Source organism: Paenibacillus sp. 2TAB19 (assembly GCF_052115185.1).
Lineage (GTDB): Bacteria > Bacillota > Bacilli > Paenibacillales > Paenibacillaceae > Pristimantibacillus.
In genome coordinates, this window is the sequence record NZ_JBFRGE010000054.1 from 1 (window position 1) to 45,594 (window position 45,594).

At 50.2% G+C, this 45,594-nt stretch carries 26 protein-coding genes; 23 read left to right on the top strand and 3 right to left on the bottom strand.

Annotation, left to right across the window (positions count from 1 at the left end; all coding sequences use genetic code 11):
- Positions 1–576: 576 nt before the first annotated feature.
- Entirely contained in the window at positions 577–1,242 is a 666-nt protein-coding gene (locus AB4Z33_RS21425; protein ID WP_442051833.1) for a helix-turn-helix domain-containing protein, read from the bottom strand.
- Positions 1,243–1,435: 193 nt separating this feature from the next.
- Positions 1,436–2,014, bottom strand: coding sequence for a hypothetical protein (locus AB4Z33_RS21430; RefSeq protein ID WP_442051834.1), 579 nt, complete (start codon positions 2,012–2,014; stop codon positions 1,436–1,438).
- A gap of 267 nt (positions 2,015–2,281) precedes the next feature.
- Between AB4Z33_RS21430 and AB4Z33_RS21435 the strand changes: the two genes are divergently transcribed.
- The 14 genes from AB4Z33_RS21435 to AB4Z33_RS21500 all read left to right on the top strand — a co-directional run bounded on the left by AB4Z33_RS21435 (position 2,282) and on the right by AB4Z33_RS21500 (position 34,697).
- A complete protein-coding gene (locus AB4Z33_RS21435; protein ID WP_020619046.1) occupies positions 2,282–2,572 on the top strand; it encodes a YerC/YecD family TrpR-related protein in 291 nt (96 codons plus the stop codon).
- Positions 2,573–2,578: 6 nt separating this feature from the next.
- On the top strand, positions 2,579–3,358 hold the full coding sequence (locus AB4Z33_RS21440) for a sirohydrochlorin chelatase (RefSeq protein WP_442051835.1): 780 nt from the start codon (positions 2,579–2,581) through the stop codon (positions 3,356–3,358).
- 60 nt (positions 3,359–3,418) lie between these two features.
- Positions 3,419–4,327: a diacylglycerol kinase gene (locus AB4Z33_RS21445; protein ID WP_442051856.1), complete on the top strand. Its 909-nt coding sequence runs from the start codon at positions 3,419–3,421 to the stop codon at positions 4,325–4,327.
- A gap of 114 nt (positions 4,328–4,441) precedes the next feature.
- Positions 4,442–5,929 (top strand): 23S rRNA (uracil(1939)-C(5))-methyltransferase RlmD, encoded by a 1,488-nt coding sequence (gene rlmD, locus AB4Z33_RS21450; protein WP_442051836.1) that lies wholly within the window; start codon positions 4,442–4,444, stop codon positions 5,927–5,929.
- Positions 5,930–6,277: 348 nt separating this feature from the next.
- Positions 6,278–7,360 carry a DNA cytosine methyltransferase gene (locus AB4Z33_RS21455; protein WP_442051837.1) on the top strand — a complete coding sequence of 361 codons (1,083 nt, stop codon included), beginning with the start codon at positions 6,278–6,280 and terminating at the stop codon, positions 7,358–7,360.
- 37 nt (positions 7,361–7,397) lie between these two features.
- Positions 7,398–9,980, top strand: coding sequence for an ATP-binding protein (locus tag AB4Z33_RS21460; RefSeq protein ID WP_442051838.1), 2,583 nt, complete (start codon positions 7,398–7,400; stop codon positions 9,978–9,980).
- Positions 9,981–9,992: 12 nt separating this feature from the next.
- The gene (locus AB4Z33_RS21465; RefSeq protein WP_442051839.1) at positions 9,993–11,708 is read left to right on the top strand and encodes a DEAD/DEAH box helicase family protein; all 1,716 of its coding nucleotides are present in this window, start codon (positions 9,993–9,995) and stop codon (positions 11,706–11,708) included.
- Between the two features lie 9 nt (positions 11,709–11,717).
- Entirely contained in the window at positions 11,718–12,500 is a 783-nt protein-coding gene (locus tag AB4Z33_RS21470; protein ID WP_442051840.1) for a hypothetical protein, read from the top strand.
- Between the two features lie 315 nt (positions 12,501–12,815).
- Positions 12,816–13,196: a (deoxy)nucleoside triphosphate pyrophosphohydrolase gene (locus tag AB4Z33_RS21475; RefSeq protein ID WP_442051841.1), complete on the top strand. Its 381-nt coding sequence runs from the start codon at positions 12,816–12,818 to the stop codon at positions 13,194–13,196.
- Positions 13,197–13,379: 183 nt separating this feature from the next.
- Positions 13,380–16,499 (top strand): hybrid sensor histidine kinase/response regulator, encoded by a 3,120-nt coding sequence (locus AB4Z33_RS21480; protein ID WP_442051842.1) that lies wholly within the window; start codon positions 13,380–13,382, stop codon positions 16,497–16,499.
- Positions 16,496–17,629: a response regulator gene (locus tag AB4Z33_RS21485; protein ID WP_442051843.1), complete on the top strand. Its 1,134-nt coding sequence runs from the start codon at positions 16,496–16,498 to the stop codon at positions 17,627–17,629. The genes AB4Z33_RS21480 and AB4Z33_RS21485 overlap by 4 nt, the downstream gene beginning before the upstream one ends.
- Positions 17,630–17,753: 124 nt before the next feature.
- Positions 17,754–21,761: an S-layer homology domain-containing protein gene (locus AB4Z33_RS21490; protein WP_442051844.1), complete on the top strand. Its 4,008-nt coding sequence runs from the start codon at positions 17,754–17,756 to the stop codon at positions 21,759–21,761.
- A gap of 488 nt (positions 21,762–22,249) precedes the next feature.
- A complete protein-coding gene (locus AB4Z33_RS21495) occupies positions 22,250–30,970 on the top strand; it encodes an immunoglobulin-like domain-containing protein (protein WP_442051845.1) in 8,721 nt (2,906 codons plus the stop codon).
- 130 nt (positions 30,971–31,100) lie between these two features.
- Positions 31,101–34,697 (top strand): S-layer homology domain-containing protein, encoded by a 3,597-nt coding sequence (locus tag AB4Z33_RS21500; protein WP_442051846.1) that lies wholly within the window; start codon positions 31,101–31,103, stop codon positions 34,695–34,697.
- 100 nt (positions 34,698–34,797) lie between these two features.
- Here the strand turns inward: AB4Z33_RS21500 and AB4Z33_RS21505 are convergent, their stop codons facing one another.
- Positions 34,798–35,136, bottom strand: coding sequence for a hypothetical protein (locus AB4Z33_RS21505; RefSeq protein ID WP_442051847.1), 339 nt, complete (start codon positions 35,134–35,136; stop codon positions 34,798–34,800).
- Positions 35,137–35,385: 249 nt separating this feature from the next.
- Here AB4Z33_RS21505 and AB4Z33_RS21510 point away from each other — a divergent pair, with 249 nt between their 5' ends.
- The 9 genes from AB4Z33_RS21510 (at position 35,386) to AB4Z33_RS21550 (ending at position 45,353) form a co-directional block, all read left to right on the top strand.
- A complete protein-coding gene (locus AB4Z33_RS21510) occupies positions 35,386–35,622 on the top strand; it encodes a hypothetical protein (protein ID WP_442051848.1) in 237 nt (78 codons plus the stop codon).
- Entirely contained in the window at positions 35,619–36,023 is a 405-nt protein-coding gene (locus AB4Z33_RS21515; RefSeq protein WP_442051849.1) for a type II toxin-antitoxin system VapC family toxin, read from the top strand. Before AB4Z33_RS21510 ends, AB4Z33_RS21515 begins: the two co-directional genes overlap by 4 nt.
- Positions 36,024–36,226: 203 nt before the next feature.
- Complete coding sequence (locus AB4Z33_RS21520; protein WP_442051850.1) at positions 36,227–37,864, top strand: response regulator; 1,638 nt, start codon at positions 36,227–36,229, stop codon at positions 37,862–37,864.
- A 1-nt stretch (position 37,865) separates the two neighbouring features.
- Positions 37,866–39,665: a cache domain-containing sensor histidine kinase gene (locus tag AB4Z33_RS21525; RefSeq protein ID WP_442051851.1), complete on the top strand. Its 1,800-nt coding sequence runs from the start codon at positions 37,866–37,868 to the stop codon at positions 39,663–39,665.
- Entirely contained in the window at positions 39,665–40,642 is a 978-nt protein-coding gene (locus tag AB4Z33_RS21530) for a substrate-binding domain-containing protein (protein ID WP_442051852.1), read from the top strand. Before AB4Z33_RS21525 ends, AB4Z33_RS21530 begins: the two co-directional genes overlap by 1 nt.
- Before the next feature lie 38 nt (positions 40,643–40,680).
- Complete coding sequence (locus AB4Z33_RS21535; RefSeq protein WP_442051853.1) at positions 40,681–41,949, top strand: ABC transporter substrate-binding protein; 1,269 nt, start codon at positions 40,681–40,683, stop codon at positions 41,947–41,949.
- A 148-nt stretch (positions 41,950–42,097) separates the two neighbouring features.
- Positions 42,098–43,477, top strand: a complete 1,380-nt coding sequence (locus tag AB4Z33_RS21540) for an ABC transporter substrate-binding protein (RefSeq protein WP_442051854.1) — start codon at positions 42,098–42,100, stop codon at positions 43,475–43,477.
- A 106-nt stretch (positions 43,478–43,583) separates the two neighbouring features.
- A complete protein-coding gene (locus AB4Z33_RS21545; RefSeq protein ID WP_442051855.1) occupies positions 43,584–44,486 on the top strand; it encodes a carbohydrate ABC transporter permease in 903 nt (300 codons plus the stop codon).
- A 27-nt stretch (positions 44,487–44,513) separates the two neighbouring features.
- Positions 44,514–45,353 (top strand): carbohydrate ABC transporter permease, encoded by an 840-nt coding sequence (locus AB4Z33_RS21550; protein WP_442051857.1) that lies wholly within the window; start codon positions 44,514–44,516, stop codon positions 45,351–45,353.
- Positions 45,354–45,594: the final 241 nt, after the last annotated feature.

Genomic DNA, 45,594 nt, shown 5'->3' on the forward strand with positions numbered 1-45,594 from the left:
CCTCATTGGAGATGAGGYTATGCTCATAGATCGGTGTGTGTGGGTGCGKGATGGTAAGGTTGGTGCGTAGCTCGCTCTGTGGTGGTGCGTGTCGGGTATGGTGCCAGAGTAACCTRCTATTGAACTTGGCTGCTTCCTGCTTGGGCTGGCTTGTGTGTGACGGAGCTCATTAWATAGTGAGGYGAATCTCACTAATTGCCGCCTTAATGGAGCTTCTGGCCGGAGCAGTGAGGTAAACCTCACTTGTCGTGAACCTAGGTTCACGAGGAATGAGGTTTGCCTCACTATTCGATGGTCGAGTGGTTGTGTTGCAACGAATTAGTGAGTCTAGCATCATTGGGGGTGAGGATAACCTCACGTATTCGGGGACGGGATATGCACAAACCGCTCACAGCTGTGCATGAACGGAGATGAATCAGTGTGTGGCAGTGTGCAGCAGCTTGTGGATAGCATAAATGAGCGTTCGAGTAGTGCGGATTGCTGTGGACGGAGGGCTGGAACGTTATCCACAAGTGGACAAGCGATCCAGCCTTGCTGCATTTTCAGTCACTTATTCACATATTAACAGAATATTCGCTAATTATTGGGGATAGAGAGTGTGTAGAAGGTGATGCGCCGCTGTCCCGAGGTTTGTCCACAGAAGATTCCTTCCCGTTCGTAGCGCCGCAGCCAGTCGATCGCCGTCCGGTTGCTGATCTGAAATTCGCGGGCGACCTCGCTTGGCTTCAGCTTGGCGTCTCGCCGTCTAGCTAGTTGGATAAGCAGCGTCTTGCGGGTCTCCCACAGCTTGGCGTCATATCCGGATTGGCCGTTATAGGCGACCGACCACCAGTGGCCGATCGCCTGCTTGATCTGGGCGATGCAGCGCTGGGAATCATGGGCAGCTTGCCAAGCCGAGAAGCGGAGTAGCAGCCAACCGGACAGGACAAGAGCGTTCTGCCTGGTGAGATGATCGTTAAACTCGCCGGGCGTAATCTGACTGGCATGCGTCGTGAAGCCATCGAGCTCGATGGCGAGGCGGATGCCATTTTTCACGAAGACGAAGTCCGCGAAGCGCTGACCGCCCTTGTGATCGATGAACGGGAACTCCGCGCGCAGGCCATCATAGTTGTAATCGAATGCTGCTCCCCATACCTGCTCGAGGAAGACAAGCGCCGTTTTATCCAGTTTGCTGCGGAACTTGCCGGTGAGCGAGGCTTCATGCTCGAATGATTCAATAAAGCGAAGCAGATTAGGATGCAAGTTAGTTCCTCCTTCGTCGATAGGAACGACAAAACACCCCAAGCCGCAGCGCGTGACGCGCCAAAGCCGGGGTGTTCTTCACTCCGAATAGTTACTTATAGATGTATCATAACGAAAGGCTGAGTGTTCGGCAAGCAGGACGAGCGAATCTAAAGTTGCCGTAAAGTTGCTTCGGAACGGACGTCGGGTTTTATTAACGGCGACGCTTCTTTGCTACAGGGCGCTTCGGCGCACCTTTGCGGCCGGCGGCAGACTTCTTGCGGCGTCTTTTGCGCTGAGGCTTCCAATCGGCTGCATCGCCGTCATCGTCGTCCTTGGACTTTTTGAAGGAAGCAAGCAGTACTTTGACAAGCGGCGCCATCTGGGAAACGCTGGACATAACCTTCTGCACCTTACCCACTGTCGTGAGAATACCGTCAATACCACCCATTCGATCGATGTAGCCTTTAATATCGCCTAAGCTGGAAAGCGAGAAGCCGCCGGTCTTCGTTATGGCCGGTGCAGCCTCCACGAGCTCGCCAAGCGTCGCATCCTTCGGTATCGTGGGAATAGAGGGCAGCATATCCTGCGTCGGAACGACAACCGGTGAAGGAGGCGGAATGACAGGGAGGATGGCCGACGTCTCCGCATCTACCATTTTGGCCCCGCTGGATTTGAATCCGCTTGACTTGCTCCTGTAAGACTGGCTGTGCTGGCTCTGCCCATGGCGATAGGTGCCGTGTGTCGGGAACTGTTGTTGATCGCCGGCACTCGGGTTATTGCGATAATTCACACGGATCACAACCCTTTTTTTTATTAGTTTATGCATAGGCGTTTGGTCGGATTGGACGAATGCCCCGATTGAGCAACTTTTTCCATGATATTCGCCCTGTGCTTGTATCGCGAATGGCGATGTGCGGCTTTCACGAGGAGCTCTTCCACCCTGTAAAGCGTGAATACGGTAATGTTTGAAAAAATAGTCCAAAAAAGCTACAATATTAGCGATAGTTCGATTATTCGAGTGATTGGATCGTACCCTATAAATATGGAGTGAATGCTCATGCAGCTTAAGAAGCTGAACGATAAAGCGATTGACCAACTGTTCGAAGCGGTTCTGACTTTGAAGTCGGTTGAGGAATGTTATGTGTTTTTTGACGACCTGTGCACGGTGAACGAGATTCAGTCGTTGTCCCAGCGTCTAGAGGTCGCGCGTATGCTCGGCAAGGGCAGTACATACAATCAGATCGAAGCGGAGACGGGTGCCAGCACGGCAACGATCTCGCGGGTTAAGCGCTGTTTGAATTACGGCAACGACGGGTATAAAATGGCATTAGAGCGTCTTGGAAGGTAAGCCCGTATGAAATCGGGCATTCTCGTTATAAGTCACGGCTCCAGGGAAGCAAGCTGGGTGGAGCTCGTTGATGCTGCTGTTAAGCAAGCCTCCTCATCGCCTCGGCTTGCAGGCGTACCTATTGTGTCGTCCTTCCTGGAGATCGTGGAAGGACGGCTTATTCAGGATGGTATCGATGAGCTGGAGAAGGCCGGCGTTACGGATATGCTAGTCGTGCCGCTGTTCGTCTCATCCGGAAGCACGCATGTGGACGAGATCGGGCAGGCGTTCGGTCTGCCATGGGTTTCCGATCTCGAAGGCGATCTCGGCACGTTCCGTGTAGAGGCGAAGGTGACGTACGGCTCGCCGATCGACGACGATCCGGACATTGCCGAGCTGCTGCTCGCTAACATTGCCGCGCTGTCCGAGGCACCGGAGCGTGAAGCGGTGCTGCTGATCGGGCATGGCAGCAAGGAGGAGGTGTTCCATGAGCGCTGGCAGCGTGGTCTTTCGTTGCTAGCAGCGCGGCTGAAGGCGCTCGGCGGCTTCACTAAGTCGGAGCATGCGATGCTGCTCCCCGATCAAGCTGCGGCTAAGCTTGCGGCTATGCAGAGCGAGCATCCTGAGCTGGCGGTGATCGTAGTGCCGCTGTTCCTGAGTCCGGGTTATTTTACAAGCCATGTCGTGCCGACTCGTCTTGCTGGACTTGACTATCGGTATAACGGACGGGCGATGCTGCCGAATCCGGCGATAGAACGGTGGCTGACGCGGCAGATGACGAGTTGGCTGGATGGAGAGAATGGTTGATTATTGGAATAGGATAAATAGAGTGCTGGATCGGAATCAGGGGTGTGAGTGCATATGAGTATTAAACGGGCAAGGCTTATCTATAACCCGACATCGGGAAGAGAAGAGATGAAGCGGCGTCTTCCGGACATTCTGCAGAAGCTGGAGCAGGGCGGCATCGAGACGAGCTGCCATGCGACGATCGGCGAAGGCGATGCGACGATGGCTGCGGCCGAAGCTGCGGATCGCGGCTATGATATGATTATCGCGGCTGGCGGCGACGGCACGCTGTATGAAGTGATCAACGGCCTCGCGAATAAGCCGAACATTCCTCCGCTGGGCATATTGCCTGTGGGGACGACGAATGATTTTGCCAGAGCGACGGGCATTCCGAAGCATTGGGAGTACGCCTGCGACCTCATCATTCAGCAATATACGCGTCCGATCGACGTGGGCAAGGCGAATGATCGATACTTTATTAACATTGCCGGCGGCGGCTCGCTTACGGAGCTGACCTACGATGTGCCGAGCAAGCTCAAGACGATGGTTGGGCAGCTTGCTTATTATATGAAGGGTCTGGAGAAAATGACCCGCCTGCGCCCGACCGAATTGAAGTTCGAAGCGGCCGGCGTCGGGGAGTTCCACGACGAGTTCATGATGTTCCTCATCTGCAACAGCAACTCCGTAGGTGGCTTCGAGCGGCTCGCTCCGGATTCGTTGCTCGATGACGGCTTGCTCGACGTGCTGCTCATCCGCAAGTGTAACCTGCCGGAGTTCATCAAGCTCGTGTCGCTAGCGCTGCGCGGAGAGCATCTGAATGATCCGCATGTCATCCACTTCCGGACGAATGAGCTTAAGGTGACGACGCCGGATTACGTTCAGATCAATCTGGACGGCGAATATGGCGGCGTATTGCCGTGCACGTTCTCGGTGCTGCCGTCGCATCTTCAGATTTTTGCCGATGAAACGGGAATTTCCACATATCGTTAGTCGCTGCGGCTAGTCTCATGACCATGCGAATGGTGCAAAGAGGCTGGCCGTATTGTATGATAGGAGTTAGATTTTTGATTAAGGACGGCTATGAAGGCAGAGCGGAGAGATTACATGCGTAAAGGTACGAACAAGGGCGGCAGCTATAACGGAAGATCAAATAGAGGGCGCAGTGCGGCGGCCGAGAAGGAACGGGCAGACGCGCCATTCCAGAAGAACGAAGAGGTGACGCTCGATATTATCGGCCTCACCCATGACGGCGAAGGCGTAGGCCGGGCGAAAGGCTTCACGCTGTTCATCCAAGGGGCGCTGCCCGGCGAGCGCGTACGCGCGAAAGTGATGAAGGTGAAGAAGCAGTATGGCTACGCCCGCCTGGTGGAATTGCTGGAGAAGAGCGCGGATCGGCAGGAGCCGCCTTGCGATATTTATAAGGAATGCGGCGGCTGCCAGCTGCAGCATTTCGACTATGCAGCGCAGCTGGCTTGGAAGCGGCAGCATGTCGTCGATAACCTCGTGCGGATCGGGAAGCTGAATGTAGCGGGCGAGGGTGTGGCAGATGCTTCAGGTGCGGGAGAGATCGTGGTCCATCCGACGGTGGGCATGGACAAGCCTTGGCGCTACCGCAACAAGGCGAGCGTGCCGATCGGCACGCATAACGCGAGCGGCGAGCTGATCGCCGGCTTCTACGCCCGCGGCAGCCATCGAATCATCGACATGGACGATTGCCTCATTGAGCACGAGCATAATGACGAGGTTGTCCGCGTCGTCAAGCGCATCGGCCGTGAGCTAGGCGTCACGCCTTACGACGAAGAGTCAGGCCAGGGAGTGCTGCGCCATGTCATGGCTCGTACAGGCGTCGTAACGGGCGAGATTATGGTCGTGCTGATCACGAATGTTCGCAAGCTACCTTTGGCAGACCGCTGGGTAGAGCGCATCCGCGAGGAGCTGCCGGGCGTGAAGAGCATCGTGCAGAACGTCAACACGCGCGAGACCAACGTCATCTTCGGCGACGAAACCCGCACGCTGTGGGGAAGCGATGTTATCTATGACGAGCTAGACGGCATTCGCTTCGCGATCTCGGCTAGATCGTTTTATCAGGTCAATCCGGTGCAGACGGTGGAGCTGTACAGAAGAGCGGTAGAGTATGCGGGTCTGACGGGCAGCGAAGATGTCATTGACGCGTATTGCGGCATTGGGACGATTTCGTTGTTCCTCGCTCGGAAGGCAGGCCGTGTCTACGGCGTTGAAATTGTGCCGGAAGCGATTGAGGATGCTGCTCGGAATGCGGAGTTGAACGGTATTGCGAATGCTATGTTTGAAGCGGGACCTGCGGAGGTTGTTATCCCGCGCTGGCGTGAGGAAGGTATCACCGCCGACGTCATCGTCGTCGATCCACCGCGCAAGGGTTGTGATCCAGCGCTGCTCGAGACGATCCTAAAGATGCAGCCGAAGCGCGTTGTGTATGTAAGCTGTAATCCTTCGACGTTGGCGAGGGATCTTAGAGTGCTTGAGGATGGCGGGTATCGGACGGTTGAGGTAACGCCGGTGGATATGTTTCCTCATACGACGCATGTTGAATCCGTCTGCTTGCTCGCTCGTTAGAAATAGTATAGTTCTGAGTCTCTTACTGTGTAAGGTGTTGAGCTAAAAACAGTTTGAGAATATGTGGTATAACAACGACACTTTGGATGAGTTGTAGTAAGCTGTAAACATGATATGTGAAATTTAAGGCTAAGATGAGGTTTGACGATAAGTGCTGGGTCGAAAGAATAAGGTCTAACGATATGTTCGGATTAGATGTTTCGATTGCAGGACGAGCTAAGCAGATGTCGAATACGTATTTATTCCGTCAGTAAAATAACACAATTTAGCTTTGCTGCATGTAGAAGTTACGTCATATAAATGTATCTTAACATTGGTTTCGGCTACATATTTAGGAGGAAGTATATAGTGTATAAATTAGTTTCATTATTTTCTGGTGCTGGTTTTATGGATATAGGCTTCGTTGAAGCTGGATTTAAAATTATCAAAGGATATGAATTAAATCCAGAATTTGTTCGAGCTCATAATTATAATTTTAATCAACATTTCAAAGAAAATGGGAATGTGGAAGTTCATGACATATCGAAGGTTCCAGCAAATACATTACCAAAGTGTCATGGGATCATCGGAGGACCACCTTGTCAGGACTTTTCGGCAGGAAATTCAAACAATACCGGAGTAGAAGGTGAACGGGGCAGACTAGTATGGGATTTTCTTGATAAAATAAAGGTCCGTAAACCTGATTTTTTTGTGTTCGAAAATGTTGCCACTTTATATAAAAGAAAGAAGCATAGAACTGAAGCCTTAGAACCATTATTAAAACAATTTGATGAACTAGGATATAAAACATATTTTAATGTGTTAAATGCCCTTGATTATGGAATACCACAAGATAGATCAAGGGTCTTTATCGTAGCTTTTAAAAAGGATATTATTAAAAAATTGTTGAAATATGGTTCAAATGAATTTGAATGGCCAAAACCAGTATTTAATGATCCTAAAAAAAACATAATGTGGTCCAAAAAGGATGATTTTGGTTCGAGTTTAAACGAGAGCAAACTAATAAAGGAACTAGGTCCTTATTATCAGCTAACTGTTCATAGCAGAATTGGTAATATAGCAGAGATGGAAAAATTAAATAATCAAGTACACTTTAAGCCTAAATCAAAGAAGTTTTTGATTATTGATGAAGGTGATGATCGGAGGAAATCATTTAAACGGTTACATCGATTTCGCTACAGTCCTACTGTAGCTTATGGTAATAACGAAGTGCATTTACATCCAACGTTGCCTAGGAGACTAACTGTCCGGGAATCGTTAAGACTACAATCAGTTCCTGACTGGTACAATTTCCCTGAAGATATGACATTACAAAGTATGTTTAAGATGATCAGTAATGGAGTCCCGACTGAACTGGCGAATAAAATAGCAATATCTGTGAAGGAAGTTTTGGATAATTATTTTGAAATAAAAGATAAAAGTAAAGTATAAATATTAAGTTATCAAAAAACGATAGAGGTGATTATAAATGGATGTCAACGAAGCGTATACAAAAGATGATTTGTCTGAAGAAACAGTAAATGTAAATCCTGACCCGCGAATTCTTGTTGCTATAACAAACAATCCTATGAAACCGATTGACGCACTGTGTGAGTTAATAGATAACTCTATAGATAGTTTTATCGCTGCTGAAAGGGATGGCAGACCCATCCCCAATCCAGTTATTCAAATTCAACTGCCAAGAAATTCAGAAATTCGTAATAACGAAGGCGTGCTTTTAGTAATCGACAATGGAATTGGAATGAGTCTTCCACAATTAGTTAAAGCTTTGAAAGCAGGGTATACTGATAAAAACCCTTTCGATAGACTGGGTTTGTTTGGATTAGGTTTTAATATCTCTACTGGTAAACTCGGCAAAAGAACTGTGGTGACTTCTGCGAGAAAAGAAGATAGTGATTCAGTTGAGATTACCATAGATCTAGAGAGAATGGTAAATGAAAATACTTATGATGTGCCTAAAAGACTAAAGCAGAAAACGCACCCTCATCAGAACGGTACGATCATAAAAATTGATCGTTGGTGGGAAGAAGGAACTCAGAATGCAGGTTTCATTGCGAAACTATCTAAACTCGGCATTCCACAGATCACCTCTGAAATTGGTAGAAGATATTCTACTTACATACGTCATAAAAATCTAAAAATTTTCATTAACGATACTGAGTGTCCAGCATTTGAACATTGTATTTGGGCAGACCACAGAGTAGTAAAACATAATAGATGGGGGATGATTTCTGCTGTCTATAGATTTGACAAAGTCTTACGAATCGAGCGGCGGTGCACAAAATGTTTCAAGCCCGTTATTGAAGGTGCAATGTGTGAAAAGTGTGGCCCCAATACCGAGTCAAAAACTATTGAGCATCGTGTGTATGGTTGGGTTGGTATTCAACGGTTTGATGATCCAAATGAATATGGAGTAGATCTAATTAGAAACGGCAGGGTGATAAGAAAGTCCGAAAAGGAATCGTTTTTTACATGGACTGACAACCTGGGATACTCGATTAAAGATTATCCTATAGATTCTGGAGGTGGATATGGTCGTATTGTTGGAGAAGTGCATTTGAATCATGTTCCAACAGATTTTTTAAAACAAGACTTCCAAAAGACTTCATCTGAGTGGGAAGAAGCTATTCGGTTTTTAAGAGGAAACACATCATTACAGCCAGAAAAAGCGGCAGAGTCGGGTGAAGAAAACAGGTCTCCTATATTCATGTTGTATCAAGGCTACAGGAGGGTAAGGGATTTCGGTACTAAAGACATGTATATGGGCTATTGGGAGCCTAGTGCAGAGAAGGCTAAGAGGATACCTAGGGAAATTGAACGTGAATACTACCAGAAATTTCAGGAAAAAGTTCAAGGTTACTATGATGATGAAAACTGGTGGAAGCTAGTTGAAGATGCAGATAAAAAACCGACAGATGATACAGTTGAGTGCCCAGATTGTGGATTTCAGTGTGTTTCAACAAGTGAAGTTTGTCCGGAATGTAAAGGAGTGTTAATCGGTAAAGCGTGCTTAAATAGTCAATGTGGTAATTTGATTCCTCGTTCAACAACGGAATGCTCTCATTGTGGAACTTCTCAAGTACCAACTCCTGTTGAACCATGGCAATGTTCGTTTTGTGCGCGGAAGAATCCTCCTGAAGCAACTGTTTGTCGCAACTGTCATCGTGAACAAGGAGAACAAAATCCTTTTAATAAGGAACATCTATTAGAGAATTCTATTAAGAGCGATGAACTATCAATTCAAACCTTTGCAATTAATTTGCCAGGTAGTGCTAGTATGGCAACGACTGCGGTAAATGTTTATACCTTAAAACATGGAACAGGATTAGAGAGGGAAGGCAAAACAACACCGCTGATTATTCATAAGACTGAGACACTTAATATATTTATCGATACAAAACATCCCATTTTTACTAAGTATCAAGTTAGAGCACAGGACGTTATTGCAGTTGAATTGGCAAAATGGATACAGGATCAAAATAGTAGGCATATGTCAGGAGATTCAATGCACCTTTGGTCAATAAGTAGTCTATATTGGGAAATTATTAGAGCAGCTCATTGGGGGGCAGGCTTAGCTATAGATGCAAATGAGACTCGAAACCGAATAGAAGCATTTTTCAAAAGGATAAAAGAAGAATTACCATACCTTTTAGAATCAGAATCTGAAGATATTCAAAATAATATGTTGCCCGAAGAAAAACACGAACTAGCATTAACGCTTGTAAGTAATGGGTTCGACCCTTCACAAATAACTAAGGTTATTGAGGAAGGCAAATTTTTAGGTTACTTATCAAATAGACTGATTGTCAAACTTATTGTACAATATGCTGAAAAGTTTTTTGATGGTAAATTTTGGACTGATTCGTACTTGAACATTGATTTGAATGTATTTGCACAGTCTACTGTCACCGAGATACGAAATCATATCAAGAATAAATACCGTAACTTCCTTGAAGATATATTAGGTTACTACGAAAACAGAAATCCTGATGAAGGCTACACCAAAAGGGTAAATCAGACATTAGAATTACTGAGTAAGAAGCTGATATAGGAAGTGGTTTATATGTCATTTATTGATGACAATCTGTTGAATTTAGGCCCGTGGCAATCCTTGGAGAGGAATGTTGCCCGTTTAATGCATCATTCTGGTTTTGAAGATATACGGATTGTGGGACAGAGCAATGACCACGGTGCAGACATATTGGCACACCGTTCAGGGAATAGGTGGCTAGTACAAGTTAAATTCAGGAAATCTGGTAATGTTGGTATTGATGTTGTCGATAGAACGGTTGAAGCTGCCCGATTCTACAAAGCTAATGTACCGGTTATTGCAACTAATCAAATGTTTACTGATGAAGTGAAGAGAAAACAAGCTTCTTTGCTAGCAAATCAAATAAATCTCCAATTGTGGGACAGGTATAAGCTAAAAAAAGATTGGGATCGTTTGACAATAAAAAGTCCATATCTAAGAAACCCTAGACAATATCAGGAAGAACCAATCGACAGTATTGTTGAAGCATATCAAAACAATGAACTGAAGAGGGCTTTGATAGTTCTTGCTACTGGCTTGGGAAAAACTTTTGTCGCTGCTGAATCAACTAGGAGAATTTTAGAACTGGCTGAAAAAATACGTCCTAAGAAAATACTTGTGCTTGCTCATACAAATGAATTAGTTTATCAGCTAGAAAAAGCATTTTGGCCATTTATGGATAAAACGATGAATTCAACTTTATGGAATGGATATGAAAAAGGATATCCCAACCAGTCTTTATTTACATTTGCTTGTCTCGATTCTATAGCAGAACATATTTCACGAACAAATGAATTGCCAGCAAAGTATGACATGATTATTGTAGATGAATGCCACCATGCTGGGTCTGCAACCTATAAAAAAGTATTAGATGAAGCCCAGGCAGGGAAAAAGTGGGGGGCATTTTTACTCGGAATCACAGCAACCCCATGGAGAAGTGATGATGAGAAGGTTGAGGATATTTTCGGACCTAAACTGGTAAGTCTAAGCATTATTGAAGGCCTGAGGAACGGCTATTTAGCAAATATTGATTATAGGATGTTTGTAGATAATATTAATTGGGAGTCACTTGCAGATATACATGAATTAACCCCAAAAGCTCTAAACCGGAGATTGTTTATTAGAGAATGGGACGATGCTGTAATATATAAACTAAAAAATACGTGGAATGAAGTAGACAAACCTAGGGCCATAGTTTTTTGTTCAACAATTGACCATGCTTTGACAATGAGAGATAAAATCAATACTATGGGATTTGCGAGTGCTGAAGCTATTTTTTCTGGTAATACTTCTGGAATTAGATTATCTGCTGCCGAGAGGAATCGTATGCTAGCCGATTTCCATGCTGGTACAATTCAAGTAATGTGTGCTGTGGATATTTTTAATGAGGGTGTTGATGTACCGGACGTCAACATTCTTGTTTTTCAACGAGTAACGCATAGTAGACGAATCTTTATACAACAATTGGGGAGGGGGCTTAGAATAAGTCCCGGTAAAAAGAAAGTAATTGTTTTGGATTTCGTTTCTGATATTCGCAGGTTTGCTGCAGGGCTTGAATTAAAGCAATCTTTAGAAGGAGCGCCAGTATATTTGGAACTCGGCAATCCAGTTAAATTTATGAATGTAGCTGGGGAAGATAAGAAAGCTGAAAATTTTTTAGGTCAATGGCTTCAGGATGTCGCGACAATACAAGATGCTAAAGAAGATGACCACATCCTAAAATTTCCTCCGCCGCTAATAGACAGGTAAGGTGATCTGATGGATTTCTATGATGTTGTAAAAGATTTGAAAAAACTAAAAAATCAGAAGCTCGTATCCATTATCCCGGGTTCGGAAATTACTTTACTAGATGTTACAGAAAACGGATTGATAATTGAGAATATAAAAGGAAAGCAAATAAAAAGACCATTGTCCGAGATAAAACGAATTGTTCAAGCACTTTCGAGTGAAAGACCGATTCATGTTGAGTCGATATTGGAGGGTGGTGGATCAAGCAGGAATCAACCCGAAACTATATTAGCGAACTTACCTTACATTGAGTGGCTTAAGATAAAGAACAAAAAGCATATTGTTTGGGTAAAAGAGAGAACACATCCATATGGCACAAAAAAAGAAGTTGATCCTGAAACGGCAAGTATGATTAAAACAAATATCTTGACTGGATCTATCACAAACACAGCCGGAATTATACCCACAAAGACAGTCTTGTGTTTTTGCAGCAAATTAAGTGATGCAATTAAATATTATAAAGAAATCATAAAACAAGAGCCTGATGTATTAGATACGCATTATGCGATCTTTAAAAGCGAAGGTATAGTTATTGTATTAWGAAAATTGGTGCAAGGGATTAGTCAAGGGACCTCTGGTCCTTTGCTCATTGTACATGATATTGAACAACTAATAATTGATATTTCCGGGCAGGCTTTCAAAGTGGTTAAAATCGAGAGCGATGATATTTTCCCAAAACAGCTAGTCATATATGGACCAGAAAACCTTACTGTAATATACAGCGAAAAGGTATTAATGCATGGCGATTGGTGACGATTAAGGGGAAATACGGKATATACCATTCCCTTTTTTACTTATCTTCATTTGATATAATTTTGAAGATGTATTCTCGGAATGACAGTTAAGTAGGCGGGCGTAAAATTAATGAGACGTAATATTAAAAAGGCAGAGTATAATAACGTTCGTATAGTAACTGAGTTTTTGAAAAGGCATAATGAAGAATAGATTTAACAATTCTTGACCACATGATAGAGGTTTCGTATAGAAGTTCTCCGAACTTTTCGAGACCTCTATATACGTTGTAGGGTGTAAGAGGGATATTGTCAATTAATCAAGATGTGAACGGAAATGATAGAAGTAGCGGCTGCCATTATTGAGGATGAAGCGGGTCGAATACTGATTGCACGGCGAGCCAAAGGGAAGTCGCAGGAGGGCATGTGGGAGTTTCCCGGCGGCAAGTTGGAACCGGGAGAATCGCCCGAGGACTGCTTGCGGAGAGAGCTACTGGAGGAAATGGGCATTACGATCGAGCCTTATGCGTATGTCGGCGCCAATAAGCACGATTACGGGACGGTGATGATCAAGCTCATCGCATATAAAGCGAGCTTCGTGAGCGGGGAGTTCGTGCTGACGGATCATGATGATTATCGGTGGGTTGGGACGGAGGAGTTCGAGGAGTATACGTTTGCTCCTGCGGATGTTCCTTTTTTGAGGATGTTAAATGAATAGAAGGTTGCTGATGAATTGATAGGCTCCTCATATGATAGACAGGTGAAATACGAAACCTCTCTACAGTATGGGGAGTCTTTTTTTGGAACTCTATGGCTAAAAAAAGTGAAAAACCAACGCAGGGTGTAGTATATTTAGGTCAATGTGCTAATGAAGATTATGGGAAAARGGGAAATGGACGCAATGAGAAAGCAATTGACAGTTCTAATCGGCATGGTTGTTGTCTTTACCGTCGTTATATCGCTATTCATCTATGAATGGGTGAATCCTACGTTTCAGTACCCGGAAGCGCGAGGAGGGGTACTGGACGCCAGTCATTGGGATTTTGCGAAGCAAGGAATTGTACCGCTGCGGGGAGAGTGGGAGTTTTACGAGAACAAGCTGCTGACTCCGCAAGATTTTCACTCAAGCGACAATACACTCGAAGCAGAGCGCAGAATCGTTAGCGTTCCCGGAGGGTGGAAGGGCGTCGTTTCCTCCGGCAGCGGGTATGGCGCGGGTACGTATCGTCTGCGAGTTGAAGTTGGCGAGCCTGATTTCTATAGCCTTAGAGGCAAAAAAATTCGCATGTCCAGCCGTATCTATATGGATGGATCGGACCTAGGCGGTTCCGGTAAACCGGATTTGTCGGCAGATCGATTCGTACCAAGCAATCTTCCGGTGTTCGGCACGATCAAAGCGGATACCAATACCATTGACGTTATCATTCAGATAGCTAGCTACCGCTATTTGGAAGGCGGATTGGTGCAAGCGCCGGAATTCGGATTAACGGATGAAGTAATGGCGAGGCGCGATAATACCCGTCTGGCAGATATGATTGTCATCACCGCGCTGCTAGTGTTCGGGGTTTATTTCGCAGGTACGTTCAAGCAATGGAAGAAAGAGCCTTATCTCGTCTGCTTCAGTTTGTTCTGCTTGTCATTAGGATTGTTCTTCAGCATCGACAACGAAATCGTGATGGCAACCCTGTTCCCGGGCATATCCTTTCTGTTGTTGCAGAAAATGCTCTTTATTCTGCCTTACGTATCCGTCTTCTCGTTTACTCTCTATGTCTATCTGTACCTGGACCTTAAGGCGAGCACGGAATATAAGTGGCTGAGACGAGTCTCCTACGTCTTTTTGATTGTACTGATTGCTCTGCCGAACGAATACCTGGTCGATGTTCTTTGGATCGGGATCGTCCTGCAATTGATCACCTTCGCTTTCATGATTCGCTGGATTTTTCGTAATCGGAATGGCGGGGTTCAGGTTTACTATATTTTGCTCGGTCTATTCTTCCTTATTATAAGCTGGGTATATGCTCAGACGCGCTATCAGCTGGCGCTCGACAACCCGTACTATATGATCGTCACGCCGCTGCTTCTCGTTTTATCGCAATCGTTTCTCATGTCGGACCGGATGCGCGACGCGTTCGTGCGGAACGAGCGATTGGCCGAACAGCTCATTGCGTACGATCGCCAAAAAGACGAATTTCTTATCCACACCTCCCACGAGTTCAAAACGCCGCTGCACGGCATTATTAATCTGGCGCAGGTGGTCATCGATCAGAGCGGCGAAGAGATGGCGCATCGGCATCGCGACAACTTGAACTTCATCATTGCCCAGGCAAACCGTCTGTCTACGCTGGTGAACGATATTATCGATTTTCAGAGCTTGCAGCTAGGGAGCCTGGCTTTCCAGAATCGGCATTTCGACGTGAGCGGCACGGTGCAGGCTACGCTCGAAGCGTTAACCATTATGCGCAGGAACGATCAAGTGAGGCTGATCAATCAGGTGCCTCCGGGAGCCTACTATTTGTTCACAGACGAGAACCGCCTGAAGCAAATTCTCGTGAATCTGGTCGGCAATGCGTTGAAATATACGGAACGGGGAAGCGTGGCGGTGGCCGCAGAGTCGCGAGAAGGCTGGCTAAGCCTGACGTTCACGGACACCGGTGCCGGGATGAGCGAGGTACGGCAGCAGGAGCTATTCAAAGCCCACCTGTACGAAGGCGGCGAAGAACCGGCGGATCCGATGTTTAAATCATCCGGTCTAGGTCTGAAAATATCGAAGGCTCTTGCGATGCAAATGGGCGGCGATCTGGAATTGAAGTGGTCGGAGCGGGGAAGAGGTTCGGTGTTCGAGCTGCGGCTGCCGGAGGCGTCGGCAGCGCAAAGCGAAATGGAGGGGGCCTGGGCAGAAGCCGCTGTCAGCGAGGAACCGCCGCTGCTATCCGGGTCAAGCTCGCTGACGGCTGAAGAGTCGTCTCCGCACGCGATGGAGCGATCCCCAAAGATGAAGATTTTGCTGGTGGATGATGATGCCTCCAATATCAAGGTACTGCGGGAGTTATTCGCGCCTGGTCGTTATCACGTTCTCGTGGCTTATAACGGAGCGGACGCGCTCAAGCTTATTCAGGAGCATCGCGGCGATCTGTCGCTTGTCCTGCTCGATGTGATGATGCCCGAGCTTTCCGGGTATGAAGTGTGCAGGCGAATTCGGGAGGAGCACCCGCTCTACAAACTGCCCGTTATACTGCTGACGGTACGCAGCTCGCCGGCTGATATCGCGATGGGCCTCGAAGYGGGGGCTAACGATTTTCTGGTGAAACCGTTTAGCGGCAAGGAGCTGCTGGCTCGGGTACAGACGATGCTTCAATTGAAGGAAGCCGTGGAACAGGCCATTCACATGGAGACGTTATTTTTGCAATCGCAGATCAAGCCGCATTTTATATACAACGCCTTGAGCGGTATTATCTCGTTATGCTACAGCGACGGCCCGAGGGCAGGCAAGCTGCTGGGCGAATTCAGCAACTATTTGCGGCTAAGCTTCGATCTGGACCCCCGGCATGCCAAGGTCAGTCTGAAGCGGGAGCTGTCTCTCACCAAATCCTATGTTGAGCTGGAGATGGCGCGTTTCGGCTCGCGTCTAAATGTGGAATGGGATGTGGATGTCCGAACGGAGGCGTTGATTCCGGCATTGCTCCTTCAGCCATTGGTCGAGAACGCGATTCGTCACGGCATTATGAAGCGACTGTCGGGAGGCACGGTGGTCATTCGGGCGAAGCTGGAGCCGCAGGGCTTGCGTATGGCTGTACTGGACGATGGGGTCGGCATGACCGAAGAGCAACTGAATCGAATCGCGAAGCCGGAGCGGCTGGAAGGAAGCATCGGTCTGATTAACGTACATAAGCGGCTCATGAACGAGTTCGGGCAAGGCTTGCTGGTGGAGAGCGTTCAGGGCAAGGGGACGACCGTTGCCTTCCTGATTCCTTCCAGCGTGGGCAAGGCCGGACCTGACGAAGAGGGGGACGATGCAGGATGATAAGAGCGATTGTCGTAGATGACGAGCTGCTCGTTGCCGAGCAAGTGGACAGAATGTTGGTTCAAGCCGGCGTGAAGGTGTTGGGCCGCTGCGTGAATCCTCACGAGGCGCTTGGAATGGCCAAGGCTTTGCAGCCCGATGTCCTATTTCTCGATATCGAAATGCCGGAGCTGAGCGGATTGGAAATCGCGGAGCGGGTCTATGCGGACAAGCTCGACATGGAAGTCGTGTTCATTACCGCCTACAATCAATACGCGATCGACGCTTTCCGGGTGAATGCTCTCGATTATTTGTTAAAGCCGGTGATGGAGGAGGATTTGGAGCGTACGCTGGAACGCGTCGGCAAGAGACGGCAGCATCGCGGAGTGGCGGTCGGCAGCACAGGACAACAGACGGCCGTTGCCGCGCTGTTCGGCAAGTTCGCGCTGCATGTGGATGATGCCCTCGAGCAGGTTCGCTGGGTGACGGCCAAGTGCGCGGAGTTGTTCGCGTATATGCTGCTGCAGCCTTTGGACAAAGAGGTCAGCAAGTGGGAGTTGTTCGAGGCGCTCTGGCCGATCCAGAATGAGGAGAAGGCGGGAATCAACCTTCGTAGCACGGTTAGCAGAATCAACAAGACGTTACGGGATTGCCGTTCGGGAATGGCGCTGGCTTCCGTCAGAAACGGCTACAGACTGGTTTTGTCCGATGAAGCGCCGTCGGTGGACGCGGCGGAATTGGAGCTTTTCGTGCTGGATGCCGTCGAGCCGATCCAGGACAATCTAGCCTATGTCGAACAGCTTGTTCTCCGTTGCAGCCGACCGTTCCTACAGGAGTTCGACGGCACCTGGTGCGAGCCTTACCGCAAGCAGTATCGTCAGTACTTCCTGCACCTGGGGAAGAAGCTGCTCTTATATTACGAGCGAGTCGAGGCGGAGCCGCTCAAGGCGATGCGGTTAGCAGATCTGCTGGTCGAACATGACCCTTACGACGAATCGCTACGGGAATCGGCTCTGAAGCTGCAGCATCGCATTGGCGGTTCCAAGCGCGCGGCCGCCTACTATGAAGCATATGCCGAGTTGATTCATACCGAACTGGGAGCCGTTCCGGGCGACAAGCTCACCGCGTTGCTTCGCGCTTTCTCGAATTGAATCCTATCGCACGAAGGAACCTGCATTTCTAAGCGGGTTCTTTTTGTTTTGCAACAATTTTGCAACAACGCTCCCGTTATAATGTCACCATAGCGTGCATCAAAACAACTAGGGAGGCACTTGAATGAATCCGGAAAATCCTAAGCTCAAAAGATTCATCTCAGCAACTTTGGCATTTTTGCTGATGTTTAACGTTTCGTTCTTTTTGAATGGGCAAGAGGCGCATGCGGCGGCGACGAACCTGGCGCTGAACAAGCCGGTGACGGTAAGCGGTACTTTTAGCAGCTACGTGGGAAGTAATGCAGTAGATGGCGTTAACGGTACTTTCTGGTCTCAAAACAATACAACTACAGGGGGCCATTTAACGGTCGATTTAGGCGCACCGACGACCTTTAATGCATGGGAAATTTATCGTGGGTGGTACATTATGGGGATCGAATTGCAAATCAGCACGAATGGGGTAAACTTCACTCCTATCAACGATCCTAACGCTTCGGCTACGATGACTCCGACCTCGTATTATGACTCGGGCTTGAAACCTTTATCGTCTCCAGTTACTGCGAGATATGTCAGACTTGTTATTAGCGCTAATTACGATAATTATTTTCGAATATATGAATTCAAACTCTACAACATATTGGCTCCTAGCGCCCCGTTGAACGTTAGTGCCGAAGGTGGCGTTAACCAGGCGAAGGTATACTTTACTCCTCCGGCAGATGACGGCGGTGCCGCGATTACGAAGTACACGGTCACTTCCTCGCCGGGTAACATTACCGCGTCGGGCACTTCCAGCCCGATTACGGTCCCAAGTCTACCAGTAGGAGACTATACGTTCACGGTTAAAGCGACGAATATCGGGGCAACAGGCTCCAGTTCCACGGATTCCAATTCGGTTGCGGTAACCGCACCGGCGTCGCCTGAAGCTACGCCAACGGCTGGAATTGATTACGCGACCGAACAGCTGACAGGATTGGTGGCGAACGACGCCTACTCCATTAACGGTACGGCGGTGACGGCGGACGGCAGCGGCAAGGTAGCGATCGACGGCAGTTGGCTGGGCGTAGCGGTGAATGTGGTGAAGAAGGGCAACGGCACTTCGACGACCGACAGCACGGCGCAGACAGTTAGCTTGCCGTCCCGACCGGCTATGCCGGCCGCAGGAAAGACGGACGAGACATCCATTAGCGGCAACAACGGTACGCTGACGAACGTGACGTCGGCGATGGAGTACAAGAAGGGGGCAGCTGGCAGTTGGACAAGCGTAACCGGTACGAGCGTAACGAGACTGGCGCCGGATACGTACTCCGTGCGCTTCAAAGCAACGTCCTCAGCCTTCGCATCTGTTGCGCAGACGTTAACGATTGCGGCATTCATCGGATCGCCGGAGACGACACCGGAGGCGGTGATCGACTACGCGGCGGAACAGTTGACGGGATTGGTGGCAAACGGCGCCTACACCATTAACGGAACGGCGGTGACGGCGAACGGCAGCGGCAAAGTAGCGATCGACGACAGTTGGTTGGGTGTCATCGTGAACGTGGTGAAGAAAGGCGACGGCACGACGACAGCAGATAGCGAGGCGCAGACAGTTAGTTTGCCGTCCCGCCCTGCTACGCCGGCCGCAGAAAAGACGGACGAGACATTCATTAGCGGCAACAACGGTACGCTGACGAACGTGACGTCGGCGATGGAGTACAAGAAGGGGACGGCTGGCAGTTGGACAAGCGTAACCGGTACGAGCATTACGGAGTTGGCGCCGGATACGTATTACGTGCGCGTCAAAGCAACGTCTTCGGCCTTCGCATCTGATGCACAGTCAGTAACAATCGCGGCGTTCATCTCGCCGCCGGAGACGACACCAGAGGCGGTGATCGACTACGCGGCGGAACAGCTGACGGGACTGGTGCCGAACGCAGCCTACTCCATTAACGGTACGGCGGTGACGGCGGACGGCAGCGGTAAGGTGGAGATCGACGGCAGCTGGCTGGGCGAAATCGTGAACGTGGTGAAGAAGGGCAACGGCACGACGACGGCCGACAGCACGGCGCAGACGCTAAGCTTGCCGTCCCGACCGGCAGCTCCGGTTGATATAACGGTGACGGATATTACCTATAACGGAGCGAATGACGGTTCTATTCTCAACGTAAATCCTACGATGGAGTTTAAAATAGGGAATGCGGAAACATGGACGAATATAACGGAATCGTCGGTTGTCGGACTAGCGCCTGGCGATTATTATGTACGAGTAGCCGCAACAGAATCGGCATTTGCCTCTATCCCTGCTCAGGCAACCATCCATGACACGGATGCAACCATTCCAGGGGAGCCGAATGTGAGTGCCGACGATGCGGGCAATGTCATTATCGGTCTGGACACTACGATGGAAATTTCGGTTGACGGTGAAGCTTACGTCCGATATGACGGAACCAACATGCCGCAACTGAGTGGCGAGCATACGGTTCAGGTGCGAGTGGCTGCCAGCGGCTCCATTCCGGCGGGACCGCCCGCTACGCTGATCTTCACGACGAATGCTTCCGTTCCGGCCGGAGGCTTGACGGTGACCGCTATAGATCCTAGAGGCGCGGCAAACGATGGCAAAACCCGAATTACAGTAACGCCTGCCACTGACGGTGAGAACAGTCTGGTCTACTTTAACTTCGGCAGCGGCATCGTAGACGTACCGAATGTCGGCGATACGCGTAGCAGTTACCTGAATGTTCCAAGCGACCGCTTAATCCCGGCGGCGAACGGCGACAAGATCGGCGTAGCCGAGGTAGACGCGCAAGGCCAAGTCGTGAAGTTTGGTCATACGACAGCGCGTGTTATCGCCGAACAGTCGGTTACTCCGCCTACTAACGAAGCATCGACCGGTCCGAACGAAGAGTCGATCGACGTGCTGGTTAACGGCAAGGTCGAAAATGCGGGCAAAGCAACAACGACGGAATCGGGCGGCGTCAAGACGACGACGGTCGTCGTCGATCCGGCCAAGCTTCAGTCGAAACTGGATGCGGAGGGCGTGAATGCCGTCGTCACCATTCCGGTCAAGTCAAAGTCGAACGTCATTGTCGGCGAATTGAACGGCCAGATGGTTAAAAACATGGAGAATCTCTTGGCGACGCTCGTTCTTCAGACGGACAAAGGCAGCTACACATTGCCGGCGAAGGAGATTAACATCGACGAATTAGCAGGCAAGCTCGGCAGCAACGTGAAGCTAGAGGACATTCAGCTAAAAGTCACGGTTGCGCAAACACCGGACACGATGGCCAAAGTAGTCGAGAGCGCAGCGTCGGAGGGCGAATTCTCTGTTGTCGTGCCCGCAGTTGACTTCACGGTCACAGCCACCTATGGCGGGAAAACCGTCGAGGTTACGGCGTATAACGTCTATGTTGAACGCATGGTCGCTTTACCTGACGGCATCGATCCGAACCGAATTACAACGGGCGTCGTCGTTGACCCGGACGGAACGGTTCGGCATGTACCGACCCAGATCGTAATGATTGATGGCAAGTCTTACGCGATAATCAAAAGCTTAACCAACAGCACGTACGCGGTCGTCTGGCATCCGATCGCCTTTGCCGATGTGGAGAAGCATTGGGCCAAGGAAGCAGTGAACGACATGGGGGCGCGTCTCGTCATCCATGGCGTGAACGAGACTTCGTTCAATCCGGACGCGGACATCACCCGCGCCGAGTTCGCGGCGATGATCGTGCGCGGATTGGGACTGAGGCTGGGCGAGGCATCGCAGAGCTTCAGCGACGTCGCAACGGACGCTTGGTATGCGAGCGCCATTCAGACAGCCTTAGACTACGGCTTGGTCTCGGGTTATGAGGACGGTACCTTCCAGCCGAATGCCAAGATCACGCGCGAGCAGGCAATGGTTATCATCGCCAAAGCGATGAAGCTGACGGGGCTCGCCAAGGTAACGGGCGTGCCCGATAAGGATGCAGTGCTTGGCAAGTTTGCCGACAGCGCCAATATGGGCACGTGGGCAACAGACAGCATCGCGTTAGCCGCCGAGGCAGGGCTAATCAGCGGCCGTAGCAACGGCAAGCTGGAAGCCAAAGCCAATGTCACCCGCGCCGAAGTGGCGACGTTGATCCAAAGATTGCTTAAGCAGTCGGATCTCATCTAAAACCTAAAGCGTAATGAAGAGGGCATAGAACAATGTCATTAAGTTAAGCTAAAAGATAAGAGCGGAAATGAAAATGGAATCTGAAACGGCACGGGAAAAGCCCTGTGCCGTTTTTTTTTTGTGCAAGCACTTAAAGTAATATTGCCCCCGTAAAGGATAAGACTGCCTCATAGGAACTCTATGGCAACACTCGTATGATAAGATTAGTCCACAATATATACAGATTGTGTTTGGAAAAAAAAATTTTTTTGAGCTCGTGAAAACGCTAACATCGGGTCGGTTGTGGACGGGGGGGCGCTTTTACAAGATTGTACATATGGAAAAGTAGAGGTGATGCGGCGGCGAGTGTAGAAGCGGGTAAGTGTTGTCCGGCCACAAATGAGGGGTTCCTATCAAGCTGAAAGCGGCATAGAAGGTCAAACGAAGTTTTCAAGAGTTATGGGGTCTCTTCAAAACCTAAAAACTTTATATATGGAGGAAATTTCTGAATGATAAAAAGACGGTTATTAGCATCTTTGCTTGTGACGGCGATGCTACTTACTTTGTTTTCTCCGCCTAGAACGGTCAGTGCGGCATGGGGAGATGACTTAACTCTCTTGACCGTAAATGCGGGCGCGGATGGAAATACGGCGACAGAAACCGTTGCGCCGGACGGACAGACAGCGTGGAGCTTAAACACCGGAACCTCGAAGGCCGGGGGTCCTTGGGACAACCTCTTCACGCCGAGCGTAGCGCCTCTAAGAGATGTATCCGCTTACAAAGACGGCTACCTCGCTTTYGAAATGTATATTCCGAGTGAGAGCTTCAAAAATATGCAAGGAAACAACTGGCTCGTCGTCGTGAGCGACGGTAATAATGACTTTAACACCAATTCTCGTCTCCAGCTTGATATAAGCGGTGTCACGAACGGAGAGGTGGGCACATGGGCGACGGTCTATACGAAGTTATCTTCGTCAAGCACCGTAGCCGGCAGCTTCAATGACGCCTGGCTAAGCCAAGTAAACAGACTGGCCATGCATCTACAATGGGATACGAGTGTCCCTAGCACCCCTGTTTTCATCAAAAACGCGCGTTTCCAGAAAAGCGCGTTAGGCGTTCCGAGTTCGCCTTCAACGGTTCCCTCCCTTGATGTAGCAACGCGAACCGTAACGGCGGACGCACCTGCTAGCGGCCAAGCTGTGGAATTCGCAATTAGCGAAGATGGAATCGCTCCAGCATCTGGTTGGGTGGACGGCGTTAATATCGATGACGTGTATACGCATCAATTCGCCTCATTACCAACAGCCGACACCTACTATGTATTCGCTCGCGCGAAAGCAGACAGCAATTACAACTTCGTCGGTCCATCTTCAAGAATTACGGTAACGTCAATTGACGAACAAGTATTGGTAGATGACGCGGCGGCGTCTCTGACATGGGATACGATTAAAGGCAGCAATACTTCGATTGACGATGTCAAATCACAGCTTATCCTTCCGACAGCTTTAGGAACGACTAACGTAGCATGGTCTTCGGACAATGCGGCTATTAGCAGCACAGGAAGCGTGAATCGTCTATTGAATAGAGAAGCAGACAAAACCGTTGTACTCACGGCGACTATAACCAAGGGTGCAGCAAGTGCTACTCAAACGATTACGGTGACGGTGAAAGCCGTGCCGGCGGCGGTAAACGCACTGGCTGCGACGTATTTCCCTAATATAGAAGAGGGAACGATCAGCGCGGTTGCGCCGGACGGAAATAACGCGGTTAAGCTTGGCGCTGGGAAAATAGGCGCAGGCGCTGAACGGCTTTGGGATGCCCGCTTTATTAATAGCGGCGGCAACCAGGATTTATTAGGTTACGCGAATCAATATTTTGTTTTTGATATGTATGTTACGCATGCTGACCTTTTGAATTTCAGCGGCAATAACTGGGTCGCTATCGCGTCTGGCGGTAACAATTTGGATACCAATTCACGTCTTAGCCTTAATGTCAGCGAAATGAGAAACGGACATGTCAATGAATGGATGACTGTCTATGTGCAATTATCGGGAGCCAATTCTCCGAATGGTTTCAATCCCGTTACTTTGAATACGGTAGAGTCAGCGAGATTGCAAATGCAATGGGCTGCTGTGCCTCAAGGCGACATCTATGTGAAGAACCCGCGTTTCCAGAATAACGTGGATTCGCCGAGACCTACTCCTGAATCTGTTGAGACAGCGAACAACGTTACGTTATCGTCAGCAGCGCCGGCGAACGGTCAGGCTGTGCAGTTCGCAATCAACACCACCGGCAATACTCCTGCAGTCGGCGATTGGACGACGGGGACGCTAAGTGCAGGCGTTTATACAGCGACATTCACCAAGCCCGCAGGCAACACCTATTACACATTCGCGCGCACGGCTCAAAATACGCAATATCCTTTTGCAGGAACGCATGCGAGAGTTAAAGTGGAGCATCTTGACGATGATCAAGCAATAGCGGATGCGAAAACGAAGCTGACTTGGGACACGATCAGGAATTCGAATGCGATTCAATCCGAAGTAAGAACGGCGTTGACGCTGCCGACAACAGGTGCGAATGATACGGCAATCACATGGTCGGCCGCACCGACAGGCATCATTAATACGACAACCGGCAGCGTAACTCGTGACGAAGACGAAGATCAAGCCGTAACCCTTACGGCGACCATTACCAAAGGTGCTGCAGCAGCTGCTACTAAAGCTTTTAGTCTGACAGTAGCCAGTACGTCTAATGAGCTTGCTGAAGTGTTCATTGACTTCAACAATACTGCAACCTTTGCTGAAGTGGATGAAATCGGAAGCGGACTCGGTGACGGCGGAGATCCGGCGGGACCGTATCCTGGCCTTCAAGGCAGCGGCATAGGCATTAGCCTCACCGGTGACGGCAGCGCAGTGGAACGAGTAACGCAAGACGGTGTAAATGCTGTGAAGGTTGGCAGCTTTATATACGTCATTGCAGACGACGCTCAGCTTAAGCAAGCAAACATGGTCGAATTAGAGGTCAAATACTGGAGACCGAGCGCAGCCAGCGGTATTTCGTTGCAGTATAACACCATCTATGCCGGCAACTTCTCCGGGTTTGATGCGTATCGATCAGCGAGTATCCCGGCGACAGGAAGCGGCAACACTTGGGTAACTTCCAAAGTTGCGCTTAACGGAGCTAACTTTGCGGTCGGCGCACAGAATCAAGGCGCGCACCTTCGTATCGGTACAGCCGGAGCAATCATTCAGAGCATACGGATAACCGAAATTCCGCCAACGGATGAACAAGCGGTCCAGCTTGCTTCGGAAGCGCTGACTTGGGACGCGATCAAGGGCGCGAATACGAGACAAGATCTGGTTGAAACCGATGTGACTCTTACTGAAGCAGGTTCGGCGAGAACGCATATTGCGTGGACATCTACCAATGACACGGTAATAAACAGCGACACCGGCGCAGTAGCTCGTCAAGAAGCCAATGAAGCCGTAACGCTCACGGCGACCATAAGCAAAGGTACGGCAGTATCGGTTGTAAAAACCTTTACGATCGTCGTTCGCGGAACAGGTACCGGAACCGACGAGGATGCGGTGAATGGTATGTTGAACAAGCTGACATGGGATCTAATCAAAGGCGTAAATGCTTCTGAGGGGAATGTGACAACGAACTTGGTTCTTCCGTCAATGGGCGACAATATGACGGATATTACATGGGCGACATCCGACGCTGCTCTCATCACCGCTKCAGGCCTGATACCGACTAACCGTCCGGACGGCGGCGGTAACGTAACGCTTACGGCGACGATTAAGAGAGGTCCGGTAGCCGCTCCCGTAACCCAGACGAAAACATTTTCGTTGACGGTTCCGAATCGATATGATTTCGCCAAACACATGAGAGAGGCAATCGCTCAAGTGAACGATGCGAAGGATTGGGCGATCTCTGACTTTAACGTAATCGCTTTCGGAGCGAAGACAGAAGAGATGGCGGAAGACGAAAACTTAGTCGATTTCGATAACAGAGAGGCTTTCCAAGCGGCGATTGACGCGGCTTATAACGACGGCGGCGGCGTCGTCTACATTCCGGCAGGAACCTATGCGTTCCGTACGGAGACGACCGGCACAATAAGCGTTAAAAGCACGACCGGCAATACAACCTATGAATATAAACAAGTATTGAATTTGCGGGCAGGCGTACAGCTCCGCGGCGAATGGGATAATCCGGATGCGGAGGATTACGACGGTCAAATTGACGGTACCATTCTCGCAGTTTATGCCGGACATAATTCCGCCAATTATGACACGTATGTTGACTCCGACGAGCGAGAAAATCAGACAGGCGGCAAAAAAGTAGCTAACGTGTCCGATAGATTCATAGACATGGAACAAGGCACAGGCGTAACGAACCTTTCCGTATGGTATCCGAATCAGGATATTAATGCTGAAACCGAAGTTGAAGTGAGGAACGAAGACGGTCAGAAGACAGGGGAAACGGAGATCATTAAAGGCATCCCGTATCCGTGGACGTTCTATCAGAGAACCGGAAACAGCGTGACGCTGGATAATGTGACTCTGGTCAACGCATGGGGAGGATTCATCTCTCTGCCGAGCGAGATGCACTATGTTCTGAACAGCAAAATGACGGCTCTCTACAAGGGCGTAGTAGTTCACACGTGTACGGACATCGGACGGATCGAGAACGTGAACATGAACCCGAAATACTGGGCGAACTCGGGACTTGACGGCGCACCGTCTCTAGCGGACGCGAGAGCGTACACAAGAGAGAATGCTACCGGATTCATGATGCACCGTTCCGACTGGGAGTACGTATCGGGATTGAACATTTCCGGATACAAGACGGGGATGTGGATCGGAAGAGAACCCGGCGGCGACGAAGCTCCGAACGCGCAGTTCTACGGATTGAAAATCGAGGACAGTGTTACAGGCATGTATATTGACAACGTCAACGGTTTTGGTCTGCTGATCTCGAATTCGGAATTCGGCGGCGATACTGCCGTACAGTTCGACGAACGTTTCAACACTTCTGTTCAATTCAACGGTGTTGATTTCAAAGGTCCGATCGTAAGCAACGCCAGAGGCGGAGTTATATCGTTCGAGGATAGCACATTCGACGAATATGACAATTACGCGCTGAACCTCCTTAATCGGGGCAACGCATTGGTCAGTCAGAGCAACTTCAAACAGGCAGACAAACATGTCAATCTCGGAGCTAACTTCGGGACGTTCAAATCGGTAAATTCCGGTTACAACCTTAACATTGAGAGTGCTAATCTTGCCGAGCACATCGATAACCTTGAGCTTGACGTTAAGGCTGACGGAAATAACACTACGGTACAAATCGTTAACAACGTTGATTACCTATTTGAACCGATTCCGAAAGACGTAAAAACAGATATTGACGTACACCCGAGACCGACATCGGACGCAGTGCTTAGACTTGACTTCCCGCGCTCGTTAACAGGCAACGCGCCGACCGTGGACATATCTGTAAGACTGCAAGAAGCTCTAGACTATATTAAAGATAATTACGGCGGCGGCACGATCTATTTACCGGGTGGAAGATACAGACTGAATAATCCTGTCATCGTTCCCGAGGGTGTAGAACTAAGAGGAACATGGGACGTACAGCATCATACGCAAGGCGGCGGCACGGCCATATTTACAGCTTACACCGGTGGCGCTCAGGGAGAAAACGGACCTTCTCTTATTCAGCTCAAGGCGAACGCAGGTCTCAGAGGACTTAACATCACGCAAGCGAATATAACCAGCGTCAACCTAGCTGACCCTAACCAAACGTTAAAAACTCCGTTCTTGGTACAGGGACAAGGCGCAGGCGTATATGCCATCAACTTAACGATCCCGATAGGGGATAAAGGCATAGACCTTGCTTCCTATCGCACCGATGGTCACTATGTCGATTATTTGGGCGGCACGCTCCTCAGAGCAGGCATCTGGGTCGGAGGAGGCGCGGAAGGCGGATTTATCAGAAATATGCAATTCAATCCGCATTACGCTTTGAGACTTCCAGGAGGTCAAGGATACACGGCACCTTCCGGCGATTTGTACGGATTCGTGCAAAGATACATGAGTGCGCTCAAATTCTCTGATGTGGAAGACCAGACGATTTTCAACAATTTCGTATTCGGTTCGGTGTACGGCGTACACTTCCTGAAAAGAGATTTGGGGAACGGCGAATTCGCTTACCCAGGCAAGATGACGATGATCGGTCACGGTTCGGACGGAACCACGTATGCTCTCTATGTGGAAGACGCGGACGAACATACCAAAATCATCGCGATCAACTCGGAATTGGTTAATACGAACATTGCGACGGAACCGAACAGAGCATATGTCAGAATGGGCGATGTGGCTAATACCGCCAAAATCCACCCTAACGCTGAGCTTGTCCTGTACAACAGCGCGTTCTGGGGAAGTCCGACGGTAGCGGGAGCGATCGTCAATAACGGTATCGTTCGTTTCCAGCAAGCCAACTTCACTCAGCTGCCTGGCAACAATCCGGGTATCGATGTCACCGCCGGAACAGCGCATGTATACTCCTCTTACTTCCAGCCGTCCAAGGATGGCCAGAATAATAATGTGTATGCCATGTTGCGCGAAGGCGGCACAGCGATAGAGCTTAGCAACAATTATTACGCATCCGGGCTCAGAAACAGCACCCCGGCGGGTAACCCGTACGGCATTTACGGCGCGGATCTATTGGCAGAACCGTTCGTGTTTAACCTAACCGACAACGGCGATCAACAACAAATCAGCATCAAGTATAATGTCGGAGGAAGATCCTCTGCGCCTGGGACATTGTCCATTGTTTCCCCGGCGGCTTATGCTGAAGATTTCACGCCGGTCGCATTCGACGCGCTTGCGGCAGGCGAATCCGTAACCGTAGATTTACCGTATTATGTTGCAGGTCTAATGACATTCAAGCTTCAGCTCGAAGACGGAAAAGCATACACCTATACGGCCAAATATGACGCGGCTTACGCTGAAAAGGTAAGCTCCGCCGGATCGGAAAACCCGGCGAAGAGTGCCGCAACTCCGGCATTCGTAATGGATACCGAAGATTATCTAACGATGGGGACGTGGGATGGTACGCAAGACCTCAGAGCACAATCGCATTTCGCGTGGGACGAAAGCAATCTATATGCGTACATTGTCGTTACAGACGACGTGCACTACAATAACCAGTCCGGCGTGAATATTTGGAAAGAGGACAGCTTGCAGTTAGGGATTGATTTACGCAACCCTGTAAACAACAGTACGATGCGGAATGAATTGGGCTTCACGCTCAATAATGACAACCAAGTTGTCGTATTCCCTTGGACTCGCCCTACAGGCGGCAATGCGCCGACTGCTCCGGTAACGGATATCGTGGCAAAGGTTACGAGAGATGAAGCTGCGAAAACGACGATTTACGATCTGAAAATTCCGTTTAATACGGTTCATATCAATGCTGCATCGGAGCTCGCGAACGGAAGAATCGGAATATCGACGATGTTCAATGAATCGGACGGCTCGAATGAATCGGATGGTTCCAGATCGACATATGAAGTTGTAAGCGGACACTTAAAAAATTCAAGTTTGTTTACGGATTTATATCTGTTAAGCGAAGGCGAATACAATGAAAAGCTTGAAGCTTCGGCAACGGCTGCCGTAGACAACGCTGTCGCGTCTGAATTAGCTGCCGATATCGCTATGGCACGCAACTTTGTCGCTATTCTGGCGGACGGCGCAGTGAAGACCAATCTTCAGAACCAGATCGATGCGATCGCCGTGTCCTATACCGTCACATTCAAGGATTGGAATGGAACGGTCCTGAAGACGGAAACGGTGAATCATGGACAGGATGCAACCGCACCGACGCAGCCGTCGCGGACAGGGTACAATTTCGTAGGATGGAGCGTCGCATTCACGAATGTGAGGTCGGATTTGAACGTTGTAGCGCAGTATACCGCTATTCCGAAAAATCCGAACAATTCAGGCAACGGGTCGATACCGTCGACTACAGAGATTACTGTAGATAGCAGCGGAAACGTAACGGTAAGCTCGAAGCCAACGATGAATGATTCGACCAATCTTGCGCAAACGATCTTGTCTCAAAACGAGATCGAAGATGCATTCGGACGCGCAGCTGGCGAGTCAAAACGGATTAAAGTAAAATTATCCGTCACCCCGAATGCGAAGGGTTACGCATTAGGGATTCCGACCTCCTGGTTCAAGGGAGACTCCGATCAAGCGGTCGTAATCGAAACACCGTTTGGCTCGGTTGAAGTATCGAGCGCGATGTTGAACGCAGCTCAGTTGCAAGGCGCTGGGCAAACCGTAACCATCGTTGTTCGCCAAGCGGATAAGAGCGGATGGAGTCAACAGCTTTTCGATGAGATCGGCGATCATCCGGCATTGGATCTGTTGGTCATGTTTGACAACAAAGCAGTAGCGTGGAGCAATAGCGAAGCGCCGGTTACAATCATGGTGCCGTATACACCGACAGCATCGGAGCAAAAAAATGCCGATCAGCTTGTCGTCTGGTACGTAGACGGTGAAGGCAACATAACGCCTGTTCCTAACGGCAGATATGACAACGAAACGGGCCAAATCGTGTTCCGAACTTCGCACTTTAGCCAGTATGCAGTCGTATATGCAGCGCCTAAGTTCAGCGACTTGTCGCGTGTAGCTTGGGCAGCAAAGGCAATCGAAGCGTTGGCGGCTAGAGGCGTAATTGAAGGTACGTCAGCAACGACCTTCGAGCCAAAGACTGCAATCAGCAGAGGGGAATTCCTCGCGCAATTGATCAGACTCCTTGAGCTGGACGCTGCATTCACTGACAACTTTGCTGACGTTGAAGCAAGCTCGCCTTATTACAAAGAGCTTGGAATCGGCCGCGCACTTGGCATTGTCGCTGGCGTTGGCGGGAACAAGTTTTTGCCTGATACGGAAATTAGCAGAGAAGATGTTGCCGCAATCATTAAGCGTGCACTTGATCTATGGCAGAACAAGCTGCCACAAGTATCGTCCAAGTCAATCGACGATTTCAAGGACGGTGCGCAGTCGGCGTCATATGCAAGAGAAGGCTTGGCTTATCTGCTTAGCGTCGGATTGCTCCAAGGAAACAGCAACAACACCTTGAATCCGAAGGGCAACCTGACTCGCGCAGAAGCAGCGGTTATCTTGTATGGAATCTATWCGCATTCAAACTAAGGAATAGAGAGAAGAAGCCAGGGATCGCTCCCTGGCTTCTTCTTCGTTTCTTGCTATTCTTTTATTATTCTTTCATTGGAGGTTTTTATAATAAATCTATCTAGTAGAACAGATGAGGAGCGAGAGGGAAATGATGTATATGATGAGATTATTCGGTTTTCCGCAAGTACTGATAAAAGGATTTACGGTTCGAATCCTATTGGGACTGATGGTATTTTCTTTGTTATCATCTTCATTGGCGTTGCCTGCGTCGGCAGACGCCGGCAGCGATTGGACGCACTGCGCGGACGAGGGAGGAACATGTTCCCCTTCCGGGACGAAAGAGCTGCGATTCGGAGCGGATACCCGATATGTGACGAAAATCATTACCGGCGACGTGACTTGTTCGGCGACGGGATTGTCCGTAACGGATCCCGCGGTCGGCACCGTGAAAACTTGCGAGATTCGCGACTTGCAGCTGGATAGCGGAGTGACCGCAAACGGCAGCGGAGATCATCGGACCGTTACGGTTACATTTAGCGTTTATGCGGCACAAGCGGGCACGATAGAAGATTTGAGAAGCAAAATCACGGTGCAGAAGACGGGGGAGGAAGCTTTTTCGCCGCTGGGTACGAACGATATCGTCTCGAATGTAACGACTGCGGCTTCGTCGAGCTCGTTCTCCATTCACTTCGAGCATGCGTTAGCCGGATCGGAGAACCTCATCCGAATCGATGCCGAGGCATTCGCGGATAGCTCCGCGGTTCCTTATGATCAGACACTGGTGATCGAAAGTATCTTATTCGGGGAGGGGACGGAAAGCAGTCCTTATGAGATTGCAACCGCGGAACAGCTCTTTAATATCAGGGAAGACATGGGGATTGGCGTTTATTATAAGCTGACAGAAGATATTGATTTGAGCGGCTACTCCTCGGGCGAGGGCTGGATGCCGATCGGCGATTGGAATACGCAGGTTTTCGAAGGTTCTTTGGACGGGAACGGATATACGATCAGCAATTTAACGATAAACATGTCCAGTGGCAATACCGTCGGTTTATTTGGTAGTACTAGCGCTTATTCCGTTATTACAAATATGAAGCTGGTAGACGTCCTCATTAACGGGAATACCTATGTAGGCGGTCTGGTTGGATTAAACGAAGGGGCCATTAGCAACAGCAGCGTCACGGGAACCGTCACCGGCTTTAACAGCGTAGGCGGAATGGTCGGTATGAATTTCAATTACGCCCTGATCAGCAACAGCTATGCCGCAGCTGAGGTCACAGCCAATACACGCGCTGCTGGCGGACTTGTGGGATCCAACGATGGGAGAATTAGCAGCAGCCACGCTCAGGGAAGCTTGTCGGGAGGCAGCTATATCGGGGGCCTGGTCGGCTGGAACTATGGGAATGGGATGATCAGCAACAGCTTTGCATCGGGAAGCGGGAGAGGTAATGACACGATAGGCGGTTTGGTTGGTATGAGTCAGGGTTATATTCTTACCAGCTATGCAACAGGGAGTGTAGCCGATGGTTGGGGGATGGGCGGCTTAGTAGGTGCCCAGGTTGCAGGATTGATCAACAACAGCTATTACGACATCCCTGTCGATAATGGTCTTGGTACGTACGTAACAACCGAAGCCATGAAGCTTCATTTTACGTATGTCGGATTTGATTTTTCAGAAGGTACAGGGGCGTGGGGGATGGATTCTTCCTATAATAATGGCTTTCCTTACCTTAAGGCAGCGGTGCCTTCAGCCGTAATCAGCGTAGACGTAAGTCCATCCGCTTCGATCGTAGCTGCGGGAGCAACGAAGCAGTTGACTGCCGTATTGGTAACAGTGGGTGGAGCGGACCAGACCGTAACCTGGACTAGCAGTGATGACTCGAATGTAACCGTTGATGCGAACGGATTGGTGACGGTTGCCTCGAATGCGGCGAAAGGCGACTATACCCTTACGGCAACGTCAACCGCGGATACGAGTAAAATAGGAACGGCAACGGTCAYGGTCCTGCTTAACTTATCCGGCGTAGGCATTAATGTATTAGGCGGAAAAATCACCGGTACGTCGGCGGCTATGGAATATAGCCTGGATTCAACGGACGGAACGGATGGAACGTGGCTGAGCGCAAACGATACGAATACGGATATCACGTTTACGGCAGGGAATATATATGTTCGCGAAGCGGCGATGCCGACAAATTATCTCCTGGTGGCATCAATCGCTAGTGCGGCAGAAGCGCCGAGCGGAGTATCCGCGAATTTGTCCGGTGGGCAGGCTGCCGTGAAGCTAGTAGGCGCTGACCTAACGATGGAATACAGCAGAGATGGCGGCACAACCTGGCAAGCCGTGACATCCATGATTGCGGCGGGAACGGCAACGTTAGACGTATCGTTATTTCCGAATGACAATCTGCAGGTTCGAACTGCGGCAACGACAAGTGCTCTGGCTTCTCTGGCAACGGCGAAGTTGAATGTAGGATCCGTGACAAGCGTAACGGTAAGTCCGGCAACAGCTACAGTTGTTCAGGGAGCGAATCAGCAACTGACAGCTGACGTATCAGTAGTGGGAGGAGCACCACGAACCGTAACTTGGACAAGCAGCGATAACTCGAATGTAGCCGTTGACGCGAATGGTTTCGTAACGGTTGCCGCAAACGCGGTGCCAGGCAACTATGTCGTTACGGCAACATCAACGTTTGATACAAGCAAATCTGGAACAGCAACGATCGCCGTAAAAGCAGCACCTGCCGGGCCATCGGGTGGGGGAAGCAATCCAACCATCGAATCGCCTCTAATCTCCACTGACGGTACATTGACGCTTCCAATCGGAACCAAAGGCGAGGTTAGTTTGGATGGTGCTGTGAAGGTGTCCATTCCGGCAGGCGCAACAAACGAAGAACTGCGAGTAACAATCACCAAAGTGCTGGACACGAAGGCGCTTCCAACACCTGAAGAAGTGCTGGCAAGCCCGATCTTTGAAATTTTGAAAAACGTATCGGGCAATTTCAGCAAGCCGGTAACTTTGACCTTTGCTTTCGATCCCGCACTATTGAAAAATGATCAAAAGCCGGCTGTGTTCTACTATGACGAAACGAAGAAAGTATGGGTGAAAATCGGGGGTGTCGTCGACGGAAATCATATTTCCGTAGAGGTTGATCACTTTACGAAGTTCGCTGTCATGGCCACGGATGAGCCCGTCAAAGAGAATGTTAGTTTCAATGATATTAAGGGACACTGGGCTGAGTCGAACATCAAGCAAGCGGTCAGTAGCGGAATCGTTACGGGTTATCCGAATGGTAATTTCAAGCCGGATTCCACGGTGAGTCGTGCGGAGTTCGCGGTCATGCTGATGAACTCGTTGAAGCGGGCCGGAGATGGAGCGGCATTGACGTTCACCGATGAGGCTAAGATCGGAGACTGGGCAAAGAAGGCGATCGCGCAAGCCGTCCAACTAGGCATTATTACCGGCTATGACGATGGTACCTTCCGTCCGGATGCAACGATTACTCGCAGTGAAATGGCAGTTATGGTTGCAAGAACGCTGAAACTATCCATCGATGAGAATGCCGTAACCGGCTTCGCAGACGACAAGACCATCCCGTCATGGGCGAGGGGCGCAGTAGCGGCAGTTGAGAAGATTGGCCTTATGGTAGGTTCAGGAGCAAATAAATTCAACTCCGATGCAAAAACGAACAGAGCGGAAGCCGTAACCGTGCTGATGAGAATGTTGGAGCAACTGAATAAATAGATGAACAAATGAAGGGTTACCCTGGGGCGTTGGAACAAACGGCTTTAGGGTAACCCTTTTTACTGGAAAACCGCATTATCTACCTTTAGTAAGCTTCGTTTTACTTTGTTTTCTTGCGCGAATGGGAGGCTACTCGTGATCCTTTTGCGGATTTTTTATTTTTCGTTTTAACCCTTTCATTAGGTAGACTGGATAGGAACGCTTTTGGTCCAAAAAAAGAGCCGGCCATTTTGATCATTGGCTGCAACTGCTGAAAGATGCTGAAAAATTTTTGGGCATTTCCCATCAAGGACATGATTCCATCGAATCCACCTAATCGATTGGACGTGGCAAACTCATTGTCTGAGGAAGGAGTAGCGGGAGAATTTTCTGGAATAATGGAACCATTCAAAGCTTCACTTTCAGTAGGAAGAATCGCGGTAGTACGTGCTTTGTGCATTCGCTTCACTTCGGATCACTTTCCTTTTCTATTCTTATTTTTTTTGGTATTTTATGCGCAATAGTCTTTCGATGATTGGATATTTGTCACCGAGACTTTCAATCTACTGGATTGGCCTTGATAAGGTAGAGGGTTAATCTCATGAGGCGATTAATGAGGGGGGCGAGCACAAATGTGTTGTAATGTTAATTTTTGAAACAACCTCACGTATGTTATAATGAATTAATCTAGCTACACAATGGAGGGATAATGATGATCCCAAAAAAAATGGATCAACAAGCAGCGAGTGCGATAAAATCCATCCTACAAAAACTCAACATAAATAATTCTCGCGTATTAATTGACCTAGAAAAGCAGACCGTTGAAGCTCAAGAGGAAGATTACTCTGTTGATGATCTTTTGGAGGCGGCTGGTTCATTAACTCCTGAACGAGGTAAAGAGCTTCTTAAAGAAGTCAACAGATCGCGTGAGGACTGGAATGCATGAATAAAGGGTATCTGTTGGATACGAATATTGCGATTGMGATTCTTATTAACGAGCCCAATGTTATTGAATTTGTTCAGCATGCATCTGGTGACAAAATGCCAATTTATTTTTCTGTAATTACGATTTCTGAAGTCTTCGCTKGGTTGAAACACGAAGAACAACTTCATGCTGAAAAGCTGTTTACTACAAAAAGATGTATAGATGTTACATCAGAAATTGCAAAGTTGGCTGGCATGCTTCGCAGAGATCTTAAGGATAAAGGACGTAAGTTAAAAACCCCAGATGCGCTTATTATTTCGACAGCATCGGTTTATGAACTTACATTAGTTTCGAGAGATTCTGACATGGGCTTTGTCCAAGACRAATTGGATATTCCACTTTTGAATATTAAATCAAATTAAGTGAAGCCGTCTCTTCTACGACTAGTTGGAGAGTCGGCTTTTTTATATAGACCTAATCCCTTGATTGCGCTTCCGTTGCAGGGAGCTCCTCGTCGAGAAGGAGATTAATACCCTTTCCATAAGATAATTTTCCCCCTACCCCCTCCGAGGGCATCAGTTATGATGAAAGTGATATTGACATCGATCCTGCGGAGGAATAGCCCATGTACAAAGTAATGATCGTGGACGACGAATTGGTAGTCAGGGACGGACTTAAGCAAACGATCGAGTGGGAGGAGCACGGCTTCGCGCTGATCGGGGATTACGAGAATGGTAGAGACGCATGGGAAGCGATCGAAGCCTTCAAGCCGGATCTGATTATCTCGGACATCAGCATGCCGCTTATGGACGGGCTGGAGCTGGCGGGGCTGGTCACGGCCAATTATCCGTATATCAAAATGATTATTCTGACCGGATACGATCAGTTCGAGTATGCGCAGCAAGCGATCCGGCTCAAGGTGTCGGACTTCATTCTGAAGCCGATCACCGCGAAAGATATGAGAGCGCTGCTAGTCAAAGTCCGGCAGGAGATGGACGAGGAGACGAAGCGGCGCGAGGATCTCGGCCGGCTGCGCAGCCAGCTCCATCTGAGCTTGCCGCTGCTTCGGGAACGGTTCTTGGAGCGGCTTGTCGTGCTTGGTCTGGGAAGGCAGGAAATCGAGGGGCAATTCGCGTTTTTTGGGTTGCCTGCGCTGAAGCCTCCGTTCATCGTTATGCTGGCGGACATCGACGACTTCGGCGAACGCGACGCATGGATGGACGATGGTCACGACGCGGAGTTTTTCCGGTTTGCCGTTTATAACATTTTCGAAGAGGTCATCTCGGCCCGCAGCAACGCGCTTCTGTTTCGTACGAGGGAGGAGCGGCTTGTCGTCATTCTGAACGGAGCCGATGGAGAGGACGAACTATACGTTGAGGCCTACGGAATGGCGGAGGAAGCAAGGCACCACATTGAGAGGTACCTGAAGTTCACCGTGACGATCGGCATTGGGCGTGCCTGTTCGTCGCCGGAGCAGCTTCCGGTATCCTACAAGAGCGCTCAATCCGCTCTGGATTATCGATTCCAGCTGGGGAAGAACCGGATTCTCAGCATCAATGATCTGGAAGGGAGCGAAGGCCGGGCGATGCCGGCTGCCCTGCCCGCCGATTGGGAACGCAAGCTGTCCGCATCCGTCAAGACGGGCTCGGGAGAAGCGGCGTGCCGCCAAATCGAGTGCTTGATCGAGGCATTCAGACGCTCGCGGCTGCCGATCGAGGCGGTATTTCTGCAGACGCAGAGAATCGTACTGACGCTCATGAACGTCATGCAAGAGCTCGGGGCGCATGAGGCGGAGGATCTGAGGAAACGCCAGCTATGGCTGACGGACATTTATCGTTTCAAAACGCTGGACGAGATCGAGGTCTGGCTAAAGGTGATCGCGAGCGAGTTGGCGGAGTCCGCGCTGGACAACCGCAATCTGGTTGCCAGCAATCAGATTGCCAAGGCGACCGAATATATTGAAGATCATTATGCCGAGGAGAAGCTGTCGCTTCAGCACCTGTGCCGGCACACGCTGATGAGCACGAGCTATTTCAGCCTTCTCTTTAAGCAATATACCGGAGAGACCTTCGTCGAATACTTGACCCGGGTACGGCTCGAGAGAGCGAAGGAGCTTCTCCTTGCCACCTCGCTCAAATTTTACGAGATCGCGTCGCAGGTAGGCTACGCGGATCCGAATTACTTCAGCATTCTGTTCAAGAAGCATACGGGCTCGTCTCCGCGGGATTTTCGGGAGAAGCAGGCAAAGGAGAGTCTAAGCTGACATGTTCCGAGAACGCCGGCCGTTATTCCCGCTTTTTCCGCTAAAAAGCATTCAATCGAGCATTGCCTTCGCGTTCTCCGTTCTGATCCTGCTGACGATCGCGGCGACGAGCCTGTTCGCTTATCGGCTCTCCGTCAACGCCGTCGAGAGAAACTCGAAGGGCTATATTCAGGAAGTCATCAACCAGGTGAACACGAACATTCAGTCCTATGTCGATAACATGGAGAACATTTCCCTGCTCGCGATGACGAATAAGGACGTGAAATATTACATCTCCAGCAACAGCTTCATTGGGAACGAAGGGCGCCGCCCTTATGAGAAGCGGATCTCGGACCTTTTCCAATCCATTCTCTACACCCGCAAGGATATTGCTTCCATAATGGTATTCGGCTACAACGGCCGATTCGTCTCCGATCGCCGGATCACGACGCTGAACCCGAACGCGAAGGTGGAGGAGCAAGCCTGGTACATGAACGCGCAGAGGGAGGGCGGCAAGTCGGTTATCTCCGAGCCCCATGTGCAGAACATCATTCAGAACGAATATCGCTGGGTCGTCTCGCTGAGCCGGGAGCTGAAGAACTCGGACGGTATGACGGCGGACGGCATTTTTCTCGTCGATTTGAATTTAAGCGTCAWTAACGACCTGCTGAGTCAGATTAACCTTGGCAAAAAAGGCTACGTATTCATTGTCGACGGCAGCGGCAATATCGTCTACCATCCGGAGCAGCAGCTCATCTACAGCAACCTGCGCTCCGAGCAGATCGCCGAGGTCGTACAAGCGGGAAGCGGGACTACGTTCAAGGTGGAGGACGAAGAGGGCAAACGTTTCTATTCGGTCAAGGACACAAGCTTCGGGTGGAAAATCGTCGGGGTCGCCTATGCGGAAGACCTGATCGGCTATAAGAGCACGCTGATCAACTTTCTGTTCATCACGCTCGGCGGCGTAGCGGTCTCCCTCGTCATCTCCGTTATGCTATCGCGCCGGCTGTCGCGGCCGATTCGCAATCTGCAGCGGAACATGCGGAAGGTGGAGAAGGGCAACTTCGACGTACAGGCCGAAGTGACGCAGATGAACGAGATCGGCCAGCTTGCGCGAACGTTCAACATGATGGTCGGGCAGATCAAGAACCTGATGCAGGAAATCTTCGACACGCACGAGAACAAGCGCAAGAGCGAGCTTCAGCTGCTGCAGGCGCAGATCAATCCCCATTTTCTATACAACACGCTCGATTCGATCGTGTGGATGGCGGAGACGAAGAAGCACGAGGAGGTCGTTGAAATGACTTCCGCTCTCGCCAAGCTGTTTCGGGCGGGCATCACGAAGGAGCAGGAGCTTGTCCCGATTCGGATCGAGCTTGAGCATATTACCAATTACCTGCTCATTCAGAAGATGAGATATTCAAGCAAGTTCGACTACCGGTTGGACATTTCCGACTCGATTCTGGGCTATAAGACGCTTAAGATTTTGCTTCAGCCCTTTGTGGAGAACGCGATCTATCACGGCATTCGCAATAAGCCCGACAGCGGAACGATCGTCATCCGAGGCATGGAGTCGCCGGACGGCATTGTATTTGAGATTGAGGACGACGGGCTTGGCATGACGGAGGAGCAGCTGGACAAAATCTGGGAAGCGCCGGACGGAGAGTGGAAAAACGGGGGGATCGGCATTCGCAACGTGAACGAAAGAATTCGATTGTACTTCGGACATGCCTACGAAATCTCCATCCGAAGCGAGCTGGCAGAGGGGACTTGCGTGACCATTCGCATCCCCAAGATTGAGGGAGCGGGAGGTGCGGGCTGATGCGGCTTCAGAAGTTTACGGTAGGAATGGGATTGCTGGTTCTGGCGACCGCGCTATTCACCGTATTTTACTTCCAGCTCTATAAGGGCGGCACGGCGAGCGAGCCGAGAATCGCGGTTATGCTGAAATCCACCAACGTGCGCTCAGACTTCTGGCAGACGGTTCGCGAAGGTGCGGTTGCGGGAGTCAAGGGGAGCGGTGCCCGGCTCGAGGTCATAGGCTCGCTGCAGGATACCGATGCGGCGGCTCAGGTTCGGCTGCTCGAGGACGTCCTCATGCGGAAGCCGGAAGCGCTCGTTGTCGCGCCGATCGAGGACGCCGGGGTGAGGAGCGTACTTGCGCGCATCCGGGAAGCTGGCATCAAGCTGGTCGTGATGGATATGCCGATGGGCTCGGATTTTGACGGGGTGACGTTATCCAGCAATTACGCGGAAGCCGGCAGGCAGGCTGGAGAGGTCGCCGTTGCGGAAACGGCGGGAGCTCCGCGCGTGGCGGTTCTGAGCGATTACGAGTCGTCCAGCGTGTCGGCAGAGAGAGTCAAGGGAATTCGGGAGGCGATCGATGCTAACGAGAACAGCTTCGTCGGAACCTTTTACAGCGACAATAATGAAGATCGCGCCTATGTACTCGCGACGAATCTTCTTAGCTCCGAACCGGACATGAACGCGATCATCGCACTGAGCGAGCCGGCGGCTCTGGGGGCGGCCAAAGCGGTGGAGGAAGCGGGCAAGCAGAATACGGTGAAGCTTATCGCCTTCGACAGCTCGCTCTACGAGATCAAGCTATTGGAGGAAGGCAGCCTGAGCGCCATGATCGTTCAGCGGCCATTTAACATGGGGTATCTCGGGGTGCGCACGGCTCTGAAGTTAATCGACCGCAAGACGGTTCCGAGGATGACGTATATCGATTCCATCGTCGTGACGAGAGACAATATGTACTCTCCGGAAAACCAGAAGCTGCTGTTTCCATTCAGGTAGAGGGCCCGGATATGCGGGATGATGAGGGAGGAATAGGAATGAAGCGGGGGAGTGCTCGCGCGTTATTGCTGGTATGTATACTGTCGGCAGCAACGCTGCTAGGGGCGTGCTCGGACAAGGAGTCGCAGCCGATCGTCACCGAGGAGGAGAAGCAGTCGGTTATCCGTTTCGTCGCCGCGGAATACAGCACGGAGAGCAAGCCGTTCCTGGAAAAGCTTGTCCGGGAGTTCGAGATTCAAAACCCGGAAATTATCGTTGATCTTCAGGTCGCCAACTGGAACGTGCTGGATGGGATCTACACGTCGATGCTGAGCAAAAACAGCCCCCCCGATCTGCTCATCACGAACGTATACGCGCATTTCGCCAATGCCGGCAAGCTGAACGATCTGAACGAGATTATTTCTCCGGAGCTGAAAGCCAAGCTGTATCCGAATCTGATGCAGATGGATCGAATCGGGAACAAGCAGTACGCGCTTCCGTATGTGGCGTCGATTCGCAACTTGTACTATAACGAAGAGCTGTTCGAAGGGGCGGGAATCGGGGCGCCGCCGAAGACGTGGAGCGAGCTGATGGAGGACGCGCGCAAAATCAAAGAGACGAGCGCCGCTCACGGCTTCGGCGTGGATTTGACGGACGACGAGATTCAGGCTTACTTGTCTTACTTCTTCTTCGGTTCCGGCGGCGGTTGGATCAAGGACGGCAAGTGGGTCATCAACTCTCCCGAGAATGTGCAGGGACTGACCTATCTCAAGGAGCTGTACGGTCAAGGGCTGACCGATTCGGAGCCGACGGTGACGACCCGCGACGAGAAGCAACGGATCATGGGCGACGGCAAGCTCGGCATGATGATCTCCGGCAACTACTTCGCGTCCGTCGTGACGCGAGAGTCGCCCGGCCTGCGCTGGGGAAGCGGTCCGCTCCCGGTCAGAGACGGGATGCCGCCGATTTCATTCGGGGTTCAGGATGTGCTGGTCTCCTTCCAGACCGACCATACGGACAAGGCGGCACTCATGAAGTTTCTCGATTTTCTTTATGATGACAATAACTACGAGGACATGATCGTTCGGGAAGGCTTTATCCCGGTTACGTCTACCGTCGGAAGCAGGCTGTCTCAATCCGATTCGGCGATGAAGCAGTACTTGGAGGAGCTGGGCAAGGCCAAGTTCTATCCAATTCAGGAGCCCGCCTGGCAAGCGGTTATGGATATAAGCCGCAAAATGGGCGATGCCGTCCTCTACGACAACCTGTCGCCGCAGGACGCGCTCGACCAGCTTCAGAAGTTCGCGGAGACCCGTAGCACGCAATAGCGGGCAGAGCGGCGTTCAGCCGCACAATAAGAAAATACTAGAGATTATTTGGAAGATATTCGATAGAGACGAGAAGCCCTCCCCGATATGATGGTTACAGGCGCCGAACATGGCGCAAACCAGCATATACGGGGAGGGTTTTTGCAATATGGTGACAAACAAAAAATGGGCAGCGCTTTGCCTTGCCGCTGTCATGATGATCGCGCTGCTGGCAGGCTGCGGCTCGAACGGCAACGGGAATAACGGGGGCGCAACCAAAGCGCCGAGCACGAATGCAACCGAAGAGCCAAGTACAAATGCAACCGAAGAGCCGAGCACAGGCTCGTCCGAGACGAAGCTGACCGGCGATTTCGAGATTCAATACTTCGTCGGCGGTTATGGCGACAAGTGGTGGAAGAAGGTTATCGCTGATTTCGCAGCGGCGAATCCAGAGCTGAACATCAAGGAGAGCGCCGGTCCGAAAATCAACGAGCAGAACAAACCGCGCTGGATCGGGGGCAACCCGCCGGATTTCGTCTACATTGACGGTCCGAACCTGAACGACCGCCAGATGGTCGAAGACGGCCAGCTCGAGGACCTGACCGACTGGCTGAAGGATGCCAAGAACATCGACGGCGACAAGATCCTCGACGCGCTGGCTCAACAGCCGCAGCAATATGACGGCAAGATCTACAATATCCCGCTCGTTCTGAACTCGTGGGGCATTTTCTGGGATAAGGCTCTCTTCAAGGAGAAGGGCTACGCCGAACCGGCCGACTTCCAATCGTTCCTCGAAGTCAGCGAGAAAATTAAGGCAGACGGCATTACGCCGTATATCCATACCGGCAAATATCCTTACTACATCAACGGCTYGATCCTGTATCCGGCGATCGTCTCGAACAATAACGACGACTTCACGATCCTGCAGGACATGGCGGCGAACAAGATCGAAGCTTACCAAAGCCCGGCCGTGCTCGCGGCTCTGAACCAAATCGCGGAAATGCGCGACAAGGGTCTGATCGACAAGGCGGCCATCCAAATCAACCATACCGACTCGCAAATGATGTTCCTGCAGCACAAGGACGCGTTCATCTCCAACGGCCTTTGGCTGCCGAACGAAATGGCGAAGGACGTACCGGCAGGCTTCGACTTCGGCTTCATTCCGTCGCTCACTCAGAAGCCGGGCGGCAAGGTCGTCGCGAACACGTCCACCGCTACTGTCGCAATCGCTAAGAATGCGAAGAACAAAGAAGCGGCAAAGGCGTTCCTGCAGTTCGTGTTCTCCAAAGCTCAAGCATCTCAGTGGGCTGAGCTAAGCGGCGCTCCTTCCAACATCAAGGGTGACATCAGCAGCTCGAATGCGCCTAGCTTCGTTAAGGATGCAGCGAAATATCTGACGGATCCGAATACGGTCGTCATCCCGACGATTACGTTCAACGCGGACGTCGACACGGAAATGCAAAACGCGACCGATGCGTTGACCATCGGCAAGATTACGCCGGAAGAGTGGGTTAAGCGCGTGACCGATGTCGTTGCTAAGGTTAAGTAATTATCTCTAGCTTATCTACTTGAAAAACCGTGGAAGCGGAGGCAAACCCAAGGCGCGAGCCAGAAGGATGCCTCCGCGAATTTACTTGAAAGGAAGGCGAGCCCGCATGAAGTCGGTATCGGAAAAGCTTCAGCGCAACTTGTTCATCGCCACGTTCATCGTTCCGACTCTCGTATTTTTCTTCATTTTCACCATCTATCCGGTCATTCAGGCGCTGTACTATTCGATGTTCGATTGGTCGGGGATGTCGGATACGAAGGATTTCATCGGCTTCGACAACTTCGTGAATATGTTCAAAGACCCGATCGTTCTAAGAGCCATCGGCAATGATTACCTTCTCGTCGCGGGCAAGATCGTCGGAATCATGGTTCTGGCAACCTTCTTCGCCGTCGCGTTGACACGCTTTAATTTCAAGCTGGCAGGCTTTTTCCGGTCGATCTTTTTTATCCCGAACGTTATCTCCGTCGTCGTCATCGGCGTACTGTGGAATTTCATCTATAACCCGCAGATCGGCTTCCTGAACGGGTTCCTCTCCCTGTTCACGGAAGAGAAGGTGACGATCGCCTGGCTCGGCTTTACCTCGCATACGATTTATATGCTGCTGCCTCCAGCCATCTGGGCAGGTATCGGCTTCTATATGATTCTCATGATCGCGGCTATTCAGAATATCCCGGAGTCCTACTACGAGGCGGCCCAACTGGAAGGCGCGAGTCAGTGGATGCAGTTCAAGAGCATCACCGTTCCTCTCATCTGGGAGCAGATGAAGGTATCCATCATCAACATCATGATGACGACGCTTAACGGTTCCTTCGTCATCGTGTGGATCATGACTGAAGGCGGACCGGACAATTCGACTCATGTTATGGGCTCGTACTTGTACCAGATGGCTTTCCGGCAATATCATTTCGGCTACGCGGCGGCTATAGGGGTGCTTATTCTCGTTCTATCCCTGATCACCACGGTCATCTTGCAGCGGCTGCTCCGTCATGAATCGGTCGAACTGAGCTAGAGGTCAAAGGGGGACATCAGATTGAATATGGGGATCAAAAATCCGGTCGTTAAACTTATTTTCTTCGCTATTCTTGTCATATGGAGCATCTCCGTGCTGTATCCGCTGTTGTGGACGCTGTTGGACGCTTTGAAAAACAACGAGCAGTTTTTCCTTAACGCGCCGTGGGCGCTGCCCGATTTTCCATTGCTGTGGTCGAATTTTTCCTATGTCTGGAACAAGTATCATTTCGACCAGTACTTTATCAACTCGATCGTGGTAACTGGCGGCTCGACGCTGCTCGGCTTGCTGCTGTCCGCTACGACCGCTTATGCGCTCGCCCGGTACAAATTCAAAGGAAGCAACGGGTTGTATTTACTCTATATTTCGTCTATGATGGTTCCGTTTATTTTGGCGCTTATCCCGTTGTTTTTCCTCATGGATTCCATGAATCTGATCAATACCAAAATCGGTCTTATCTTCGTCTATACGTCCAGTGTCATCGCGTTCGGCGTGTTCGTGCTGGTCGGCTTCTTCAAGTCGTTGCCGAAGGAGCTCGAGGAAGCCGCGGTTATCGACGGAGCCTCCCATTACGGAACGTTCTTCYGCGTCATGCTGCCGCTATCCCAGCCTGGGCTGATCACGGTCGGTATCGTGAACGTCCTGAACATCTGGAACGAATATATCGTGGGCACCATCCTAATTAACGATCCTACGCAGTATACGCTGCCCATCGAAATTGGGATTATGCAGGCCGAGATGCAATACCGCACGGAATGGGGTCCGCTGTTCGCGGCGCTTCTCATGACGATCGTTCCGGTGTTAATCGTCTATATTATTTTCCAGAAGAAAATCGCCAGCGGAATTACGGCGGGAGCAGTCAAGTAGCAGAAACAGCGACAACCATGGACTAGAAAATAAAGTCCTAAGCTGTCGCTGTTTTATTGAACGTTCTACGACAGGAGTTATGCGTTCGCCTTACACGATCCTGTTAATGTCATATTGCTTTGCTACAATCCAACCATTCAATCCGTATGAAGAAGAGATTACATAATATAGGTATCCTTCTGACATAAGTCRATTAGATAATTCATCGATACTTTCATAATAAAACGGCCAGCAATAGTCT

Coding starts and splice junctions, on each gene's coding strand:
- AB4Z33_RS21465 (WP_442051839.1), top strand. CDS start 9,993: ATGTCATTTATTGATGACAATCTGTTGAATTTAGGCCCGTGGCAATCC.
- AB4Z33_RS21535 (WP_442051853.1), top strand. CDS start 40,681: ATGAAGCGGGGGAGTGCTCGCGCGTTATTGCTGGTATGTATACTGTCG.
- AB4Z33_RS21440 (WP_442051835.1), top strand. CDS start 2,579: ATGAAATCGGGCATTCTCGTTATAAGTCACGGCTCCAGGGAAGCAAGC.
- AB4Z33_RS21435 (WP_020619046.1), top strand. CDS start 2,282: ATGCAGCTTAAGAAGCTGAACGATAAAGCGATTGACCAACTGTTCGAA.
- AB4Z33_RS21460 (WP_442051838.1), top strand. CDS start 7,398: ATGGATGTCAACGAAGCGTATACAAAAGATGATTTGTCTGAAGAAACA.
- AB4Z33_RS21545 (WP_442051855.1), top strand. CDS start 43,584: ATGAAGTCGGTATCGGAAAAGCTTCAGCGCAACTTGTTCATCGCCACG.
- AB4Z33_RS21485 (WP_442051843.1), top strand. CDS start 16,496: ATGATAAGAGCGATTGTCGTAGATGACGAGCTGCTCGTTGCCGAGCAA.
- AB4Z33_RS21510 (WP_442051848.1), top strand. CDS start 35,386: ATGATGATCCCAAAAAAAATGGATCAACAAGCAGCGAGTGCGATAAAA.
- AB4Z33_RS21490 (WP_442051844.1), top strand. CDS start 17,754: ATGAATCCGGAAAATCCTAAGCTCAAAAGATTCATCTCAGCAACTTTG.
- AB4Z33_RS21520 (WP_442051850.1), top strand. CDS start 36,227: ATGTACAAAGTAATGATCGTGGACGACGAATTGGTAGTCAGGGACGGA.
- rlmD (WP_442051836.1), top strand. CDS start 4,442: ATGCGTAAAGGTACGAACAAGGGCGGCAGCTATAACGGAAGATCAAAT.
- AB4Z33_RS21505 (WP_442051847.1), bottom strand. CDS start 35,136: ATGCACAAAGCACGTACTACCGCGATTCTTCCTACTGAAAGTGAAGCT.
- AB4Z33_RS21530 (WP_442051852.1), top strand. CDS start 39,665: ATGCGGCTTCAGAAGTTTACGGTAGGAATGGGATTGCTGGTTCTGGCG.
- AB4Z33_RS21475 (WP_442051841.1), top strand. CDS start 12,816: ATGATAGAAGTAGCGGCTGCCATTATTGAGGATGAAGCGGGTCGAATA.